Origin of the sequence: Citrobacter sp. RHBSTW-00671, from assembly GCF_014103415.1 — a bacterium.
Taxonomy (GTDB): Bacteria; Pseudomonadota; Gammaproteobacteria; order Enterobacterales; family Enterobacteriaceae; genus Citrobacter.
Window position 1 is genome coordinate 3,394,305 of sequence record NZ_JABXPR010000001.1, and the last position, 57,122, is coordinate 3,451,426.

Genomic DNA, 57,122 nt, shown 5'->3' on the forward strand with positions numbered 1-57,122 from the left:
ACAAATAGCTGGTGGAATATATGACTATCAAAGTAGGTATCAACGGTTTTGGCCGTATCGGTCGCATTGTTTTCCGTGCTGCTCAAGAACGTTCTGACATCGAGATCGTTGCAATCAACGACCTGTTAGACGCTGACTACATGGCTTACATGCTGAAATATGACTCCACTCACGGCCGTTTCAACGGTACCGTTGAAGTGAAAGACGGTCATCTGATCGTAAACGGTAAAAAAATCCGTGTTACCGCTGAACGTGATCCGGCTAACCTGAAATGGGACGAAGTTGGTGTTGACGTTGTAGCTGAAGCTACTGGCCTGTTCCTGACAGATGAAACCGCTCGTAAGCACATCACTGCTGGCGCGAAAAAAGTTGTTCTGACTGGTCCTTCCAAAGACAACACCCCGATGTTTGTTAAAGGCGCTAACTTTGACAAATACGAAGGCCAGGACATCGTTTCTAACGCTTCCTGCACCACTAACTGCCTGGCTCCGCTGGCTAAAGTTATCAACGACAACTTCGGCATCATCGAAGGTCTGATGACGACTGTTCACGCGACCACCGCTACTCAGAAAACCGTTGATGGCCCGTCTCACAAAGACTGGCGCGGCGGCCGCGGCGCATCCCAGAACATCATCCCGTCCTCTACCGGTGCTGCTAAAGCGGTAGGTAAAGTACTGCCAGAACTGAATGGCAAACTGACTGGTATGGCGTTCCGCGTTCCGACCCCGAACGTATCCGTTGTTGACCTGACCGTTCGTCTGGAAAAAGCTGCTTCTTACGAAGAAATTAAGAAAGCAATCAAAGCTGCTTCCGAAGGCCCGATGAAAGGCGTTCTGGGTTACACCGAAGACGACGTTGTATCTACCGATTTCAACGGTGAAGTTTGCACTTCCGTGTTCGATGCTAAAGCAGGTATCGCACTGAACGACAACTTCGTGAAACTGGTTTCCTGGTACGACAACGAAACTGGTTACTCCAACAAAGTTCTGGATCTGATTGCTCACATCTCCAAATAAGTTGAGATGAGACAGTAATCTGTAAGAGCGACTACGGTCGCTCTTTTTTTTGCCCGAAGATACCCGTCATACTTCAAATTGCAGGTGTGTTGGCTACGCTCTCTCACCCGAATCACTTACTACAGTAAGCTCATCGGGGTGAATCAGGGACATCCATGTCCCTGACCGAAGGCAACCTTTGGTTGTTCAAATTCGTTCCTGACGAATTTGTCGTTCACTTGCCGCCGTCCTGCAACTCGAAATATTTAGGGTTAAAAAGGATTGCGTAATGATTAATAAAATTTTTGCACTTCCGGTAATCGAACAAATTACCCCTGTCCTCTCCCGCCGCCAGCTTGATGAGCTGGAGGTTATTGTTGTCGATCACCCTCAGGTTAAAGCCTCTTTTGCACTGCAGGGTGCGCACCTTCTGTCCTGGAAACCAAACGGCGAAGATGACGTTCTCTGGTTAAGCAATAACACGCCGTTTAAAACTGGTGTGGCGCTGCGGGGTGGCGTACCGATTTGTTGGCCGTGGTTTGGCCCGGCGGCTCAGCAAGGTCTGCCTTCTCACGGCTTTGCACGTAACCTGCCCTGGACGCTGAAGGCGCACAACGAAGATGACAACGGCGTGGTTCTGACGTTTGAGCTGCAAAGCAATGCTGAAACGCGTCAGCTATGGCCGCACGACTTTACCCTGCTTGCCCGCTTTAAAGTCGGCGCAACCTGTGAAATCGAGCTGGAAGCCCACGGCGAGTTTGAAACCACCTCCGCACTGCATACCTACTTCAACGTGGGCGATATTGCCGCAGTGAAAGTCAGTGGTCTTGGCGACCGCCTGATCGATAAAGTGAACGATGCGAAAGAAGATGTGCTGGCCGATGGAATCCAGACCTTCCCGGATCGTACTGACCGCGTTTATCTGAACCCGGAAGCATGCAGCGTCATCCATGATGGTTCACTCAAGCGTAATATCGATGTCGTGCACCACCACCATCTGAACGTTGTGGGTTGGAACCCGGGTCCGGCGCTGTCTGCCAGCATGGGTGACATGCCGGACGATGGCTACAAAACGTTTGTTTGCGTAGAAACAGCCTACGCAACCGCACCGCAGAAAACCACGGAAGAGAAACCTTCTCGTCTGGCGCAGACTATCCGTGTAGCTAAACGCTAAGATTGTGGCAGCTGTCTGATGGCGCTTGCGACATCAGACAGCTCTGCGCACCGTGCCTGGATGCTGCTAACGCCTTATCCGGCCTACAAACTACACGCAGCCGTAGGCCTGATAAGCTGCGTGAGCATCGGCATTTGGTAAATCAGGCCATATCCAGCGCTGTTTTACCTTTTGGTGCCGGATATGCCTTATCTAACTGCTTAAGCTCATCTACAGAGAGCGTTATCTCCAGCGCGGCGGCATTTTGTTCGACATGCGCTACGCTTGCGGCTTTCGGAATGGCTATTACACCCGACTGACGAACCACCCACGCCAGCAAAATCTGCGCAGCGCTGACATTGTGCGTGCGCGCGATGTCATTCACCACAGAGTTAGAAAGCAAATCGCCACGCAGTCGTCCCGCCTGGGCCAGTGGACTGTATGCCATAACCGGCATCTGCTGTTGCAGACACCATGGCAGCAAGTCATATTCAATGCCGCGCGACGCTAAATGATATAGCACCTGGTTAGTGGCGCATTGCCGTCCACCGGCAACCTGCCATAGCGCCTGCATCTCGTCATAATCAAGATTTGAAACACCCCATCGACGAATTTTCCCCTGAGCGATGAGTTTTTCCATGGCGCTGACGGTTTCTTCATAAGTAAAGTCCCCCGTCCAGTGCAGCAAATAGAGATCCAGATAGTCGGTTTTCAGCCGACGCAGACTACCTTCACAGGCAGCAATCGCTTTCTGGCCACCGGCATTCCATGGATAAACTTTTGAAACCAAAAATGCACCATCGCGCCGTCCCGCTAAAGCTTCGCCAACAATTTCTTCTGCTGCACCATCAGCATACATTTCAGCCGTATCAATCAGACGCAGCCCCAGATCCAGGCCAGCCTGCAACGCCGAGACTTCATCACGACGACGGCAGGGATCCTCCCCCATGTTCCATGTTCCCTGCCCTATCGCAGGAAGCGAAACCTGCTCGGTAAACATCACCTGTTTTACTGTCATAGTTCCCCCCTGAGTACATGCACCACAGTAAAGCAAAACACGGGGGATGTGTCCTGGGATGGTGCACAAATTGCACCATCCTCGTTTGGAGGGTTCGTCGTTAATCAGATGCAACAAAAAACCCGGGAACAGTATTTATTCCCGGGCTTAGACAGATAACGTGTTAGTTGTGCAGAGATTATTTTAAACGGCCTAAATATTTACCTTCTTGCATGGCGTTTATTTTTCCATTCTTATATACAATAACCGAAATCAAGCCTGCACTGTAGGTTTGCGCATCTGCATTATTTTCATCATTTGCTGCCGGGCTACCATTAATATAGGCAATGCCATCGGCGCCACGTTTAAAATCAACTCCCAGTTTCTTTACATGTATGGGTTTTACCGTACTGGCGTTAACCGGAGCATTCGCTTCGCTAACCATGGTTTTATGATCATGTTGTAACTGGCGGCGGTAAGCCTCGCTAATAGCATAAGCAGGTGCAACAGTTGATGCCACCAGCGCAGCGATAATAATTAATTTTCTCATGAGGAAAACCTTAATATTTATTGTGATTATGATGATGACTGGAGTTACCATCATTTGTGCTGTACAGGCTCTGTGCATTTTCCATAGCCTGTTTTTCCGCTGCAGCATTAATTGTAGCCTGACGATTCTGCTCAGCAACGTAGCATGCGTCCCGACTAATGCCCTTGTTCTCACAGTCATTCATGCGAGAGGCCTCGGTAGAACAACCCGCCAGAACCCCGCCCATCACAGCTATCATGATTAACTTTTTCATTATCTATACCAGGTTTATTCTCAAAAAACCTTCATCGCAGATTATATTTCTGCAAGGAAGAATTACTCTCGCTACTTTTTAAGTTTGAGTAATATCTGCAATAGAATATTTAATGTCAATTTTAATTTTTTCAGATAATTACCTAAAGGATGTAAAATAAAAATTAAACGCTTTGTTTTTTACTTTTCACATGAAAGATGACTTTCATTGTTAAGTTAGACAATCAAAATAGTTGTCAGATATTTGCAACACGCCATGCAAGGTTAATTGAGATCCAGGCGTCATAATAAAACAGTGCATTTTCAGTATATTGCCGCAGTAGATTTTGTTAGTCGCTAACGATGATGGATTCTGAGACACCTGTATTTCTTACTCTGGAAGAAAATCGATATCAGACTAATTAAATAATACGTTCCTTTTTGGTAACTACACCAGGTAAAACACGTTAATTATTCGTTGCAGCAGCGCATAAGGCAGAATCAGCAGAAATCGTGAATTCTCATGCTTTAGATCAACATTCATTCCCGTCAGTCATAAAAAAACCCGCATAACGCGGGCTCATGTTCAGCATTGGAAATGCATCAGAACTTATAGGTGATACCCGTTGAGATCAGACCCGTCCAGGATTTGTCTACCATCGGGCTGTCTGTCACTTCATCAGACAAACGGGTGTAACGCGCAGTACCGTACACGCTCCAGTCGCCTAAGAAATTATAGTTGGCGCTGAGTTCAAGGTACGGATTCCAGCTGCTTTCAGGATCGTAGCTGCGTAAACCACTGCGAGACGATTCGTGGCGCGATACACCATAGTAGTACTGGTTCTGGTTTTCACTGTTCCACTCAACACCAATCCCCGGTGTCAGCGTCAGGCCCCCGTTGGTATAACGGTACAGCCATGCCAGATCCCATACGATACCATTACTGTTATCCAGTGCGTCTCCCGCGAGGCTGGTACGCAGGAAACCATATTGCGTGTTATGCACGTAAGAAAGCCCGGCCATCATGGTGCTCTTACGCTTATCAAGATTGCGCAGACGGCTATCGTCGCTGTCGCCCGGCTTGAAGTACAGTGGCGACCAGTACGCCATCACAGATAATTTATCTGTATTGTCATTCCACAGGTAGTATCCGCCGCCCAGACCACGGAACCAGAAGTTGTCACTTTCATAGGTCACAACAGGGACCGGGTAAACGTCACTATCGTAGTTTTTGTAAGGGTGTTCAACCACACCAACGCCTGCGCCCAGCGTCAGGTTGCTTTCTGCTTGTGCGACGCTCGCGGACGTGGCAATGAGCACGCCAAGTGCCAGAAGTTTGAGTTTGGTCACAATCCATAATTCCTTATTCAAATGTTTAGCGACGAAAGTGTAACCGCCAATACGCTTCAGCCCAACTATTTTACGTATTACCTGCCCAATGTAAACCCCTAATTTCTCAACGAGTGATGACATTTTGCTTGCAGTACGGTGAACAGCACATGAATTCAGCCCCATTTCTTTACATAACATGTGCTTTTTTTGCTGATGAGTTATTGATATGCCATTGAAATTCATTTGCGCGTGCAGGCAAGTTTTGCAAATGCCATCTACGCTTAAATTTAGAAGGTGTATCACCGAATACGTTGATCTCCTGACCATCGAAATGGCATGAGAGTTGCTTATTTCTTCAGCAGCGACGTCGTTCAGTTTACCTCTTCAGGGGCCTCTACTATTCATATGAACGGCTCTTAACATGTGCTAAAAAACGAAAGGACGGCATACCATGAATATATTCGATCACTATCGCCAGCGTTATGAAGCTGCCAAGGACGAAGAGTTCACGCTGCAGGAGTTTCTTACCACTTGTCGGCAAGATCGCAGTGCTTATGCCAACGCGGCAGAGCGGCTATTAATGGCTATTGGTGAGCCTGTCATGGTTGACACTGCCCACGAACCTCGACTTTCTCGACTCTTTTCGAATCGGGTGATTGCACGTTATCCCGCTTTTGAAGAGTTTTACGGCATGGAAGACGCGATTGAACAGATTGTCTCTTATCTGAAGCATGCGGCTCAGGGGCTGGAAGAGAAGAAGCAGATCCTCTATCTGCTGGGACCGGTGGGAGGGGGGAAATCATCGCTTGCAGAGCGACTGAAGTCGCTGATGCAAAGAGTGCCCATTTATGTCCTCAGCGCCAATGGTGAACGTAGCCCGGTTAACGATCATCCGTTATGCCTGTTTAATCCGCAGGAAGACGCACAGATCCTGGAAAAAGAGTATGGGGTCCCGCGTCGCTATCTCGGTACGATCATGTCGCCGTGGGCTGCGAAGCGTTTGCATGATTTCGGCGGGGACATCACTAAATTCCGTGTCGTCAAAGTCTGGCCGTCTATTCTGGAGCAAATCGCCATCGCTAAAACCGAGCCTGGTGATGAAAACAACCAGGACATTTCCGCTCTGGTCGGGAAAGTGGATATTCGTAAACTCGAACACCATGCACAGAACGATCCTGATGCCTACGGCTACTCAGGTGCGTTGTGCCGCTCCAACCAGGGGATTATGGAATTCGTAGAGATGTTTAAAGCACCGATTAAAGTGCTGCATCCTCTGCTGACTGCAACCCAGGAAGGAAACTACAACGGGACAGAAGGTATCTCTGCCCTGCCGTTTAACGGGATTATTCTCGCCCACTCGAACGAATCTGAATGGGTGACGTTCCGTAACAACAAAAATAACGAAGCCTTCCTCGACCGTGTATACATCGTGAAGGTCCCGTATTGCTTACGTATCTCTGAAGAGATCAAGATCTACGAAAAACTGCTTAACCACAGTGAGTTGACTCATGCGCCTTGCGCACCGGGCACGCTGGAAACGCTCTCTCGCTTCACGATTCTTTCGCGTCTGAAAGAACCTGAAAACTCGAGCATATATTCAAAGATGCGCGTTTATGACGGTGAAAGCCTGAAGGATACCGATCCTAAAGCAAAATCGTATCAGGAGTACCGGGATTACGCCGGAGTTGATGAGGGGATGAACGGTCTGTCCACGCGTTTCGCGTTTAAGATCCTCTCCCGCGTATTTAACTTTGACCATGCCGAAGTCGCGGCAAACCCCGTGCATCTGTTCTATGTGCTTGAGCAGCAAATCGAGCGCGAGCAATTCCCGCAGGAGCAGGCAGAACGTTATCTCGAGTTCCTGAAAGGCTATTTGATCCCGAAATACGCCGAGTTTATTGGCAAAGAGATCCAGACGGCTTATCTCGAATCCTATTCCGAATATGGACAGAACATTTTTGACCGTTATGTAACCTATGCGGATTTTTGGATTCAGGATCAGGAGTATCGCGACCCGGATACCGGCCAGCTGTTCGATCGCGAGTCACTGAACGCCGAACTGGAGAAAATTGAAAAACCGGCAGGTATCAGCAACCCGAAAGATTTCCGTAACGAGATCGTCAACTTTGTTCTGCGTGCCAGAGCAAACAACAGCGGTCGTAATCCAAACTGGACCAGTTACGAAAAACTGCGCACGGTTATTGAGAAGAAAATGTTCTCGAATACCGAGGAGCTGCTGCCGGTCATTTCGTTTAACGCGAAAACCTCGACTGACGAGCAGAAAAAACACGACGATTTTGTCGACCGTATGATGGAAAAAGGCTACACGCGTAAACAGGTGCGTTTACTGTGCGAATGGTATTTGCGCGTACGTAAATCGTCTTAACATAAGTGCCCGGTGGCGCCTGCGCTTACCGGGCCTGCAAAACAATATTCCGTAGGCCGGATAGCGCCAGCGCCATCCGGCACTTACAGACATGGCGAACAGTTGGCAGTACGGGGGGCATATGACCTGGTTTATTGACCGGCGTCTTAACGGCAAGAACAAGAGCACGGTAAACCGCCAACGCTTCTTGCGCCGTTATAAATCGCAAATTAAACAGTCGATCTCCGAGGCCATTAACAAGCGTTCGGTGACCGATGTAGATAGCGGCGAATCTGTCTCTATTCCGACCGATGATATTAGCGAACCGATGTTTCATCAGGGGCGCGGTGGCCTGCGTCATCGCGTGCATCCGGGTAACGATCATTTTGTACAGAATGACCGTATCGAACGTCCGCAGGGGGGCGGCGGCGGCTCAGGAAGCGGACAAGGCCAGGCCTGTCAGGATGGAGAGGGGCAGGATGAGTTCGTCTTTCAGATATCTAAAGATGAATATCTTGATCTGCTGTTCGAAGATTTAGCGCTCCCAAACCTGAAGCAGAATCAGCAGCGTCAGTTAACGGAGTTTAAAACGCACCGTGCAGGATTTACCTCCAACGGCGTGCCCGCCAATATCAGCGTGGTGCGCTCCTTGCAGAACTCACTGGCGCGTCGCACAGCAATGACGGCGGGTAAACGTCGTGAACTGCATGCGCTTGAGGCCGATCTGGAAACCATCGCCAAAAGTGAACCTGCGCAGTTGCTGGAAGAAGAACGATTACGCAAAGAAATTGCTGAATTACGGGCAAAAATCGAACGCGTACCGTTTATTGATACTTTTGATTTGCGCTACAAGAATTATGAGAAACGACCCGATCCTTCCAGCCAGGCTGTGATGTTCTGCCTGATGGATGTCTCTGGCTCAATGGATCAGTCGACTAAAGATATGGCAAAACGTTTTTATATCCTGCTGTATCTGTTCTTAAGCCGCACTTACAAGAACGTGGAGGTGGTCTATATTCGCCATCATACTCAGGCAAAAGAGGTCGATGAACACGAGTTCTTCTACTCTCAGGAAACGGGGGGAACCATAGTTTCCAGCGCCCTGAAGTTAATGGATGAAGTGGTAAAAGATCGCTACAACCCTGCCCAGTGGAATATCTATGCCGCTCAGGCATCGGATGGCGATAACTGGGCAGATGATTCACCATTGTGTCATGAAATCCTGGCGAAAAAGCTGCTGCCGGTGGTGCGATATTATAGCTATATTGAAATCACCCGGCGCGCACACCAGACCCTGTGGCGCGAGTATGAGCATCTGCAATCTACCTTTGATAACTTTGCGATGCAGCATATCCGCGACCAGGATGATATTTATCCGGTATTCCGCGAGCTGTTCCATAAGCAAAGTGCTACCAGCAATAGTTAGCGCTTAATAACGTAAAAAATCAGCCAGTTTTTCATCTCTGGCTGATTTTTTCTTGCCGGGTTCAGTGCGTTCCGTTCATACATAGAATGACGCTACATTCTTTCCACCAGCGGGTAGAAGTCTTTATTTTCCCGTTGCATACGCTCATATACTTTACGCAAAACGATGTTGGCATCGCGTCTGAACGCGTCATCATTCCCCATCAACTTACTGGCAATATTCCAGCGGCGGGAGAAAACCTCATATTCGTTAACAATATCCGCCATTTCGCGTTTGAATTTTGTGCTGACTTGCCGAAGTGCGTTATTACCATCTTGTTCAATATGCGGATAAAGAAACTGATCTTCAGCAGATAAATGCGTTTTAATGATCGCACTCATGCTCACAATGGCAGTAGCGATTTCCTGAGCATTGGCTGAAACGCCAGCGAGGCTTAGTTTACGCAAGAATGATATTTTCTCCAGAATATCAACATGCTGACTTTTCATTTTATCAATATTCATCCGTTTATCCTTTTTATTTTCCTTTGATGGAACAGCAGGCAATGTAGTTTAGTTGGTGACGTTGCGAGTGGAAAAAACGAAACATTTTCAAGAATCGGCGACGATTTTCATACGTTCGCATACCGTTAAACGCAATTTTAATCGCGCCCTTTACTCCTTCATCGCGAATTAATCCGCGCGGTGACATCAACGACATTTTGCCATTCTGTTGCATGACCTGTTCAAACCCCGCACTCATCAACAGGTCACTCCATCCTTGTTTGGTTAGCGGACTGACGTTTGATTTCACCACCTGAACCAACTGATATTGTTCGCCTTCTTCCAGTTTTTGCGCTGTGAACATAATGTCGTGGGTCAACAAACGTCCACCGGGTTTCAGCACCCGATGATATTCCGCAATCAGTTTCGCTTTAGCTTTGTCTGCATACATCGTCAGCATGGCTTCATTAATCACAACGTCGAAGCTGTTATCCGCAAAAGGCAGCGTATTGGCGTTTGCCGCCATGACATGAATGTGATTTTCCAGTCCGTTGTGCGCCACATTACTTCTGGCCTTGTTCAGCGCATTTTTATCCATATCAATGGCATAGACCGTACATCCAAAGCGCTGTACCAGTTCGATGGCCGTCGTCGCCATATTACAGGCAACTTCAAGGACCTGGCTGCCAGGCGTCAGTTGGGACTGCCGGAACAACCATTCTGTCGCTTCAACTCCGCCTGGACGCAGGCGGGTTTTTCCCAGGCTGGCTAAAAATGTATGGCCCGCTTTTTCAGTCGCGCTCATTCGCCGGTCTCCTTTTTTATAAGTTGCATTATAAATACAACAATAGAGGTTAAAGGTGAAGAGCACGAATGATTTTTATTACAAATAATGCGCAATTCTGCGGGATTTTCCGTACTGTTAGAGTGAATGTATGCCGTGTGATAGACTGATGCATCTGACTTACAGGGTTGTAAATCATTATGAAATTGCATCATAAAGCGCTCCGGCACTTTATCTCCGTAAGCGTTATTGTTTTGACATCTTCTTTTTTGGTTTATGAACTTGTTGCCAGCGATCGGGCAATGAGCGCGTATATGCGCTACATCATAGAGAAAGCAGATTCATCCTTTCTCTATGATAAATATACCAATCAGAGTATTGCTGCCCATATGATGCGCCAGTTTTCATCGCCGAAAAAGCCCATCACAATCGAACAACGAAAAGCGCTGTGCACCGCTTTCGAAACCGTTAACGGCATCCATGGATTCAATCTCACTACCCATGATTATCTTCCGTTACGCGGTACGTTACAGACCCACTCTCCGAGTTGTATTGAACAACTTGACGATATCTTCCTGCTCCCCGCCTTCGATCAGGCCGTAAACGCAAATCGTGAACGGGTAGATTACGGTCAGGGATTAGGCACCATGGAATACAAGTTTCGCTATTACATTGACCTGAAAAACGACTACATCTATTTCTATAACCTGGTAAATTCATATCAATTTACCATGAATCACTGGTCCTTTTTGCAGAAAGGTACGCTGGGAATAAACCAGAACGATATTGATGATGTTTTTACTGGTCGAACCGTCATTTCCAGTATTTATCAGGACGATCTCACCCAGGAGAAAGTGATGAGCTTTTTGACCCCGGTCTACTATACCGGCAAGCTAAAAGGCGTCGTCATGGTGGATGTTAACAAAGACAATTTAAAGAACATATTTTATACCAACGACCGCCCCCTCGTCTGGCATTATCTCAATGTGACCTTATCTGATATCAACTCAGGTAAAGAGATTATCATTCACCAAAGTGAGAGCGATTTGTTTCAGTATGTTCATTATATTAATGACCTTCCTGGCGGAATGCGCATCACATTATCGCTTGATTTTATGTACTTTATTGTGTCTTCCTGGAAGTTATTTGCCTTCTATTTACTGGCAACGGCACTGTTACTGAACATGGTCAGGATGCATTTTCGTTTGTATCACAACGTCACACGCGAAAATATCAGTGACGCGATGACCGGGCTTTATAACCGCAAAATATTAACGCCCACGCTTGAGCAGCGTTTGCAGCAGTTGGTCAACGCCGGAACCTGCGTAACTTTTATTGCTATTGATTGCGACAAGTTAAAGACAATTAATGACACGCTCGGGCACCAGGAAGGCGACCGCATTATCACCATTCTGGCCAACGCTATTCAGGCCTCTATTCGCAAAAGCGACTATGCCATCCGTCTCGGCGGAGATGAGTTTTGTATTATCCTTGTCGATTATGCCCCTGAATTCACCGCCCAACTACTGGATCGTATTCGCGAAAAATTACACACTATAGCTCCGGATACCTCTGTCAGTTTTTCCGCGGGGATTTATAACATGCAGCCAAACGACACCATTGATGACGCCTATAAGGCATCAGATGTGCAGCTCTATCGGAACAAACAGAAAAAACACCACCGTGAGTGATAGTGTATTCGTCAGGATGTTCATCGTAGTACCAGGAGTAAGAAATGACAGATGTAAATAAAGGCAACGTGACGCACCAGCGTTTAATTTCACTGTTGTCAGAACAAGGCGCAACGTATCGTGTGGTCAGCCATGAAGCCGTTGGCAAGTGTGAAGCTGTCTCGGAAATTCGCGGTACAGCGCTCGGTCAGGGGGCAAAAGCCCTCGTCTGTAAAGTAAAAGGCAACGGCGTTAATCAGCATGTACTGGCTATTCTCCCGGCTGACCAACAGGCTGACCTGAACCAGCTTGCCGGACATATCGGCGGTTTACGCGCATCACTTGCCAGCCCGGCGGAAGTGGATGAACTGACCGGCTGCGTGTTTGGCGCTATCCCACCGTTTAGTTTCCATCCAAAACTCAAGCTGGTTGCCGATCCGCTGTTGTTTGAGCGTTTTAATGAAATTGCGTTCAATGCCGGACTGCTGGAAAAATCCGTGATCATGGACACCCAGGATTATTTGCGCATTGCGCAACCTGAATTAATTCCATTCCATCGCGCACAATAGCAAGTCCATAACATCAGTATCAAAACGCGATATTATGCGTTCGCCTAAAAATAATAATAATCAATAAAAAAGCCTGTTCCGTCACGCATTTACGCGTACAGTAAGCAGGCTTATTTTTTCTTTTGGCAAGGAAACTACGATGTTTGATGTCACACTGCTGATCCTGCTTGGACTGGCAGCTCTGGGCTTTGTCAGCCACAACACCACTGTCGCCGTTTCAATTCTGGTGCTGATAATCGTCCGTGTTACTCCGCTGAATACATTCTTCCCATGGATTGAAAAGCAGGGGCTTACCGTTGGGATTATTATTCTGACGATCGGCGTCATGGCGCCCATCGCCAGCGGCACGCTGCCCCCCTCCACGCTTATTCACTCCTTTGTAAACTGGAAGTCGCTGGTCGCTATCGCCGTCGGCGTTGTGGTCTCCTGGCTTGGCGGACGCGGCGTCACGCTGATGGGTAGCCAACCTCAACTCGTCGCCGGTTTACTGGTGGGCACTGTATTGGGCGTTGCCCTTTTTCGCGGCGTGCCGGTGGGTCCGCTTATTGCGGCCGGTCTGGTGTCGCTGATTGTTGGGAAGCAGTAGTCAACCCTGCCAGATAGCGGCCTGGCGTTTGACCCAGGCCTTTCTTGAACATGGTGATAAACGCGGTCGTAGAATCATAGCCGAGCATTTGAGCAACCTGCTGTACATTGTGCCCGTCGATCAGTGCCTGCAGCGCCAGGATCAGTTGCAGCTGATGGCGCCAGCGGCGAAAACTGAGCCCCGTTTCTTTGACGACCAGACGGGCAAGGTTACGCTCACTCATGGCAAACACGTCGGCCCACTGCCCCAGTGTTTGCCATTGTGCAGGCTCCCGCGCCATCGTCGCCACCATCTTGCGAATTTTCGGATGATCGGATACCGGTAACTGCATTTGCTCCTGCGGCTGCTGCGGCAGTTCGTCAAACAACACCTGCGTTAACCGCTGAGTGGCAGGTTCACAGAGCTGGGCATCCGTTTTGCTCGCCAGCGCAAGAATAAGCTCCCGGCATAATGGCGCTATTTTCAGCGTACAACAGCGATCCGGCATCACCACTGCATGAGGTTCAATGAATAAAAAGCACAATTGCGCGCCAACGGTAACGTGGTTGCTGTGCGGAATCTCACCAGGTATCCACACCGCATATTGCGGCGGCACCATCCACATGGCGTTCTCCACTTCGCAGGTAATTGCGCCATGCATCGCCAGGATTAACTGGCCTTTGCGGTGTTGATGCAGTGGGCTGAAAAGTTCGTCTTCCTGAGCCTGAATACAAAAAGCCACGGCGGCATCGTGATAAAGATCGGGTTGATACCCGTCCAGCCTCAGTCCAAACATAAGAATGTCCGATTTTAGCGATAAACTGTCATTTTAGCTTGATTCATCCACAGAGTAAAAACGCTAAGGTAACGCCTCGCCTGACGATATGAGAAAAAAATGACTAACTCCCCTTCTTCCCGCGGTAAAAACGGTGCGCTGTTAATTGCGGGTATCCTGATGATCGCAACCACGCTACGCGTTACGTTTACCGGCGCAGCCCCTTTGCTGGACGCGATTCGCGCTGACTACGGTCTGACCACCGCCCAGACGGGCCTCCTGACCACGCTACCACTGCTTGCTTTTGCACTGGTGTCGCCTCTGGCGGCAACCGTCGCTCGCCGTTGGGGCATTGAGCGCAGCCTGTTAGCCGCCATGTTGCTGATCTGTATGGGTATTGCTATACGTTCCCTCCCTTCATCCGGAGCCCTGTTTGGCGGAACAGCAGTCATTGGCTGTGGCATCGCACTGGGAAATGTCCTTTTGCCGGGCCTCATTAAGCGTGATTTTTCACAGCATGTGGCAAAGCTCACCGGGGCGTATTCGTTAACGATGGGTGCTGCGGCAGCGCTGGGGTCGGCAATAGTCGTGCCGCTGGCGTTACATGGCTTTGGCTGGCGTGGCGCGCTGATGATGTTAATGGTCTTTCCGCTGCTGGCGTTATTGATCTGGTTACCTCAGCGGCGCCAGACGGCCAATGCCAGCCTCAGCAATTCGCGAGCGTTGCACTCCCGCGCAATCTGGCGCTCCAGTCTCGCCTGGCAGGTCACGCTGTTTTTGGGCATCAACTCGCTTATTTATTACGTCATTATCGGCTGGCTACCCGCCATTATGATCAGTCACGGCTACAGCGAGGCACAGGCGGGGTCGCTGCACGGTTTGCTGCAACTGGCGACCGCAGCCCCCGGGCTACTGATCCCCCTCGTCCTGTATCGGTTTAAAGATCAGCGCACTATCGCCGCACTGGTCTCGTTAATGTGCGCCGTTGGCGCTGCCGGGTTTGCTGTCATGCCCGAGCAGGCGGCCCTGTGGACCGTGCTGTTTGGCTTTGGCTCCGGTGCCACGATGATCCTCGGCCTCACCTTCATCGGGCTACGTGCAAGCTCTGCGCACCAGGCCGCCGCGCTATCCGGCATGGCGCAATCTGTCGGGTATTTACTGGCCGCGTGTGGGCCGCCGATGATGGGGAAAATTCACGATCTTAACAATAGCTGGCATATCCCGCTGGTTGGCGTCGCGCTGCTCGCTCTCATCATGGCCGTGTTTGGCGTCTGTGCAGGACGCGAGAAAGAGATCGCCAGCGCGTAATACACCGGGCAGGCAAAAACCCAACCTGCCCAGTTGTTATCCTCTGGCCGCGCGCAGCAGTGCCTGGACGAGCGGTACAGGCTTTCCTGCCAGCGCCCCTCGTTCGTGCTGAAAAAGCGTCCCGACATAAAACGGATGTGTCACCAGTTCAATAGCGCGAACGTCACCCGCGTCATCCCAGCCCGTCACTCGCAGATCGCCGCTTTCAAGCTCAGCGGCAAAAGCGTCCGACACGCCATAGTTACAGTGATATCCCTCTGTAATGACATCCCGTCCGTAGGCTCTGGCGATCAGCGTATTCGCACGCAGTTCAATATTATCCGTCTTTTCGACCAACGAGCAGGTCAGCGGTGCAATCACCATACGACCCGTGGTCTCTGTTTCCGCATGCGCGGCATCACGCCAGCCCAGCACATTGCGAGCATACTCAAGAATGGCATGCTGAAAGCCGCCACAAGTGCCCAAAAATGGAATACTGTTTTCGCGTGCGTAACGTATTGCCGTCAGCGCGCCTTCCGGATGCTGGTAAGGACTGCCGGGCACCACCCAGATGGCATCATAGCCGACTAAATCTTCACCACTACTAATATCAGATGTGGTGAGCCAGTCATAATCAGCCACTAATTCCAGAACGGCGGCAGCATCATCGATAGCAAGGGGAATGGCCTGGTGCGCCACAATATCGGGGCTGTAATCGCCCACCAGCGCAATGCGAAGCGTATCTTTAACAGGGGAAATTTCCATTAACTTTCCTTATGTCCAGACAATGAGGGACAACATAAGGAGCCTCAGCCTACCGATTTTTTGTTGTTATCACAATCCCTTAAATTGAGAGTCTATATGGCCAAAATGCTATAATGGTCACGTTTTACGATCTTATTTAACCGTAATGAAGACGAGTTCAGTGGCTTAACGGAGCGGATTAAGAGATGAATATTCAGTGTAAACGCGTGTATGACCCGGCAGAAAAAAGTGATGGCTATCGTGTTCTGGTCGACAGACTGTGGCCACGCGGAGTGAAAAAAACCGATCTTGTTTTCAATGAGTGGGATAAAGCGCTGACGCCCTCGTCTGATTTACGTAAGGCATTCCACGCTGATGTCATCGATTTTGCCCATTTTTCCGAGCAATACCGCGCAGAACTTGCCCAGCAACAGCAGGAAGGCAAGCGACTCGCGGACATTGCCCGCCAACAGCCGTTAACGCTGCTGTATGCGGCGAAGGATACGCAGCAAAATCATGCGCAGGTTCTGGCTGAGTGGCTACGCCAATTGTGACAGCTGGCTATTTGCCCGTTGCCGGATGATCTCTGCGCCAAAGCGCCCATTCATCAATAACTTCACCACCGGGTAGCTTGCAATCCGACCTTACGCCTTGCGGTGTCTGCACCGCAACCAGCACGCCGCCCTTTTGCTCACAATATACGGATGCCGGGTTCGCCATGCCAATTTTCGGTGGTACGGGTGCTTCAGGTGATGTGGAACACCCCGCCAGCGCCAAAATGCTGGGCACAACGATAGAGGCCAGTTTCATATTCACTCCTGTTAAAAACGTTACTCTGGAAGAGTACCCCGACTCCCCATCTATCTCCATGTTTTACTGACGTGTTTCAATCTCATGTCTACATTTTGACCCGGATAGCGTGTTTCATCTTTCCCTCCGATGTTCTATTATGCCGGCAATACAGGACTTATCAGCATTCTGGAGTATTTGCCTCTCATGTCAGACATGATCCTCGCCCGAGTCTCACAATCATTAGCCACGGAGCAGTCTGTTGAGAGTCTGGTTCGGCAACTTCTGGAGATGCTGGAGGTCGTGACTGAGATGGAGTCGACCTATCTTACTAAGGTCGATTTAGATGCGCGTCTGCAGCATATTCTGTATGCGCGTAATAGTAAGCAAATGCAGATCCCCGAAGGGCTGTCGGTGCCGTGGGATGAGACTCTCTGCAAGCGCGCAATAGACGCAAACTGTCTGTATAGCGATAACGTTCCCGCGCGTTGGCCAGAATGTAGCGCCGCACGCGCACTGGAGATCACAACCTTTCTGAGTACTCCAGTCCACCTGCCCGATGGCACGTTCTATGGCACCCTCTGCGCCACCAGTCGTCAGCAACAGCCGCTAAGCGAACGAGGTGAGCAGGTATTGCATCTGTTCGCGGGCCTGATTGCGCAGTCTATTCAGAAAGAATCTTTGGTTGCTCAATTACGTGAAGCGAATGCTGCGCTGATAGCCCACTCCTACACTGACGTTCTGACCGGGCTACCTAACCGTCGGGCAATATTTGAAAATATCGAAACCCTCTTCTCGCTGGCTCGCCACCTCAGACACAAAATTATTGTCGCCTATATTGATTTAGATGATTTCAAACTGATCAACGATCGTTTTGGTCACGAAGTCGGTGACCAGTTTTTGATCCAAATTGGCCAGCGTTTACGCCGTGGATGCAGTGAGAGTGATATTCTTGGTCGTCTGGGCGGTGATGAATTTTTAGTCGCCAGCCTGTCAGTGGAAAACGAAATGTCGCCGTGTATTCGTTTGCAAAGCGTGAAAAACCACTTACAGCAGCTCATTTGCGGTGACTATGACCTGGGTGGAATCTGTTTGTATTATCCGGGAGCCAGTCTGGGCGTTGTGGAAATAGACCCGCTGGAGACAGACGTCAACTGTGCGCTTCATCTTGCAGACAGTGCGATGTATCAGGATAAGAAACGTCAGGATAAAACCGCTTTTGTCGTACATTAAGCCCTGTTATGCTTAATCGTCTTAAAATTATTCTGGCAGATAAGCGTATGCGACTCGGTATTATTTTCCCCGTTATCATTTTCATTTCCGCTGTCGTTTTCCTGTCCTGGTTCTTTATTGGCGGCTACGCCTCACCAGGAGCATAACGATGAAAAAAACAACGCTTATTATGATTGGCGTGGCCATTATTGTCGTGCTGGGAACGGAACTGGGCTGGTGGTAACCCAAAATAAAGGCCACATAAATGTGGCCTTTATTGGCTGATTCGTTACTTAGCTTTTGATTTTTCTGTAGATAAACAACACCACAATCGCGCCGATAATTGCCACGACAAAGCTGCCGAAGTTGAAACCATCAACTTTACCAAACCCAAAGAATGTACTGATCCACCCGCCCACGACGGCACCAACTACCCCTAAGATAATGGTCATAAAGAAACCGCCGCCATCTTTCCCCGGCATGATCCATTTTGCCAAAATCCCCGCGATAAGACCAAAAATCACCCATGAAATAATACCCATTATTTTCCTCGCTTATGTTTTTACGTGAACGATTTACTCGTTATATAAAAGCATAGCATAGCGCCGAAAAATTAAAATTTGTGATCAGTGTCACTTTGATTTTTCATCTTTATCTGATGTTTCATGAGGTTAAACCTCACAAAAACGGTGATATTTACTGACGTTTATCGTCATTAGTGTCAAATCGTCAGTCATTATTATGCTATTTTTGCTTTCGCTCCCCGCCATTGCTGAATTTTCAATTCTGGCACAGTTTATGCTTTAACAGCCCGTCGCTACGACAAATCGTAGTCCGCGAAAACTCTCGCGAGACTCCGTCTACAATTCGCGCTATTTCAGCATTTAACAGGTCTGTTATTGATGAAAAAAATCACCAGTGTTTGCCCATACTGTGGGGCCGGGTGCAAGCTCAAGCTTGTTGTTGAAAATAACAAAATCATCCGCGCTGAAGCCGCTGAGGGTGTAACGAACCAAAACCAGCTATGTCTGAAAGGCTACTATGGCTGGGACTTTCTGAACGACACTCGCCTTTTGACTCCCCGTCTGACCCGACCAATGATCCGCTATGAAAAAGGTGGGAAATTCACTCCCGTCAGTTGGGATGAAGCCATCCGCTACACCGCAAAACGCTTATCCGGGATCAAAAATGCCTATGGTCCTCGCGCCATCATGACGACGGGTTCATCTCGTGGAACCGGGAATGAGACCAACTACGTGATGCAAAAATTCGCACGTGGCGTACTCAACACCAACAATGTCGATTGCTGCGCCCGCGTCTGCCACGGTCCATCCGTCGCCGGGCTGCAGGAAACGCTGGGAAATGGTGCGATGAGTAACTCAATTAGCGATATTGAAAACTCAAAATGTCTGCTCATCTTTGGCTATAATTGCGCCGATTCCCACCCGATTGTGGCACGCCGGGTGATCAAAGCTCGCCAGAACGGGGCAAAAATCATTGTCTGCGATCCCCGCCGCATTGAAACGGCCCGAATTGCAGACCAGCATCTGCAGTTGAAAAACGGGTGTAACATGGCGCTGGTCAACGCGTTTGGCCATGTGCTTATCGAAGAGCAGCTTTATGATCGCGAGTATGTACAAAAGCATGCCGAAGGCCTCGAAACTTACTGGGAAACCGTCAAGGATTACGCGCCCGAAGCCGTTGAACATTTAACGGGTGTGCCTGCACAGCAGGTTCGTCAGGCGATGCGTACTTTCGCTTCCGCCCCCTCGGCAACCGTGATGTGGGGAATGGGCGTGACCCAGTTTGGCCAGGCGGTTGACGTGGTTCGTGGTCTGTCGAGCCTGGCATTGCTGACCGGAAACCTGGGGCGTCCTAATGTCGGCGTTGGCCCGGTGCGCGGACAAAATAACGTGCAGGGCGCGTGTGATATGGGCGTACTGCCGAACCAGTTCCCGGGCTATCAGGACGTTACCGATTTCGCCGTGAGAGAGAAGTTTGCCAACGCCTGGGGTATTGACGTCAATCTGATGGATGACAAGGTCGGCACCCGGATCACCGAAGTCCCCCATCTGGCCATCGAAGGTAAAGTCAAAGCCTACTACATCATGGGTGAAGATCCGCTGCAAACCGAGGCCGATCTGGGCCTGGTCCGTGAAGGCTTTAACGCGCTCGATTTTATCGTGGTACAAGACATCTTCATGACCAAGACGGCAGAAATGGCCGACGTTCTCCTGCCCGCAACATCGTGGGGCGAACACGGCGGCGTCTTTACCTGCGCTGACCGCGGATTCCAGCGGTTTGAACAGGCGATTGAGCCTACGGGAGATGTCAAACGCGACTGGGAAATCATCAGTCTGCTGGCCACCGCAATGGGCTATCCGATGCAGTATCAAAATAACCAGCAAATCTGGGATGAGATGCGCGAGCTATGCCCGCTCTTCTACGGCGTGACTTACGAAAAAATGGGTGACATGGGCCACATTCAGTGGCCATGTCCGGAGCTTGATCACCCAGGCACGCCCTATCTGTATGCACACAGCCAGTTTGATACCGCCAATGGCAAAGGTAAATTGTTTGCCGCACAGTGGCGTGCTCCTGCAGAAGTACCTGATGAAAAGTACCCAATGGTGTTATGCACCGTGCGCGAAGTCGGCCACTATTCGTGCCGCTCGATGACCGGCAACTGTGCAGCATTGCAGGCCCTGGCCGATGAGCCGGGCTATGTTCAGATCAGTACGCGTGATGCGGAAAACCTCGGTATCCGTCATCGCGATCTGGTTTGGGTGAGCTCGCGTCGTGGCAAGGTTATCAGTCGGGCTGATGTCTCTGAACGCATCAATCCCGGAACCGTGTACATGACCTATCAATGGTGGATTGGCGCCTGTAATGAGTTGACCCAGGATAATCTGGACCCCATCTCGAAAACCCCGGAAACCAAATATTGCGCCGTCAATGTTGAGCACATCACCGATCAAGGTTGGGCGGAGAACTATGCCGCGAAATCTTACAGCGAGATGAAATCACGTCTGTGTGAGGCTATCGCGTAAGTAACCTGCACATTTGCCTGAGTCGTACCTCCAGGCTCAGGCAAATGCCATTGCGTTACTTCGCCAACTGCGGATCGTTAAACCCAATAGCCATATCTTCTGCCTGCTTATCCCGCGCCATAAAGTTAAAACTCATCAGAAATAGCCCAACCATAAACGGCAATTCGTACAGTTCTTCAATCAGATCGCCATACTGTGCGTTGTGAAGAAAGACGGGAGCCAGCAGACGATGGTGCTCGACCGTGTCGGAGATCAAAAATGCACAGCTGGTGATCGCCAACAACCAGAGCGGTAGCGGCTCATTGCGCAAGCGATTGACGATATCCCGGCGCAGGTTCGCTGAAATCACTACCGGCAAGATAATCATGGCGATTAATACAACAGAGATAGCCCTGAATAACAACCTGGGCTGATCGGGAAAATAATCGCGCCCCCAACTGGTGCTTCGTCCCAGCAAAACTAACCACCACAGCGCGGCCCACAGCCAAAATTGCTTCTCGCCATCAGGACGCGAAAAAGGCCGGATGTAGCAGAAAGTAAACACGGCACCAAAAAACAACCAAAGCGCCTGACCATTTTCAATCCATCTGACGACACCGCCGTTTAACAAGGGGAGATTCAAGTTGGCAGTAAACGGGATCACCGCAGTGACCAGCCCCAGCAGGAGTGTTGGGAATGTTAATCGGGTATCAAGTTTCATAAGCACGATGTTCTGTTAAATGAAAGACAGCCGATCATAACCCCAGCGAATTTTAAGCCATTAGCAATCTATGCGATCTTCTTAAGGTTTTCTTAAGAAAACTTTTTTACAGAAAATGAACGCACAAACTACGCATCATGAATAAAAAAAACGCATCGAGCCGTCAACGCGCGATGCGGTTTTAATTTTAAAATGAATGCAATCAAGCAATAGCAGAGATGAAAACCCTACCAGCCGCAGACTTCGTGCTCATTCTCGGTATCGTATGAACGAACCGTATTGACCAGGTCTTTAACCACTTCAGCGGCCACATCCGGAATCAACAGCGTCATCGGCGCTTCAGTTTCATAATCGACAGACACGCCATTGCTGTTATTGGTGACTGTAACGGTGTAGGTTGCTTTACCCATGATTTACTCCTTGCCGGTACGCACAACTTTTCGTTGATTTGCGCTCTCCATCAACACTTCGGGCGCCACGAAAAAGTCGATATTAAAGTAGGTGTCGTCGGTCATCACTTCGATGTTATGCCATTTCTCCGGTGGAAAAACGCCGAACTGACCGGCTTCGATAATCATCACCTCTTCAGGTTCCGGGCTGTGTTCATCTGCAAATCCGAGATATTTGACCGCCCCCTGCATCACAGAAAGTCGAGGATAAACCCCGGCACGGGTACCCTTATCAAGGTGGCGTTCGAAAATTCCGGCAGGTGCAGTTTCTTTGTTCCAGAACGGCGTTGAGCGTGTATGAATATGATTCTGTGGAATTTGAAGCATTTTTCTTCCCTTTTCCAGTCGACAACCAGCGAGTCTTACTGAATCGCTGCTATGAACAGGGTACGCCTCAAAATATATATTTAAAATACCATTTATTGGTTATAACCATCCCATCTTTCGATGAAGGAAACAGCTTAATACTGAAAGCCCGCCGTCAACAGCGGGCCAATAGCGTTACGACTGAAGCGTCGCCAGACGCGCGGCAAAACCGACAAAGATCAAGCCAATGAGGGAATTCCCAACTTTAGCCAGTTTTTTCTTCGTACGAATATACTGTGTCACAAACGCACCGGAGAAAATAAGGAAGCTCAGATAGAAAAAGCTCACTATTTCAAGCGTCATCGCCAAAATAAAGAACGACAACCCTGAGTGAGTCGCGTTGACATCAATAAACTGTACGAAAAACGAAACATAAAACAGAATGGCTTTAGGATTCGTCAGACTCAGAATTAATGCACGTTTGAAAATCGCGCCAAACGGAACTTCTTCTGGCGCAGCATCGCTGGCCTTCGATTTCAGTGTGGCATACAGGATCTTCGCACCGAGATACAGCAGATAAAACGCGCCGAGATAACGAACGATATTGAACAATACGGGCGTCGTTTTGATAAGCGCAGCTACGCCGGCATAGGCCAAAAACATCAATACGGCATCACCGATAAACACACCGCTTGCTGCCAGATAACCGCCCTTCACTCCACGACCGACGCTGTTCTTCAGCACAAATATCGTATTTGGCCCCGGTACCAGCACGATAAAAATAGCCCCCACCAGATACGTCCAGTAATTCAGAACTCCATACTCTGCGAACACGTTAACCTCTTCCTGAAAAAACACATGCACTTGCTGCGAGACAATATGCTAACGAATGCGCCAGGGGATGGAAAGAGAAGCTTTAGAATATAGCATTCTGTTTCAGTCCGGTTGCAACAGCATTATTCGTTCCAGATTTGCAACGATGAAACCCACTTTTGCGCCTACCCAATGCCCCGTTTAGCCACTAATGTTTATCAGTAGATTCAGCCCGCAAGGCACCCTCTCATCACCTGGAGAAAGAAAAATGACTATTGCTTATAAACGTCTTGATAAAGATCAGGCTGCCGTACTACTGGTCGATCACCAAACGGGTTTGCTTTCACTGGTCCGTGACATCGATCCAGACAAGTTTAAAAACAACGTTCTGGCATTAGGCGATCTGGCGAAGTATTTCAAACTCCCGACGATTCTGACCACCAGCTTTGAAACCGGTCCTAACGGTCCATTGGTTCCTGAGCTGAAAGAACTGTTCCCGGATGCCCCTTACATCGCACGTCCTGGTCAGATTAATGCCTGGGATAACGAAGATTTTGTTAACGCGATCAAAGCAACAGGCAAAAAGCAGCTAATTATCGCTGGGGTGGTAACCGAAGTCTGCGTCGCATTCCCTGCGCTTTCTGCCATTGAAGCCGGTTTCGACGTGTTTGTGGTCACCGATGCATCCGGTACGTTTAATCCGCTGACCCGTGATTCCGCGTGGAATCGTATGTCATCTGCCGGCGTGCAATTAATGACCTGGTTCGGTCTGGCCTGTGAGTTACACCGTGACTGGCGCAACGATATTGAAGGGCTGGGAACGTTGTTCTCCAACCATATTCCTGACTATCGCAACCTGATGACCAGCTACAACACGCTGACATCCGGGAAATAATGTTCCTGTCAGTGTAATACACAGAAACCCGCCAACATCGGCGGGTTTCATTGAACAGTTTCAGTCGGGATTAGTGGTGCAACATTTCATCCACCACCTCTTCGCCCTTAAGCTGATACGGGTAATAGGTTGGCCAGTTATCCATCTCTTCAAGCAGGGCAGCCTGCGAGGTATTCCCCATAAAGATATGGAAGTGGCTCGACTTACGTGGTGCAATAATGTGATCGCTGAATTGCACGTATTTCGGCGCGTCGCTGCCAGCGTCTTTACACTCGAACAGGTAACGCACACCTTTCTTACCTGACGTATAGTTCAAAATTTTATATCCGGCATAGTCATACTTACACGCTGCCACCTTTTTACCGGTATGAAACTCCATTACGCCGTTTTCAATACCAATAGTGTCAACATCGGTCGCGTAACCCTTACGGTAATAGGCTTTAATCTGCTCTGCCGTTTTGCTCTTGTCTTTCTCGGCTTTCTTTTTGAATACCGGATCCAGTTCGCCACTCACCAGATACGGATAGACAGACTGCCACATGCCATCCCAGTCGGCTAGCGTACGGTTCTGCACATTTTTGTCATCAAAAACGCCTTCAGCCGCCTTTTGTTCTATTTCGGTCATTGGTGCACCATGGGAATGGTGACCATGCGCCAGTACCTGACTACTAACAAAAAGCATCCCCAGAGCGACTGCCAATTTTTCCACATGCATAGCCAAAATTTCACCCTCAAATCATTTGCGAGTGAAATGTTATAATATAACATCACGGTTTAATCAATATTGTTTTGCGTCACTCAACCATGCTGGCGGGCAATTTTCCAACGGCTGTCAAAATGGGCCTGGTACTGCGCCACAACGTCAGGCTCTCCACGGATTACCAACACGTTTTCAGAATTCGCAAATTCGGCGGATTTGGCAAAATTAAACGAACCGGTCTCCAGCGTGTCGCCATCAACAATCATGGTCTTGTCGTGCTGTATGTGATAGTGATCATCCAACTCGATAGCGATACCGTTGGCCGTCGCAAACGCGATCGCTTGCTGACTGACTTTCCCCTGATTACGTTTTTTATCGATCACTGCCCGGACAACAACGCCTCTTTTTTCTGCATCTACCAGCGCCTGAACAATATCCGCAGACTGAAAGGAATACGCCATCACGTCGATAGTGTGCCGCGCATGATGAATGGTATCGAGAACTAAGCCCCGCGCCGAACCTTCCGGTGAAAAACCTACCTGAACAGAGGCATTTGCCATCGGCACCGCGGCCCACAACAGGGTCGCGATCATAACCATCGATTTTATCTTCATGTTATTGACCAGTGAGTGGTTTAATCTGAGGAGTTATCCGGACAGAGTAGCGTTCGCGTGCAAATCTGATCAAGCAATGCCTGTTGATGGCTGATAATCAGCATACCTAACGGACGGCGCTGACACTCTTCAAGCAGCAGCGCCCAGATATCCCGTTGGATAGAGGGATCGAGCTGCGCAGTTATTTCATCGGCAATCAGAAAACGCGTTCGCGGGTCGAGCGCCCGCAGTATGGCAATTCGCGCCAGCTCACCGCCCGAAAGTTGTCCGGGACGACGCGTTAGCCATTCCGGCTTAATATGCAGTCGGGCAAGCGTTTCTGCATCTGGCCGCCAGGCATCATGAACCGCATCACCGGTACTCCGTCTGGGGTTAAAGGTTAATTCCGGATGCTGCGGCACGAGCTGTACCGGGCAATATTGATGGCGCGGCAACGGTTGGTCATCAACCAGAACCTCGCCGGAGGTCGGCTTTTGCCACCCCGCAAGCACACGTCCCAGCGTTGTTTTTCCGGTTCCACTGGGTGCGCAAATCCCAATACGCTCCCCTGGGGAAAGCGAGAACGAGAGATTTTGCCACAGTATTTTACCTCCCTGACGAATGAACACATTACGACAGCACAGCATACCGCTCTCCAAAAAGTTGATTTCTTTCGGGCAGCGCTCGCCATTGCCGTTGCAGATGTTCACTAATTTCACCGCGCAAAAGCTGTTCCCGGCTGACATTATCCGACACCGTTCCTTGATGTAGCGCGACAATGCGATCTGCGTGACGTGCAGCCAGAGTGAGATCATGTGTTACCCATAAAACGCCCGCACCCTGCTCGCACAGGCCGCGTAGCTGTTCCAGCAGTTGATTTGCCAGAGGCGCATCAAGCCAGGCGGTAATCTCATCGGCAAGAATATAACGCGCCTGGCTGAGCGCGGCATGACACGCCAGAATGCGTTTGGCCATCCCTCCCGAAAGCTGACGTGGGAAAGCCTCTAACACGGTGGTTTCCAGATGATGACGTTCAAGCAAGCGTTCAATTTTCCCTGCATTCCACGCTTGACCGGAAAGCTGGCTGGCTCTTCGTAAATGCTTTTCAATAGACAGCAGCGGATTCAGCGCCTGCACACCCTGCGGAACATAACTAAACGTATTGCCGCGGCATGCCCTGATGTCATTGTTATCCAGCATTTTTCCATCAAGGGTAATTTTGCCATGAAAGCGCAAATTTTCCGGCAACAGATCGAGTAGGCATTGCAGCAGCAGGCTCTTACCCTCACCGCTGCCCCCCACTAACGCCACCATCTGGCCCGGCGCAACATCAAAGGAGACATCCTGCAGCAACGAGGACCATTTTTTTGCGCCGTACCAGCGATAACGCGCCACTTCCAGCGAAATCTGCTGCAAACTCAACATGTATCACCTCTCAACCATAAACGCTGTACCGCCCGGGCAAGTTGATCAAATAGCATCACAAGGAGAAATAGCATCAGCCCTGGAAACAGCACCAGCCACCAATCGCCATGACTGATAAACCGCAACGCATCTGCCAGCAACAGTCCCAGCGAAGGTTCGTGGGGTGCCAGCCCGAAGCCAAGGAAACTTAACGCGGCACTGTGCAATACCGCATGAGGGAACATCAGCAACGTTCCTGTCAGCCACTGGGGCAATAGCGCGGGTAAATAGTGATGCCGCCAGCAGTAAAAGTGGCCATGTCCCAGTCGCCAGGTGAGTGTCAGATAATCACTGTGGGCCACGCGTTCCGCTTCAGCACGTAAAATCAATGCCAGCCGCGGCCAGTGTGTGAGCGCAACTGCCATAATCACCCCGCTTTTCCCGCCGCCTAACGTAAAACAGATCAAAATCAGCAGCAGCAGGTGCGGCATGGACAGCATCGCATCAGTGATCAGACGCATAACGACATCCAGGCGTGGATGCAAACGAGAAATCGCCGCCATCAGTAACGCAATGAATCCGCTGCACAGGGCCGCGCCAATACCGATTTGCAGGCTGGTTAGCGCCCCCTGAAAGCAACGAACCCACAGGTCGCGCCCCAGATTGTCGGTACCGAACCAGTACAGCGCATCAGGCGGGAGATGACGGGCAAGAAGATTCACGTTCAACGGATTATCCAGCGTGGCCGCGCCATATACTGCAATAAATAACAGGCCGCTCACGGACAGCAGAAGACGAACAAGCGTCGGCGTCGGATTATAGAGCATCGGGTCGCTCCAGCGCACGATTCAGAACATGGACAAACCAGGCAGAGAGAGAGTTACCCATAAACACCAGTACGGTACTGAACAAGACAATCCCCATCAGTAACGGCAGGTCGCCACGTAATCCGGCATCGATGGTAGCCTGCCCCAGCCCCGGATAGGCAAAAACCTTTTCAGCCAGCAACGCACCGCCCAACAGTTCGCCCAACGAGGCAAACTGTAGACATAGCGCTGGCGTAATGGCGTGTCGCAGAACCTGGTGACGCAACAGCGACCACCCCTTGTCACCCTGCGAACGCGCAAAGCGGACAAATTCGCTTTTCATCACGCTGGCGATACTTTCCCGCGTGTGCAGCGTAATTTGCCCCAGCCCCAGCAGGCTGAGTGCGCAAACAGGGAGAACCAGATGGCGCAGACGTTCTGTCAGCGTTGCCATATCGCTGCTATTTCCCGGCTCCCACGCACAACAGACCGGGAACAGCGGCCAGCGCACGGCAAATACCGCCAACAGCAGCATGCCTATCCAAAAGGTCGGTAAGGAAGAAAGCAGATAGCTAAGTCGGCAGATGGCTTTATCCGGCCAACGGTTCAGGTAGCGGCCGGCAACAAACCCCATTGTCGTGCCCAATAAACCGGAAACCAACCACGCACCGCTCAGCAGCGCAAACGAGGTCGCAAACCGCTCCTTAATCACGCTGGCAACAGGGGCATTAAACAACATCGAGTAACCAAGATCGCCCTGTAGTACGCGTAAGAACCAGTGGAAAAAACGCTCCCACAGTGGTTGATCCAGGCCCCAACGCGCAGCAATACGTGCATATTGCTCCGGCGGAACATGCAGCAAATCGTTGCCAATATAGGCCCGAATTGGATCGACCGGCGAAAAGCTGAGCAAGATGAAAGTGCCAGCCGCGACCAGCACTAACAACACTATCAGCCGGAATACATGGCCTAAAACAGACTTCATCAACGGCAGGTCCAGGTCCATTCATCAAGATTGTTGAGCAATGACCAGCTACCGTGAATTTCCGGTGCACCTTTGCCCAGATCAATGCACGGATTCGCCAGATAGGTGTGCTGAATATTCAGCAGCCATGCCCATGCGGCATCCCCTTGTACGCCTGCGCCTTGTTTACCATCCCACTCAACCTGTTGCCAGAAAGGCAACGCTTTTTGCCAGTCTGGTGCATCAATGGCCTGCTTGAGATGTTGCTCGACCACCGGATTGCTGTAGTAGCCCGGGTTGTAATACTCCACACCTGCCGCCTGCCCGCTGTAGTGATGGAAAAGCTCCATCGGGTCCAGACTCCCCCAGCCGAACAGCGTAGGATTCGCATGCATATGGCGTTCAACGGTTTCCCAGCTACCCGACTGTAGCGACACTGCAATGCCTACCGGCTCCAGCATGGCGCGCACGGCCTCGGCTAAATCACGACGGGTACTGTCGCCGCTGGCATACCACAACGTCAGACGCGCCTCTTTACCGTCTTTCACCCGTACACCGTCTTTGCCCACTTTCCAGCCTGCCTGATCCAGAATCGTGCGGGCTTTTTCAGCGTCACCATCTTTGAATGCCACCGAAGTCCCCTGCCATGGCAATCCCTGAACCGCGCTATACGCGGGGATTGCATGACCTTCCATAACCTGCCCGGCAAGTTGCTTACGGTCAATGGCGTAATTGATCGCACGCCTGATAGCAATATCGGCTGTAATATCGTTCCCAACCGGATAACCATTAGCATCTTTCTTCCCAGCCGGAACCATTGGGAAAACAATACCGCGGTTTTCTACACTGTCGCGAACCCACAGTTTTAAATTCTGCTGTGCCGGTGCTACCGCCATCGACGGCGCAATACGTACCAGTCCCAGTTGACCACTACGCGCTGCGGCGTATGCGTTATCCTCATCGAGGAAGACAAATACTAACCGGTTGAAATCATTCTTCTTACCGGCATACCACGGGTTTGCTTCCACGATCAGTTGCTGCCCCGGTTGAAAGCTCACCAGGCGGTAAGGACCTGCGCCAATCGGATTTTTGGCAAATGATTTTTCGTCATACTGTTTTGCCGGAACAATACCTAACGAACCGAGCACGTTCACAAAAGTGCTCTGCGGATGGCTAAGCGTAATTTCTGCCGTGCGGTTGTCTATCACGCGGGCATGGGTGAAATTCCCCATGTCAATTTTTCCACCACTTTTTGCGGCTTTGTTATAGGTGAAGACCACATCTTCAGCCGTTAACGGTGAACCATCAGAGAATTTGAGATCGGGTTTAAGCGTCAGCGTCCAGGTTTTGCCGTCGGCACTGGTCACCACTTTTTCCGTCAGCAGGTTTCCCCAGCTCATATCCGCATTTTGCTTTAACACAGGCGCATGCAACAGCAGATAGCTGCCATGGCTCCAGCCCAACATTGGGTCAAATCCCTCCGTCGGCTCGGGCCCAATGGCCAGTTTTAACGTCTGGCCTTCGTCTGCATGTTGCGCAGCGAGGAGTGGCGAGGTTAATGCGAGAGTCAGTGCGCACGTCAGCAGTGCCAGCTTGCCTTTAATCATTCTCTTATCCAGATTTACGTTATTTTTATCTCGTTTAACGAACAATTTACGTTAGACGGTCTCCTGGGGAAGGGATTATGGCGGACAGTCATACCGAAAAAAATGATACAGCGCAGAAAAGTATGACGATTTTTAAAAAACATCATACGACTTTCTAATACCCTGCGCTGTCACCTTTCACTTCGCTGAAGTGGCTAAGCAAAATCACCGTATTTATTCGGCTTTATATTAAATAAGAAGCAATAGTTGCAGGGAAAACTATTCACCAGTTTCGGTTTTTACCTACCTCAAACTCATGACAATTTATGTATGTTTATTAAAGAAAGACACAGTAAGTGACAAGTTATGTAAATATATAATGATAATTATTTGTATTATCATTTTCATCAATTATCTTACTGCCTTTGAATTTTTAACAAAGGAAGTTTGACTATGCGTTTAAAACCTGTTGCCTCTGTCGTTCTGTCCTGTATAGGGTTTACCAGCCCCTTTGTCTTCGCTGAAGACGTGATGGTAGTAACCGCTTCGGGTTACGAAAAAAAGATCACCAACGCGGCTGCCAGCGTTTCCGTTATTTCACAGCAAGAGTTACAAACCAATAAATATAACGATTTAGGTGAAGCGCTGCGTTCTGTGGAAGGTGTGGATGTCGAAAGCAGCACGGGTAAAACCGGCGGTCTGGAAATTAGCATCCGTGGCATGCCCGCCAGCTATACCCTGCTCCTGATTGACGGTATCCGTCAAAATGGTAGCAGCGACGTGACACCGAACGGCTTTTCGGCCATGAACACCAGCTTTATGCCTCCACTGGCGGCAATCGACCATATTGAAGTGATCCGCGGCCCGATGTCGACGTTATACGGTTCCGATGCCATTGGCGGCGTCGTCAATATCATCACCAAAAAGAGCACCGATAAATGGAGCACGTCCATTAATACCGGCGTTAACCTGCAAGAAAGTAATAAATGGGGTAACAGCACAGTCGCCAACTTCTGGTCAAGCGGCCCATTGATCGCAGGTGTACTGGATATGCAGGTTCGCGGCAGCACCACGCAGCGTCAAGGCTCCAGTGTCACTTCGCTGAGTGATACCTCTTCCACCCGCGTGCCGTATCCTACGGAATCCGAGAATTACAATATTGGTACTCGTCTGGACTGGAAAACCAGCGACCGCAATACGTTGTGGCTGGATCTCGATTCTGCCAGACAACGCTACGATAACGATGATGGACAGCTTGGCAATCTGACCGGCGGATATGATAAGACGCTGCGTTATGAACGTAACAAAGTGACGCTCGGCCACGATACCGCATTAACATTTGGGACCTGGAAGTCCTCTGTGGGCTGGAATGAAACGGAGAACAAAGGCCGCCAGCTGGTCTCCTCGGCACTGACACCAGAGAACGCGAACCGGGCTGGCGACGCGCGTGAACTGAAGAACACCAACGTTATTCTGGATTCCATGCTGCTGACGCCGTTAGGTGACTCGCACCTGTTGACTCTCGGGGGGGAATATTGGGATGCCCGCATGAAGGACGGTGTCGTGCTGGCCAATACCGGCGAGACATTCCACCAGAAAACATGGTCGGCCTATGCTGAAGATGAATGGCATATCCTCGATTCTCTGGCCTTAACCGTGGGGACACGCTATGAACATAACGACGTCTTTGGCGGGCACCTCAGCCCACGCGCCTATATGGTCTGGGACGTATCCGACGAGTGGACCCTCAAAGGCGGTGTCACAACGGGCTATAAAGCGCCATCGCTCAGCCAACTTCATAACGGCATCAGCGGCGTGACGGCACAGGGAACGGTCAATACCGTCGGGAACCCGAACCTTAAACCTGAAGAAAGTACCAGTTACGAAACCGGGCTTTACTATGAGAATGACGCTGGGCTGAACGCCAACGTCACGGGTTTCTATACTGAATACAAAAATAAAATCGTTTCGTATTCTATCGATGATAATACCAACAGCTACACCAACAGCGGTAAAGCAAGAACCGATGGTATCGAGTTTGCCAGTACATTCCCACTGTGGTCGGACTCGCTGAGTTTATCTCTCAACTACACCTATACCCAGAGCAAGCAAAAAGATGGCGAGAATAAAGGCGCGCCGCTGAGTTATACCCCGAAACACATGGCGAACGCCCGTCTGAACTGGCAGGCAACGGAAGATATGAACGCCTGGCTGAGCGCTCGCTATCGCGGTAAGGCTCCACGCTATACGGAGAATTACGACAACCTCAGCGCTGTCCAGAAGGCGGTGTATGACGACAAAGGCGCAAATTTAAAAGCCTGGACCGTTCTGGACATGGGGATGTCTTATAAGCTGACCAAAGAACTGACGTTGAATACGGCGGTGAACAACGTGTTGGATAAAGACTTTAGTGACGTCACACTGTATCAGGTTGGCCGCAATAGTACTTATGCCGGCGACTACTATCAGACGGCACAATCCACGACCGGATACGTCAACCCGGGCCGTAACTATTGGGTATCCTTAAACTACCAGTTCTAGTTTTGCTTACCCCTGTTGGCCAGGCTATAACTGATAGCCTGGCCGCTATCAGCGTATTTTCGTAAGCGGATTGTCAGTATTGCGCATACGTAAGGAGAGACAATGCCCTTTTCAACCACTGAGCGTCAGGCTCTTCTGTCATTAAAAGGCGTTGGCCCCAAAGTCATCGAGCGGCTTGAGCAACTTGGTTTCCACTCGCTTGCCGATCTCAACAACTCTACTGTCGACGAGATTACCCAGCAAGCGGCGTGTATGGTCGGCTCGACGTGCTGGAAAAACAGCCCGCAAGCGAAAGCGGCAATTGCCAACGTCTTAGCGCTGGCAAGTGCGTCGTCGTTACGCTGATTTAGCGTATCACCAGGGCACGAGGAACGGGCGCGATTTAACCGTTTCTGATTTTCCCATTGATACCCGGCTGCGGTTTACCAAACAGATACCCTTGCGCGAAATCGCAGCCCAGAGCCTGAAGGCTCGCCAGTTGTTCCTCTGTTTCGACACCTTCTGCAACAGCTTTCATATTCAGCGATTTCGCCATACCCGTAATAAGCCTGATGATATTAAGAGCGTCTTCCTGGGTAGATATCGAATGCACAAACGACTTGTCTATTTTGATTTTATCAAAGGCAAGCCGACTCAGTCGCGAAAGAGAAGAGTAGCCGGTACCAAAATCATCGATGGAAATTTTTACCCCCAGGGCTCTGAGCTTGTTAAGTGTATTCATCGGCGTATTGCTCTCGGTAAAGAGAGAGGATTCCGTCACTTCCAGCTCGAGACGGTCTGCCGGAAGTCCGGTTTCTTTCAGAATGGACAGCACAATTCCGGCAAAGGCCTTGCTGCTTAGCTGGACAGGTGAAACATTGACTGAAATTTTAACCGGTATCACCCAGGAAGCCGCTTCCCGGCAAGCAATTTCAAGCACAGATTTTCCCATCTCGTTAATCATGCCTGTTTTTTCAGCAACAGGAATAAAACTATCCGGCGACAGAAGTCCTTTTAGCGGATGTATCCAACGAATAAGAGCTTCATAGCTGTAAATTTCCTGGCTGAAAGAATCGACAATAGGCTGATAATAAACCACGAACTCTTTATTCACTATGGCCATTGCCATATCATGCTCAAGCGTTCTGCTTTCTTGCAGCTTTTCTAACATCCGCTGCCGGAAGACTTTTATTTTACCCGAGCCTTCATTTTTCGCTTCATAAAGAGCCAGATCGGCAAATTTATAAAGGTAGTCGGAACGGCGTTCAGTTTCTGAGATAACAATACCAACACAAGTGGTTATATTTATAATTGCGTTATAAATAGTGTAGGGTTGGTTGATAAAATCACATATTTTTTGGGCTCGGGAAACGGCACGACTCTCTGTCAGACCGCTCGAAAGAAACGCAAACTCATCGCCTCCTAAGCGATATAACGTGTCTGAACCCTGGCTCATAGAAATCAAACGATGGGATATCTGACGCAATAACATATCACCGGCGTCATGGCCATACGTATCATTTACCTCTTTGAATCGATCTAAATCAAACAACATCACCGTCACAGAGTCATTGTTTTTTTCTGCCACCGCGATGGTTTTATTTAAATCCCCCCAGAACAACTGGCGATTATTCATCTCGGTGAGCGAGTCGTGATAAACGTCATACTCCAGTTTTGCATTCTGGATCTGCAGTTTTTCTTTAGATTCCTGAAGTTCCTCAGCAAGGCACTTAACCTGGAGATGTGCTCTCAAAATGTTTCTGTTCTGGAAAAAAATCAAAATCCCCAGTATCGCACTCAATATTATAAGCAGTACTGAAGTTGCCGAGTAAATATAGTACAGAGTTTGAATGTTAGTATTTGTATTATTAATCGAGCTAACATCTTTATCTAATGCACCGGATGAAAGACGGGCTAACGGTGCATCAAGCGCATGCATTTCTTTCAAATATGCCTTGAGTTCTGAACGGTTCATTTTCTCAAGATGAACATCCAGATAATTAAGCATTTTTTCAAGCTGTATAGCCAGTTCATAATGCGCTGGATTGCTTTCTATATAATGTCCTAAATCGCCTTCTTTTATTAAATCGCTCTGGCTGAGCATAATGTCGAGACGCAGGCGCACTGCATCAAGCGTTATCGTATCATCACTAATGTAGAGACCAAGCCATGATTCAAATCGGTAATATTCTGATACCATTTGAACAGCAGACCATGAGTCGGTGTAGTGAGTCAGTTTCTGTAGCTCTTGTTGTCTTTCGTGCACAAGGAAAGATATATATCCGGTAGATATAAAAAGGAAGAATATAATGCCAGCCAGTATTCTGTTCATGATGGTCCTCTGAACCCCTACTCAATTTTCATTGAGCTGACCTGCCATGCTGACCTTGAATAAAAAATCTGATTATTCAGTTCAGGAATACTGTCATAGGGATACACGATGAATAGCGGGCCTTTATCACGGATGCGCATATATTCTCCGTTGATTATTAGCGCAAGAATAACATTATATTTCTTGAAATCACTGAGTGGGATAACGGTGGTGTAGTCATTGAGCGCAGTAACCTTAACAACAGAACCGTTTGCCCCGACATAATCCATGAGCTTTTGCAGCGAGATACCCGTAAAGGTAGTGCGTCCATTATACCAGGGAGAGGTGGTCTGGAAACTTACCGTGCCCAGTTTTTCGAGACTGGCGATATCAAAAACGGCTTTCCCGTCTTCATTGGTATTTTCTATATTACCGGACACGGTTAAAAGGACTTTACCGACAGGTTTGGAAAGTTCACCAGCCCAGACCTGGGTAGTGACGACAAAGCTTAACAACATGACAATTAACCGCATTCTAACCTCACCAATCTATCGAATGTAAGAGAATTATAATTTAGTTATTATGCTATTTACACATGCTAACCAGCGATTATTGATACTGTAAACCCATCCACATTTTACCCCTTTAAAATCAAAGAGTTAATCTAAATTTATTTTTTGATATTGTTTAAAAAAGCCATTACTGTTATTTGAGACACAGTAAATTTCGTCATCAGCGTACAAAAAATAAGCCACCTGTTTAGGCGGTAAAAATAAACACGCACAAATATAAAGGTCTATTTTTTCAGGCAACGGCAGGATATTGTTTTTCCAACCGAGGGTTTCGCCCCCCTCATCGAATGAGTGCGGGGCAATGAATCACCAGGGTCTGGTTTTGCTGCTTATCCATAAAAAATACGATGGCGTGTCGGGTCGAGATAACCTGGCAAGAACCGCCCCATTGAACTTACAGCACAGGCCAGACGTAAATATCAATTTATGTTCGCCAACACTCATCACAAATACCATGAGGGTACAAAACACAAATCTGGCGCAGTGCCCCCTATATTCGCTCCGAGCCACAGCAGGTTTAAAGCGGTTTTAATCGCCGTCGAGTTCCATTAAAGAAACGGGAACCACCCGGCTCCCGTTCTCATACAACCCAGAATCTGGATTACATGTTTTCGATGATCACGTCACCAAACTCTGAACACTTCAGCAGCTTAGCGCCGTTCATCAGACGTTCGAAGTCATAGGTTACGGTTTTCGTGTTAATCGCGCCTTCCATACCTTTAACAATCAGGTCAGCCGCTTCAACCCAACCCATGTGGCGCAGCAGTAGATTTAGCAATTTATTATATCCAATTGAATTAAAAGGTTTTTATTCTTAACAAGTGTCTAAACTTGTTTTTTCGTCTTCACCATAACTCGCTGATTTTGTATAGTTTACTTATCGTTCTGATAACCACTTTAGGGCTATGGAGGTTCGCTTGAAAACTTCTGTTCTCATTCAGAAATTAATCGAGATTGACAAAACTGTGCCATTCGATGCGGACGTAGTGACCGGCGAGGAGGGGTGGCCAACTCCGATTTCTCGTGTTTATCACAATCCGCCACATACCTATGTAGAATTTGAAACAGGTGAACAATCGCAAGATGATCCTGACGAGCTAAGTATTTATAGTGAATTAGAAATTCGTGCACATCAAATGATGCAAATTAGAGATTTTGTGCAATCTAACAAGGGACTGAAACCTGAAGAAATTGTTTCGGAAATAAACGTTCAAATAGATCGTCTGAGGGCGATGGCTGAGGCAATTTTGAAAAAATAACTCATTTTCTATGTTCTTTATACCAGCGGTCGGTTCAACTCCCGCCAGCCCCAATCATGATTAGACAGCGCCATAATATTATCATTAATAACAATAAGTTAGAATCATCAGCAAGACACCAACCAGACGGTGAGTGAACAACAAGGGATATGCAAAGGAGCCTCATTAGTCACTCTCAATGCGGCCGCAAACAACAGCCAGCAAAGACTTAACAGTGTTGCCAGACAGCTCAACGAAAGGCTGACAAAAACGCCAGACTATGAATCACCCGCAGAGCAGTTCAATAAGTGTGCTGCATCCATCGATTGAACTCACAGCGAGAAGCGGACATTGGACCAGATAGAAAATAATTTTTTGAGAGCATTTAAATTAGGTGGATTGGGTCAACCCCATAAGGACTATCCACAAGATTAATACAAAGCGTAAATTCAAAATTATGATTGTTACCACAGCTTTTGACCTAAAAATGATAAGCGCAGTACTGTCTTATTTTTACGATAACAGTTCGCTTATTCTAAACAAGGAGCATCATAAATACTGAGGAGCTCACATAATGGTGTTTAGCAAGACATCATAATAAGTTATAAAATAACAACTAACATACTAATGCTGACACGACATCGACATCTGGAGGCATTCGCATAAACTGATTAATCGTGTCTACGCGGACGCTTCCAACTAAATGATTTGAAATGTCCTGTTCGCAAAGCGCAAGATGTAAGCTTTCCAAGAAAACACCCACTTCCATCATGGCAAAAAATTTGTTTGGTAATCCATATTTAATTTCTCCACGGTAAGACCTGGCGCCGACAATAACCAATGCATTAGGTAATTTATATCCTTGATTATCAAACCAGAAACTCGGAAAAATAGAAAACGATACATCGTGCTTTCGGATACAACGTGGCCCAAGCCACCAAGTGTGTCCCATCGCGGGTTGAACTCCCTCCTCTATGAGGTCCGGAGCTTTTACGACCGTAATAATTAATCGGTCAAACCCTCCTCCTCGGGGATATCCCACTCGTCTGAAAGGTTCACGTTCAGTAATCATCATTTCTATGGCCGATATGCAGGCATCGGCAGTTGCTGAATTTGTAGTAATTAAATTGTTTGAGCATCGTTTCATGTTAGGCAAATGGGTGTGTGTAAATTGTAGAATAATCCATAGCAAAAATATCTTTAGCTGTGGACCGTATAGGCACACGATAATTTTGGCCTAATGCTGGAAGTGGGGCGCATCCATCAACCCAAGCCTTGACAACATGTCCGAAACTCTCGAATTGCCGTGGAAGTTCCAATTTAGAAATTAAAATTCGCCGTCCCACATATGAAATAGAAGGTAGCTCTTGTTCATCTTTTTGCGTTAAATTTTTCATGACCATACCAGGCATTTTAGGATCAATGCAAGCACGCCAAGTATGTTGAGCATAATCGCCATCTGGGTACTTATCAATAGGTGATAGATATCTATCAAACTGATATACGCGAGTTGCAACCATTTCATCAAATGCTGAGCTTAACGCCCCTTCTTTTGTTCTTGAAATAGCTGTTCCAACAGCAACATAAGGTGCTTCGTTTGTTACGAAAGCACATATGACCCAATACGCTATCGATTTGTCATAAAGATGAACCGCCAGAACCCCAGTTTCTACGGACCAAGAGTCAGTCTTGATTTCTCTAATATCAGCTATTGATGAGGCTGATATTTTACCTAATGGCGGCATAAGTCCAAGCCAAAACCTGACATTTAAATCTCTCTCAATCACTTCAAATAAAGCTTTCTCTTTCGCTATAGATAAGTTCGGGTGAAATGCCCAACCTGTACTTGTTCTTGAGATAGCATCATCATTATGTGGTAATGTCATGGCACACACTGCGGGAATATGTACTAGCTCGCCATTTAAAGATTCACCATTAATACATAATACGTACTGTCTGGCTTCAAGTTTTAATGCTTCGTCGTGTGCCATCCAGTACAATTCTTCGGGTATTAAATAGCTATTAGAAAGAAATATGTCACACCACTTATTGGAGTAAAAAAAAGCCATTCTTTCAATTGCCTCACCAAGGGACCGCTGTTTTGCTCCAAGTAAACACTCACCAAAGCCATATCCAGAAATTTCAGCGTGATAAACACGCTTTTCGCTCAGTCTGGCAAAAATTGTTGTTCGAACGGAGAATCGATTAGCGACTTCACACGTAACACTATCCACATGCTGTTCGATCTTCATCATATACAATCCTTACAACCAATATATGGTGCATATGGAGTTATTCTCAAGTCACCATTGTCATTAAACTCTATGCAGTCATCTTCTTTTAATTGAAGAGTTCTTGAAAGTGATATCAAAGTGGTTCTAAGATCTTCGCCTCCCATTAAATGGATATCAGGGGAATCATTTGCATTTGCAAATAAAAACCTAAGACATAAATTGCAAATTTTAGTGTTTTGAAAAAAAGGGGTTACTACCCCTGATTGACTTCCATAAGATATAAATCTAATATAAGAAAAATTTTCAAAGTATTTGAATTCATTATCTAAATTTAAGAACTCTTGACGTTTATCAGCAATTATAATGGCATTTGAGCCCTCTACCTCCTTCAATTTTGCTAATGTTGTGACCCTACATTTTGAGTATTCAAGACATGTGTTAATTGTTAGATTTGGTACAAGAATTTCTTTTGAGTCTTGGTTTATTGTTATGAGAGCTAACCGTAAAAAGGCCACTCTTCTGTCAAGTGACTCTTCTGCCCCACCTTCCTCATAAATTAAACTAAATAAGGTTGCAAGGTCAGAAACCAAATCTGGCAGTGTTAACACTCGGTGCCTTAATGATGTTTTTGTGCTTATGACAATTGTGTTTGCATCAACAATACGAATTGTCAAATCACTAAGCTGTGGAATTACCAATTCGGGCAACCCCCACTGGTGGTTGTAGTTGTCGTCGCCCCACCACCTTCGCCGAGCGGTTTTATCATTTCAGATTTAAACTTTGAGTAAAAATCTCCGGCTAAGCATTGATGTTGTTCTAATAAATCCCAAAGAACTCCAAGATCTTTAGCATTTTCGTGACACCATGCCTGATTACTTAAGTGAAGATACAATTCATCGGCCATAAGTTTTACGACTAACTGCCCTTGCCCTGTTATATTTTTGGAGTTAAGTGGTTTATTTACGAGTTTAAAAAGCTCAGGTTGTGGTTTTGAAAAATTCAATTCAATGTAATCAACAAGCTCTGTGGGAGTTTTCAATTTCATCTTATCCACCTTTGATTGTTTTTCAAAAAATCATGACCAAAATAAAACTTACTTATCAAGTAGTTTAAAAGTCTTCAATGGGTGCACTAACTCTTTAAAATCACATAATACTCATCAAATGGTTCCGCTTCATTCAAAAAATAAAGAAGATAGATTTTACCATCCTCCTGAAGCCCCACCGCCTGAGAATCCCCCACCACTACCTTCCCAACTTATTAAAACTCTCTTAACTTCATCTAAATCCAGATTTTCTTTTTCATCCATTATTATGGATATCTTTTTCAAGGCTCCCATCAAAGACTCTATTGTTGTGGCAATACCTTTTAACCTCACCTCGCCGCATGCAATATCGATTTGGACTGGAAGCCTCCTATTTGTTTTAACATGAACTAATAAATCATACACACTTTTAATAGTATTCATATTAATACCATAGAACAATGAACACACCATTAATACTTATCGTAGCATGGTATTTTACTTTTTCAATTTTTACTGAAAACCACAGGCTTTAGCAGCGTAACGTCATGTTTTATATTTATTTATTCTAATAACAGAGAGTGAGTTTCTATAATGCCAAACTAATAAATTGGTTGTATTGTATTTTTCATTTATCTTAAACGTTAGCAAACGTCATCTTTGTGAGGCATTTGGCCTATGTCCACTTTTTTACAAGTATGACCTCCTCCCTGAAAACAGTGCCTGGCTAAACTGAAGTCTCCGGTCTTTCTTCTATCTCACAGAGAGGTACATCGCCATGAAAAAGACCGTTATACCGAAGAACGGATCGCGTTTGCGCTGAAACAGGCCGAAATCGGCACCCGCGTCGGGGAAGTCTGCAGAAAGATGGGGATTTCTGAGGTCATTTTTTACAACTGGAAGAAGAAATTTATCGGTCTGGATGTGACAGAATTGCGGCGTCTGCGGCAACTGGAGGATGAAAACCAACGGCTGAAGAAACTGGTGGCCGATCTGAGTCTGGACAAGGAGATGCTGCAAGATGTGGTTCGGAGGCCGGCTCAGAAGCGCCAGGCAGTATATTTTCTGCGTGAGGCTTACCGTATCAGTATCCGTCGGGGATGCGGGTTGCTGATACAGAGCAAAACTGTCTACCACTGGCAGAGTCGGCGTGATGATCGAGCAATAACCCTGCGTATCAGGTGTATTAGCTCAGACCTGATCTGACAGTTACCGGTTATTTATACAGGTATCTGTCAGATTACATCTGGCTTAAATTCTTCTCAGCCCAGATGCGTTTTCCATCAAGTAACGTTTCCATTGGCGTTCGGCCACAGCACATTTTCCCCTGATGGGTTCGCTCATTATTATAGTGAGCCAGCCATTCATCAAGATCCGATTGTAGTGCGCCAAGTTCGCCATACAGTTTTTTGCGGAACGCCACCTGATAAAATTCCTGCAATATCGTCCTGTGGAACCGTTCGCAGATGCCGTTTGTCTGCGGCGACATTGCTTTGGTTTTTGTGTGGTCGATATCATTTATTGCCAGATAAAGCTGGTAATCATGCTGCTCCACTTTGCCACAGTACTCTGTGCCCCTGTCGGTCAGTATTCTCAGCATTGGCAGGCCCTGAGACGCGTAAAATGGCAACACGCGATCATTCAGCAGGTCAGCTGCAGTGATCGGCGTTTTAGTGACATACAGCTTGCAGTGTGCAACCTTCGAGTACGTATCAACGAACGTCTGCTGATAAATACGCCCGACACCTTTCAGGTTCCCCACGTAGAACGTGTCCTGAGAGCCCAGATAACCCGGATGAGCGGTTTCAATTTCACCACAGACCTCGTCATCACTGGCTTTGCGTTCCAGTGCGGCGATCTGGCTGTCGGTCAGCTCTATCCCCTCACGAGCCACTTTTTCTTCCAGTGCTTTCAGACGCTTTTTGAAATTTTCAAGATTGTGGCGCAGCCAGACAGAGCGGACACCACTTCCTGAGATAAAAACGCCCTGTTTACGCAGCTCATTGCTGCTCCGGTGCTGGCCATGCGCAGGGAACGCGACAGCATAATCAATAACGGCCTGCTCAGTTGCGTCGTCGGTACGATTTTTGAGATTGGGAGCGCGTCGGCTGCGGTTAATCAGCGCATCCACACCGCCTTCATCAGCCAGTTCGCGATAACGGTAAAACGTATCGCGGGAGACGCCCATGATTTTACAGGCTTTAGACACGTTGCTGAGTTCTTCAGCCAGATTGAGCAAACCTGTTTTGTGTTTAATGACGGGATTGGTAGTATGAAGCATGAGAGTTACCTCGTGTTTTGTATAAGGATTCGACACCCATATCAAAACCGGTAACTCTCAACCTTTCAAGGTCATATGTCAGATCAAGTCGCGACTAATACAGGTTAATCTAAAATAAGTTTCTCGCTTCTCTTTAATAAACGAGCATTCATCAAACGTGTTTTCCTGCCTGAAATTATCAACATACCAGTAAGATGAATCGATAGGGATCTGCTATGAGCATCGATTGCTTTATTATATGAAACTTCATCAAGAGAACACTCAACAGTTCGCCTTTTAAAATTACGCCCATTTCTACGCTCATATATAGTTGCGATACCATGACCAAAATCATTATCCCTAGCTAACTTAATAACTTTCCCGATTAAAGTATAATTCGGAATTGAGTATTGATTTGAATAATACCCCCTTGCTCTCTCAATAAACGGAATGTCAGACGCACATATTTTTATGGATTTAGTGCGTAAATTTTCCATATTTGCAAAGGGAGAAGGCTGAATAGATATCTCAATAGAACGATTGTGATTAGAACCGCTCAGACCAATAATTGCAGCGCATAATGATGCATTTACTCCATATTTAACAACCTCTTCAAAGTGTCTGTAATTATTATTATCCTTGAACAAATTAACGGCTTGTTCTAATTTAGAAACGCTATGTACTACACGTTCTGACACACTCCGACCAAAGGGTATTGAACAGTGGTCTTCCTGATCACTCGTGGTGAAAAAAATTGGCGATTCAATTTTTAACACATAACTACCAATTTCAGTCTGTGATAGTTTTAAACTATCAAAATACTCACTAACTATTTTGGGTGTTTTACCACCATAAATACCTTTCTGAGCTTTAATTAGTGATCTGGCAGATGAAATTAAAAGTTCCTTAGTTTTAATGAATAATTCCACACCATCATTGAATGGTATGGAACCGTCTACCACATCCTCATGTATAACCCTAATCCGAATTATGTCATCACTGGCTTCGTTTAACTCAGAAATTATACTATCCGTACTTTTACTTTGTGTTATAGATAACACATCAATCAAATCAAGGACTCTTCTCTTGAAATCTGAGGCTATCGGATTGAGTGGTTGTAATACCTCATAATCTGGATGGTCATCTGACTCCCATATGTTAAAAACACTATCCCTACTACTTGTCAAAGACCAACCATTGATAGATAAATATTTTCCAAAATCAGCCGTAGCAATGAATTTCTCGTTTTCAATCTTCATGCTTTAAGCCCCATAATACTTGCTTGTTCCATCAAATACTGAAGTAATGAAACTGTAACCTTTTGATCTTTCGGTATTTTAACTCTTACAGTAGCTGAATTCGAAGACTCTGGTAATCCCCTTAATGATAACCAGTAGCATTTATTATTAAGAGTAATTCCACTTCCTGCTTCATTAATCCAGTCACTGACCAACTCAGGCAGGTGCAAAACCATAAGGTATTGGGGAGAAGACACACACTCATCACGTAAGTGATCATAGTTCCTGACGTTTAGATCATAGAGATAAAAATCTCCTTGCTCCTCAAAACGCTGTGTAGCCTTCATTTGGATATCGATGCAAGGGTTTCGTCTACCTGGTTTTGGATATCCGACACCTTTTAATGTTACATCTATACAGTCATTATCAACATCCCATCTTCCAGTATCAAACCCAGCACATGAAGCTAACGCTTTTAAATATCCAACCTGGAACTGCTCTTTTTTATGAGATATGTACATTATTAAATGTTCTACTTTCGTTAGAGAAAGAATAAAACTTATTACTTCTCTGAGATTTTTATCCATTATCTCAATATCATATCAATGTAGAGTCAGAATAGTTATATGTAAATTTGATCAGCAACAATATCTGTATGTATGAACAGTATAATGCTATTCCATCATTTTAAACAGTCTATTTACAAACTTGAATGCATGCTTCGTCAGCTTCTTTTTTACTTAGATCGCATTGCGCGAAGGTTACATATGTAGAAATCGTCATAACAAAGTTGTAGTGCTGATTAAAGGTTATCCACTGTTTTTGAAAACGACTATTGACCAATTCCTTGGTTAGACAGGAACACCTTATGCTGCAACACGCTTACTAAAAAATCAGGCACCGGGATTTCGTTTTGATAACTTGTTTTGATAAAATTTTGATAACCGTTCGGATACTCATAATAAAAAACGGGAACCTCTCGGCTCCCGTTCTCACACAACCCAGAATCTGGATTACATGTTTTCGATGATTGCGTCGCCAAACTCACTACATTTCAGCAGCTTAGCGCCGTCCATCAGACGTTCGAAGTCATAGGTTACGGTCTTGGCGTTGATTGCGCCTTCCATACCTTTAACAATCAGGTCGGCTGCTTCTACCCAACCCATGTGGCGCAGCATCATTTCTGCAGACAAGATGATGGAACCTGGGTTCACTTTATCCTGGCCTGCGTACTTCGGTGCCGTACCGTGGGTGGCTTCGAACAGTGCACATTCGTCACCAATGTTCGCACCCGGTGCGATACCAATACCACCAACCTGTGCAGCCAGCGCATCGGAGATGTAGTCACCGTTCAGGTTCATACAAGCGATAACGTCGTACTCAGCGGGACGCAGCAGGATCTGTTGCAGGAACGCATCGGCGATAACGTCCTTAACTACGATCTCTTTACCGGTTTTCGGGTTCTTGATTTTAACCCACGGACCGCCATCGATCAGTTCACCACCGAATTCTTCACGCGCCAGCTGGTAACCCCAGTCTTTGAACGCGCCTTCGGTGAATTTCATAATGTTCCCTTTATGAACCAGGGTAACAGAATCACGATCGTTAGCGATGGCGTACTCAATTGCTGCACGAACCAGACGCTTGGTCCCTTCTTCGGAACACGGCTTGATACCGATACCGCAATGTTCCGGGAAGCGGATTTTCTGCACGCCCATCTCTTCGCGCAGGAATTTAATCACTTTCTCAGCATCAGCGGAGTCCGCTTTCCACTCAATACCTGCATAGATATCTTCTGAGTTTTCACGGAAGATGACCATATCGGTCAGTTCAGGATGTTTAACCGGGCTTGGGGTGCCCTGGTAATAACGAACCGGACGCAGGCAAACGTACAGGTCAAGTTCCTGACGCAGCGCAACGTTCAGAGAGCGAATACCGCCGCCAACTGGGGTGGTCAGTGGGCCTTTGATGGCAACACGATATTCACGAATAAGATCCAGGGTTTCAGCAGGCAGCCAGACGTCCTGGCCATAAACCTGAGTGGATTTCTCACCGGTGTAGATTTCCATCCAGGAGATTTTACGCTCGCCTTTATAGGCTTTCTCGACAGCAGCATCGACAACTTTGATCATCGGTGGGGTTACATCAACGCCGATACCGTCGCCTTCAATGAACGGGATAATCGGATTTTCAGGAACGTTGAGTTTGCCGTTTTGCAGGGTGATCTTCTTACCTTCCGCCGGAACAACTACTTTGCTTTCCATTCACCTCTCCTTCGAGCGCTTCTGGTTCTGCTCGTCTGTCATCACGCTGCATGTGCATTTGCGTCCTGCTACACGGATGCGTTAGAGCAACTTTTTGTTAATGATTTGTAATGAGCGTGTCAATACTACCCTATTGTTCGCCGCCATGAAAGACACTCGTTCTTAGGCTATAATGCGGCAATTGATATAATCTGAAAATACCATGCAAAAAACTTCTTTTAGAAATCACCGGGTTGAGCGATTCAGCTCACGACAAGTCACTAAACAGCGTAAAGAAAACCAGCCAAAACGGGTGGTTTTGTTCAATAAACCATACGATGTTTTGCCACAATTTACTGACGAAGCAGGACGCAAAACGTTAAAAGATTTTATTCCTGTTCAGGGTGTCTATGCTGCTGGTCGTCTTGACCGCGACAGCGAAGGACTTCTGGTGCTGACCAACGACGGCGCGCTGCAGGCCCGGTTGACGCAACCCGGCAAACGTACGGGGAAAATCTATTATGTCCAGGTGGAAGGTGAGCCAACCCCCGAAGCGCTGGACGCTCTGCGCACTGGCGTAACGCTGAACGATGGCCCCACACTGCCTGCTGGTATCGAAGTGGTAGAAGAACCCGCATGGCTATGGCCGAGAAACCCGCCTATTCGGGAACGGAAACATATCCCTACCCGTTGGTTAAAAGTGACCTTATATGAAGGCCGCAATCGCCAGGTACGTCGTATGACAGCACATGTTGGATTTCCTACGCTGCGGTTAATTCGTTATGCGATGGGGAATTACACGCTGGATAATCTCGCTAATGGTCAATGGCGGGATGCAACTGTATAAGGAACAGGTATGTTTAAACCGCACGTCACCGTTGCCTGCATTGTGCATGCAGAAGATAAGTTTTTAGTCGTTGAGGAAACCATCAACGGCAAAGCGTTGTGGAATCAACCCGCCGGACACCTGGAAGCCGATGAAACCCTGATACAAGCCGCGGCACGCGAGCTGTGGGAAGAAACCGGGATCAAAGCGCAACCACAACACTTCATCCGAATGCATCAATGGATTGCCCCAGACAGAACACCCTTTTTACGTTTTCTGTTTTCTATTGAGCTTGCCAATATGTGCGCTACTGAACCTCATGACGACGATATAGATTGCTGTCGTTGGGTCAGTGCGCAAGAGATCTTCTCTGCGCCAAACCTGCGTTCGCCGCTGGTTGCCGAGAGTATTCGTTGTTATCAAAGCGGACAGCGTTATCCACTCGCAATGATCGGCGAATTTAACTGGCCGTTTACAGAGGGTGTCAAGTAAAGGGCTGCGTGCTAGAATATGCCGCCTTGAAGTTCAATGTCGTGAGTATTCCTATGTCTGAAAGCCAAAAAAAAGTGATCGTCGGCATGTCCGGCGGTGTCGATTCCTCCGTTTCTGCCTGGCTGTTGCAACAACAGGGTTATCAGGTAGAAGGCCTGTTCATGAAGAACTGGGAAGAGGACGATGGTGAGGAATACTGTACAGCGGCCGCCGATCTTGCGGATGCGCAGGCTGTCTGCGACAAACTGGGCATTGAACTGCATACCGTTAACTTTGCTGCAGAATACTGGGACAACGTCTTTGAATTGTTCCTTGAAGAGTACAAAGCGGGTCGTACGCCGAACCCGGATATTCTGTGCAACAAAGAAATCAAGTTTAAAGCCTTCCTCGAATTTGCCGCTGAAGATTTAGGTGCCGATTACATCGCTACTGGCCACTACGTGCGTCGCGCGGATGTGGACGGCAAAAGCCGCCTGCTGCGGGGACTCGATGGTAACAAAGACCAGAGCTACTTCCTCTATACCCTCGGCCATGAGCAGATCGCACAAAGTCTGTTCCCGGTGGGTGAACTGGAAAAACCACAGGTACGCAAAATTGCCGAAGATCTGGGTCTGGTTACTGCGAAGAAAAAAGACTCCACCGGTATTTGCTTTATCGGCGAGCGTAAATTCCGCGAGTTCCTCGGTCGTTACCTGCCGGCACAACCCGGCAAGATCATTACCGTTGACGGTGAAGAAATTGGCCAGCATCAGGGGCTGATGTATCACACCCTGGGCCAGCGTAAAGGTCTGGGTATTGGCGGAACAAAAGAAGGTACCGAAGATCCATGGTATGTCGTGGATAAAGACGTTGAGAACAATATTCTGGTTGTGGCTCAGGGTCATGAACACCCGCGCCTGATGTCCGTTGGCCTGATTGCCCAGCAATTACATTGGGTCGACCGTCAACCGTTCACCGGCACCATGCGCTGCACAGTGAAAACCCGCTATCGTCAAACCGACATTCCGTGCACCGTTAAAGCACTGGATGCTGAGCGTATTGAAGTGATTTTTGACGAACCCGTCGCGGCGGTAACACCGGGTCAGTCGGCGGTCTTTTACAACGGTGAAGTGTGCCTCGGCGGCGGCATTATCGAGCAGCGTCTGCCTCTGCCGGTATAATTATTTACACATTTGATACAAGGAAGCAGTGAACGTGGCAAAGAATTATTATGACATCACCCTCGCCCTGGCAGGTATTTGCCAGTCGGCACGCCTGGTACAAGAACTGGCGCACCAGGGGCATTGTGATGCCGATGCACTACACGTTTCACTGAACAGTGTCATCGATATGAACCCCAGCTCTACGCTGGGCGTGTTCGGCGGCAGTGAAGCCAACCTGCGCCTTGGCCTTGAAACACTGCTTGGCGTGCTTAATGCCAGCAGTCGTCAGGGGTTGAATGCAGAACTCACCCGCTACACGTTAAGCCTGATGGTGCTGGAACGTAAGCTATCAGCAGCCAAAGGCGCTATGGACACGCTGGGAGACCGTATCAACGGCTTGCAGCGCCAGTTGGACCATTTTGATTTGCAGTCAGAAACGTTGATGAGTGCGATGGCCGGTATCTATGTTGACGTCATCAGCCCACTCGGCCCGCGTATTCAGGTCACGGGTTCTCCGGCCATTCTCCAGAGCCCGCAGGTTCAGGCTAAGGTACGCGCATCGCTTCTGGCTGGCATTCGCGCTGCCGTGCTCTGGCATCAGGTTGGTGGAGGCCGTCTGCAACTCATGTTTTCTCGTAATCGCCTGACGACTCAGGCAAAACAAATTCTTGCTCATTTAACCCCGGAGTTGTGATCTATGGAATTATCCTCACTGACCGCCGTTTCCCCTGTCGATGGACGCTACGGCGATAAAGTCAGCGCGCTGCGCGGGATTTTCAGCGAATATGGTTTGCTGAAATTCCGTGTACAGGTTGAAGTACGCTGGCTGCAAAAACTGGCCGCGCACGCAGCGATCAAGGAAGTTCCTGCTTTTGCTGCCGACGCAATCGGTTTCCTTGATGCGATCGTCGCTAACTTCAATGAAGAAGATGCTGCGCGTATCAAAACCATCGAGCGTACGACCAACCATGATGTGAAGGCAGTAGAGTATTTCCTGAAAGAGAAAGTGGCGGATATCCCGGAGCTGCATGCCGTTTCCGAGTTCATCCATTTCGCTTGCACCTCTGAAGACATCAACAACCTGTCTCACGCGCTGATGCTGAAAACGGCGCGCGATGAAGTGATCCTGCCATACTGGCGCCAACTGATCGATGCGGTCAAAGACTTGTCCGTGCAGTATCGCGACATTCCCCTGCTCTCCCGTACCCACGGTCAGCCGGCCACCCCATCAACACTGGGCAAAGAAATGGCTAACGTGGCTTACCGTATGGAGCGCCAGTATCGCCAGCTCAATCAGGTCGAAATTCTCGGTAAAATCAACGGTGCCGTCGGTAACTATAATGCCCACATCGCCGCTTACCCGGAAGTTGACTGGCACCAGTTCAGTGAAGAGTTTGTCACCTCGCTGGGCATTCAGTGGAACCCGTACACCACACAAATTGAACCGCATGACTACATTGCCGAACTGTTTGATTGTGTTGCCCGTTTCAACACCATCCTTATCGATTTCGACCGTGATGTCTGGGGTTATGTGGCACTGAATCACTTCAAACAGAAAACCATCGCCGGTGAAATTGGTTCTTCCACCATGCCGCATAAAGTTAACCCGATCGACTTCGAAAACTCCGAAGGCAATCTGGGTCTGTCCAATGCGGTTCTGCAGCACCTGGCAAGCAAACTGCCGGTTTCCCGCTGGCAGCGTGACCTGACTGACTCTACCGTTCTGCGTAACCTGGGTGTGGGTATCGGCTATGCGCTGATCGCCTATCAGTCTACGTTGAAGGGGGTGAGCAAACTGGAAGTAAACCGCGATCACCTGCTGGATGAACTGGATCACAACTGGGAAGTTCTGGCAGAGCCGATTCAAACCGTAATGCGTCGCTATGGCATTGAAAAACCGTACGAGAAGCTGAAAGAGCTGACTCGCGGCAAGCGCGTTGACGCCGAGGGCATGAAGCAGTTTATCGACGGTCTGGCCCTGCCGGAAGATGAGAAAACCCGCCTGAAAGCGATGACACCGGCTAACTATATTGGTCGCGCCATCACCATGGTTGATGAATTGAAATAATCAGGACAGGTGTCGGATAGCGATTTCGCCTCATTCGACCCACCGCTGATGTCATACCCAGGCCGGATACGCACGAACGCTATCCGGCTTGTTAATTTTATCGCCTTAACGATTCCCTTCCCCCGGTTTATTAAATGTTTATCCCCACAGCCACATAATCAGCGTTAAACTATTCGTACCAAGAATTTAGGGAGAAACAATGATGCGCGTACTGGTTGTTGAGGATAATGCATTATTACGCCACCATCTTAAGGTTCAGCTACAGGATTTAGGCCACCAGGTGGATGATGCAGAAGATGCAAAGGAAGCAGACTATTTTCTTAATGAACACCTGCCGGATATTGCAATCGTCGATTTAGGGCTCCCCGATGAAGACGGACTGTCACTGATCCGTCGCTGGCGCAGTAATGACGTTTCATTGCCCATTCTGGTATTAACCGCCCGTGAAGGCTGGCAGGACAAAGTGGAAGTGCTCAGCGCCGGTGCAGATGATTACGTCACAAAACCGTTTCACATTGAAGAAGTGGCAGCAAGAATGCAGGCACTGATGCGCCGCAATAGTGGTCTGGCCTCGCAGATAATCTCGCTGCCGCCATTTCAGGTGGATCTTTCTCGCCGCGAACTGTCCGTGAACGATGAAGTGATTAAACTCACGGCGTTCGAATACACCATTATGGAAACGCTGATCCGTAATAGCGGCAAAGTCGTTAGTAAAGATTCGCTTATGTTACAGCTCTACCCGGATGCTGAACTGCGAGAAAGTCACACCATTGATGTCTTAATGGGACGTCTGCGCAAAAAAATTCAGGCGCAATATCCGGATGATGTGATCACCACGGTACGTGGACAAGGTTATCTTTTTGAACTGCGCTGATGAATAAATTACTGCGTCATTTTTTCCCGTTATCACTGCGGCTGCGCTTTCTGCTGGCAACCGCAGGCGTTGTACTGGTCCTCTCGCTGGCTTACGGCATGGTGGCTTTGGTTGGCTACAGCGTCAGCTTTGATAAAACAACATTTCGTCTGCTGCGTGGCGAAAGTAATCTGTTCTATACACTGGCCAAATGGGAAAACGGCAAAATCAATGTCGAGCTACCTGAAAATCTCGATATGCAAAGCCCCACAATGTCGCTGATTTATAATGAAAACGGCAAACTGCTCTGGGCCCAACGCGACGTTCCCTGGCTGGTACAACGTATTGAACCGGACTGGCTAAAGACAAATGGTTTTCATGAGATTGAAGCCAATGTCGACGCCACCAGCACATTGCTACGCGAAGATCATTCGGCGCAACAGAAGCTAAGAGAAGTCAGAGAAGATGACGATAACGCTGAAATGACCCACTCCGTGGCCGTAAACATCTACCCTGCCACCGCCAGAATGCCACAACTGACCATTGTGGTTGTTGATACCATTCCTATTGAGCTCAAACGCTCATATATGGTCTGGAGCTGGTTTATTTATGTGCTGGTTGCCAATTTGCTGTTGGTTATCCCGCTGCTGTGGGTTGCAGCCTGGTGGAGCCTGCGGCCTATCGAATCACTGGCGCGCGAAGTCCGTGAGCTTGAGGAGCATCATCGCGAGATGCTTAATCCTGCCACCACGCGCGAACTCACCAGCCTGGTGCGCAACCTCAACCGCTTATTAAAGAGCGAACGTGAGCGCTACGATAAATACCGCACCACGTTAACGGATCTCACCCACAGCCTGAAAACACCGTTGGCTGTATTGCAAAGCACGCTACGCTCGATGCGTAATGAGAAAATGAGCGTGAGCGATGCTGAACCCATCATGCTGGAGCAAATTAGCCGTATTTCACAGCAAATTGGCTATTATCTGCATCGTGCCAGCATGCGCGGCAGTAGCGCCCTTCTCAGCCGGGAACTGCATCCGGTTGCACCGTTGCTGGATAAACTGACCTCTGCATTAAACAAGGTGTACCAGCGTAAAGGGGTTAACATTAATCTCGACATTTCACCTGAGACAAGCTTTGTGGGTGAACAGAATGATTTCGTCGAAGTGCTGGGCAACGTCCTGGATAACGCCTGTAAATATTGTCTGGAATTTGTCGAGATCTCAGCGCAATTAACGGAAGATCATCTGCACATTGTGGTAGAAGATGACGGCCCCGGTATTCCACGCAGTAAACGTGAAGTGGTGTTCGACCGTGGTCAGCGCGTGGATACCTTACGTCCCGGGCAAGGTGTGGGCCTGGCCGTCGCACGTGAGATCACCGAGCAATATGACGGTCAGATTATCGCTGGCGACAGTCTGCTGGGCGGAGCGCGCATGGAAGTTATTTTCGGCCGCCAACATCCGGGACAAAAAGACGAGTAATCTTTACATGTAATAAATATGTACTGACTTCACGCTTGCGGTTAAGTATCCGTTATAATCGGTTGCAGATACCAGCCTGCGGGATGCTCATTATGGAATACCAACTCACTCTTAACTGGCCCGATTTTCTTGAACGTCACTGGCAAAAACGCCCGGTGGTCTTAAAACGCGGCTTTAACAACTTTATTGATCCACTCTCCCCTGACGAACTGGCTGGGCTGGCAATGGAAAGCGAAGTCGACAGCCGGTTGGTCAGCCACCAGGAGGGCAAATGGCAGGTTAGCCACGGTCCTTTCGAAAGCTATGACCATCTTGGTGAAAACAACTGGTCACTGCTGGTTCAGGCCGTAAACCACTGGCACGAACCTACAGCAGCGCTGATGCGGCCATTCCGTGAATTGCCGGACTGGCGCATTGACGATTTGATGATCTCATTTTCTGTACCCGGCGGCGGCGTTGGCCCACATCTGGATCAATATGATGTGTTCATCATCCAGGGAACCGGTCGCCGTCGCTGGCGTGTGGGTGAAAAACTGCCGTTGAAGCAGCATTGCCCGCACCCTGACCTGCTCCAGGTCGATCCATTTGAAGCCATCATTGATGAAGAGCTGGAGCCAGGCGATATTCTGTATATTCCACCTGGATTCCCGCACGAAGGCTACGCGCTGGAAAACGCGATGAATTACTCGGTAGGTTTCCGCGCACCGAATACCCGGGAGCTGATCAGCGGATTTGCTGATTACGTTCTGCAACGCGAACTGGGTAGCACGTACTACAGCGATCCCGATCTGCCGCCGCGCGACCACCCGGCAGACGTGCTGCCACAGGAAATGGACAAGCTGCGCGAAATGATGCTGGGACTCATTAACCAGCCGGAGCATTTTAAACAGTGGTTTGGCGAGTTTATCTCTCAGTCGCGTCATGAACTGGACGTTGCTCCGCCTGAGCCACCTTATCAGCCTGACGAAATCTATGATGCCCTGAAGCAAGGCGATGTCCTGGTCCGTCTGGGGGGGTTGCGCGTACTGCGCATTGGCGATGACGTTTATGTAAATGGTGAGAGAATTGACTCCCCGCACCGTCCGGCGCTGGACGCGCTCGCCAGTCATATTGTGCTGACAGCGGAAAACTTTGAGGATGCGCTGGAAGATCCGTCTTTCCTCGCCATGCTTGCCGCACTGGTGAATAGCGGATACTGGTTCTTCGAAGGATAAACTATTGAGAGTGCGCCGGATGGCGCTTCGCTTATCCGGCCTACAAATATCATATCCCGTAGGCCGGATAAGCGAAGCGCCATCCGGCATCTACCGGCAAAAGCGGCTACTGTTTCGCCGTCAGTTCCGCAATACGTACAATCACCTGCACGGCTTTTTCCATGCCTTCCAGTGTCACAAACTCATGCTTACCATGATAGTTATAGCCACCGGTGAACAGATTTGGGCAAGGTAATCCCATGAACGACAGTTGCGCACCGTCGGTGCCACCACGAATGGGTTTAAGATCCGGCTCAATGTCACAATCACGCATTGCCTGCTGGGCGATATCCAGCACATGCGGATGCTCGATCACTTTCTCGCGCATATTGTAGTAGCTGTCTTCAATCACCAGCTCGATATAGCAGTCCGGATGTAACCCTTTACCGACCTTTTTGGCGATATCCATGATTTTGCGTTTACGCGCTTCAAACTGCTTGCGGTCAAAATCGCGGATAATGTAGTGCATATCAGCCCGATCAACCGTACCTTTCATGCTTGCCAGATGGTAAAAACCTTCATAGCCTTCCGTCGCTTCCGGACTTTCATCGGCAGGAACTTCGGCATGGATGCGAGCCGCCAGCGACAGCGCGTTCACCATCACCCCTTTTGCCGTACCCGGATGCACATTGTTACCGACGATCTTGATATTGACCGACGCCGCGTTGAAGTTTTCAAACTCCAGTTCGCCCACGCCGCCACCATCGACGGTATAGGCCCACTTCGCGTCAAATGCTGCAACGTCGAAATGTTTTGCGCCTTTACCGACTTCTTCATCTGGCGTGAAGGCCACACGAATATCGCCATGCGGAATATCTTTTTGTATCAATACGGCCAGAGCGGTCATAATTTCGGCAATACCGGCTTTATCATCCGCGCCCAGCAGTGTTTTGCCGTCTGTGGTGATTAACGTCTGACCCAGAAGTTGATGCAGCACCGGGAACATCACCGGCGACAGAACCTCATCGCCAATACCGAGCGCAATATCACCGCCACGGTAATTTTCAACGATTTGCGGATTGACATTTTTGCCACTGAAATCCGGTGAGGTATCCACATGGGAAATAAAACCGATAGCGGGAATATTGCCGGCAACGTTTGCGGGCAACGTTGCCATCAACGTCCCCTTGTCGCTCAAGGTAATATTAACCAGCCCCATCTCTTCGAGTTGCTGCTTAAGCAACTGCAATAACTTCCACTGTCCTTCAGTGCTGGGTACCTGCCGCACGCCCGATTTTGATTGGGTGTCCAGCGACACGTAGTGTAAAAAACGCTCAAGTAGTTTATCCATGCAGTCACCCTCACTTTTTGTGACAACATTATCAATAAGCAACAAAAGACAAATATTGCGTCAGGTCACTTTTATCCCCGCAAGTGAGAATATTTCGCCATGACATCCTTCTGAATATAAAGCTAAGTCAGTAATTCGCAACAAGGATTGGCGATTACCACGCTTTGCCGTAGAATAACGGCCCTCATTAAGAGTCATCAAGGTGGTTAACCACAAACCCCGCATCGGTCAGCCATCCGTTGCGTTTACATGGGACAGAGTAAAAAATTGAATAAACAACCGCGTTCGCTTTCTCCACTGGTGCAACTAGCGGGAATTCGCAAGAGTTTCGATGGCAAAGAGGTGATTTCCAACCTGGATTTGACCATCAATAATGGCGAATTTCTCACGCTACTTGGCCCCTCTGGCTGCGGTAAAACAACCGTTCTTCGCCTGATTGCCGGTCTGGAAACGGTTGATTCCGGTCATATTATGCTGGACAACCAGGACATCACTCACGTTCCTGCGGAAAACCGCTACGTGAATACCGTATTCCAAAGCTATGCCCTATTCCCCCACATGACCGTGTTTGAAAATGTGGCCTTTGGTTTACGCATGCAAAAAACCCCCGCAGCCGATATTCCTCCGCGCGTCACCGAAGCCCTGCGCATGGTGCAACTGGAAGAGTTCGCTCAGCGAAAACCGCATCAACTCTCCGGTGGCCAACAGCAGCGCGTGGCGATTGCCCGTGCGGTGGTCAATAAACCGCGTTTGCTTCTGCTGGATGAGTCTCTCTCTGCGCTGGACTATAAACTGCGTAAGCAGATGCAGAACGAACTGAAGGCGCTACAGCGTAAACTCGGTATCACTTTTGTTTTTGTCACCCACGATCAGGAAGAAGCGCTGACCATGTCAGACCGTATTGTGGTCATGCGTGATGGCAAAATTGAGCAGGATGGTACACCGCGAGAAATCTACGAAGAACCGAAGAATCTGTTCGTCGCCGGATTCATTGGTGAAATCAATATGTTTAACGCGACGGTCATTGAACGTCTGGACGAACAGCGTGTTCGTGCTAACGTTGAAGGTCGCGAGTGTAATATTTACGTGAACTTCGCGGTAGTTCCCGGACAGAAGCTACACGTACTGTTACGTCCGGAAGATCTGCGTGTTGACGAGATCAACGACGATAATCATATTGAAGGTCTTATCGGTTACGTGCGTGAACGTAACTATAAAGGCATGACGCTGGAGTCAGTTGTTGAACTGGAAAACGGCAAGATGGTAATGGTCAGCGAATTCTTCAACGAAGACGATCCTGACTTCGACCACTCGCTCGACCAGAAAATGGCGATTAACTGGGTAGAAAGCTGGGAGGTCGTACTGGCTGATGAAGAACACAAGTAAATTCCAGAGTGTGGTGATCGTCACCATTGTCGGTTGGCTTGTGTTGTTTGTCTTTCTGCCCAACCTGATGATCATCGGCACCAGCTTTTTGACCCGTGACGACGCTAATTTCGTCAAAATGGTCTTTACGCTGGAAAACTATGCTCGCCTGCTCGATCCGCTCTATTTTGAGGTGCTGGTTCACTCCCTCAATATGGCGCTGATTGCCACACTCGCCTGCCTGGTACTCGGCTATCCGTTTGCCTGGTTTTTGGTAAAGCTGCCGGAGAAAGTGCGTCCACTGCTGCTCTTCCTCCTGATTGTTCCGTTCTGGACCAACTCACTTATTCGCATCTACGGACTCAAAATTTTCCTCAGTACCAAAGGCTATCTCAACGAGTTTCTACTCTGGCTCGGCGTGATTGATACGCCCATTCGCATTATGTTTACCCCCAGCGCGGTCATTATTGGCCTGGTGTATATCCTGCTGCCATTTATGGTGATGCCGCTCTACTC

At 48.4% G+C, this 57,122-nt stretch carries 59 protein-coding genes and 3 pseudogenes (1 of these 62 only partly in view); 28 read left to right on the forward strand and 34 right to left on the reverse strand.

What is annotated here, in order from left to right:
* Nucleotides 1-20 precede the first annotated feature (20 nt).
* A complete protein-coding gene (gene gapA, locus HV261_RS16310) occupies nt 21-1,016 on the forward strand; it encodes a glyceraldehyde-3-phosphate dehydrogenase (protein ID WP_003030697.1) in 996 nt (331 codons plus the stop codon).
* A 268-nt stretch (nt 1,017-1,284) separates the two neighbouring features.
* The gene (locus tag HV261_RS16315; RefSeq protein WP_202038849.1) at nt 1,285-2,169 is read left to right on the forward strand and encodes a D-hexose-6-phosphate mutarotase; all 885 of its coding nucleotides are present in this window, start codon (nt 1,285-1,287) and stop codon (nt 2,167-2,169) included.
* Nucleotides 2,170-2,311: 142 nt separating this feature from the next.
* On the opposite strand, the gene HV261_RS16320 is transcribed toward HV261_RS16315, so the two are convergent.
* The 4 genes from HV261_RS16320 to HV261_RS16335 form a co-directional block, all read right to left on the reverse strand.
* The gene (locus tag HV261_RS16320) at nt 2,312-3,166 is read right to left on the reverse strand and encodes an aldo/keto reductase (protein ID WP_202038850.1); all 855 of its coding nucleotides are present in this window, start codon (nt 3,164-3,166) and stop codon (nt 2,312-2,314) included.
* Nucleotides 3,167-3,344: 178 nt separating this feature from the next.
* The gene (locus HV261_RS16325) at nt 3,345-3,695 is read right to left on the reverse strand and encodes a hypothetical protein (protein WP_202038851.1); all 351 of its coding nucleotides are present in this window, start codon (nt 3,693-3,695) and stop codon (nt 3,345-3,347) included.
* Nucleotides 3,696-3,705: 10 nt separating this feature from the next.
* The gene (locus HV261_RS16330; RefSeq protein WP_326929155.1) at nt 3,706-3,948 is read right to left on the reverse strand and encodes a hypothetical protein; all 243 of its coding nucleotides are present in this window, start codon (nt 3,946-3,948) and stop codon (nt 3,706-3,708) included.
* Between the two features lie 581 nt (nt 3,949-4,529).
* Nucleotides 4,530-5,276 carry a MipA/OmpV family protein gene (locus tag HV261_RS16335; protein WP_048212595.1) on the reverse strand — a complete coding sequence of 249 codons (747 nt, stop codon included), beginning with the start codon at nt 5,274-5,276 and terminating at the stop codon, nt 4,530-4,532.
* 433 nt (nt 5,277-5,709) lie between these two features.
* Here HV261_RS16335 and yeaG point away from each other — a divergent pair, with 433 nt between their 5' ends.
* Together yeaG and HV261_RS16345 are read left to right on the forward strand one after the other, a co-directional pair.
* Nucleotides 5,710-7,644 (forward strand): protein kinase YeaG, encoded by a 1,935-nt coding sequence (yeaG, locus tag HV261_RS16340; RefSeq protein ID WP_137383440.1) that lies wholly within the window; start codon nt 5,710-5,712, stop codon nt 7,642-7,644.
* 121 nt (nt 7,645-7,765) lie between these two features.
* The gene (locus tag HV261_RS16345) at nt 7,766-9,049 is read left to right on the forward strand and encodes a YeaH/YhbH family protein (protein ID WP_202038852.1); all 1,284 of its coding nucleotides are present in this window, start codon (nt 7,766-7,768) and stop codon (nt 9,047-9,049) included.
* Nucleotides 9,050-9,141: 92 nt separating this feature from the next.
* Here the strand turns inward: HV261_RS16345 and HV261_RS16350 are convergent, their stop codons facing one another.
* Complete coding sequence (locus tag HV261_RS16350) at nt 9,142-9,552, reverse strand: hemerythrin domain-containing protein (RefSeq protein ID WP_202038853.1); 411 nt, start codon at nt 9,550-9,552, stop codon at nt 9,142-9,144.
* A 13-nt stretch (nt 9,553-9,565) separates the two neighbouring features.
* A complete protein-coding gene (locus HV261_RS16355; protein WP_202038854.1) occupies nt 9,566-10,336 on the reverse strand; it encodes a class I SAM-dependent methyltransferase in 771 nt (256 codons plus the stop codon).
* Nucleotides 10,337-10,515: 179 nt separating this feature from the next.
* Between HV261_RS16355 and dgcJ the strand changes: the two genes are divergently transcribed.
* The 3 genes from dgcJ to HV261_RS16370 all read left to right on the forward strand — a co-directional run bounded on the left by dgcJ (nt 10,516) and on the right by HV261_RS16370 (nt 13,140).
* Nucleotides 10,516-12,006, forward strand: coding sequence for a diguanylate cyclase DgcJ (gene dgcJ / locus HV261_RS16360; RefSeq protein WP_202038855.1), 1,491 nt, complete (start codon nt 10,516-10,518; stop codon nt 12,004-12,006).
* A gap of 44 nt (nt 12,007-12,050) precedes the next feature.
* A complete protein-coding gene (locus HV261_RS16365) occupies nt 12,051-12,554 on the forward strand; it encodes a YbaK/prolyl-tRNA synthetase associated domain-containing protein (RefSeq protein WP_202038856.1) in 504 nt (167 codons plus the stop codon).
* A 139-nt stretch (nt 12,555-12,693) separates the two neighbouring features.
* On the forward strand, nt 12,694-13,140 hold the full coding sequence (locus HV261_RS16370) for a DUF441 domain-containing protein (RefSeq protein ID WP_042308914.1): 447 nt from the start codon (nt 12,694-12,696) through the stop codon (nt 13,138-13,140).
* Here HV261_RS16370 and HV261_RS16375 read toward each other — a convergent pair.
* A pseudogene (locus HV261_RS16375) lies at nt 13,123-13,915 on the reverse strand (AraC family transcriptional regulator); the annotation flags it as partial. The gene HV261_RS16370 and the pseudogene HV261_RS16375 sit on opposite strands and share 18 nt — an antisense overlap.
* A gap of 99 nt (nt 13,916-14,014) precedes the next feature.
* On the opposite strand from HV261_RS16375, the gene HV261_RS16380 reads away from it, so the two are divergent.
* Nucleotides 14,015-15,202 (forward strand): CynX/NimT family MFS transporter, encoded by a 1,188-nt coding sequence (locus HV261_RS16380; protein ID WP_202038858.1) that lies wholly within the window; start codon nt 14,015-14,017, stop codon nt 15,200-15,202.
* Nucleotides 15,203-15,238: 36 nt separating this feature from the next.
* On the opposite strand, the gene HV261_RS16385 is transcribed toward HV261_RS16380, so the two are convergent.
* Nucleotides 15,239-15,946 carry a CTP synthase C-terminal region-related (seleno)protein gene (locus HV261_RS16385; RefSeq protein ID WP_202038859.1) on the reverse strand — a complete coding sequence of 236 codons (708 nt, stop codon included), beginning with the start codon at nt 15,944-15,946 and terminating at the stop codon, nt 15,239-15,241.
* 185 nt (nt 15,947-16,131) lie between these two features.
* Between HV261_RS16385 and HV261_RS16390 the strand changes: the two genes are divergently transcribed.
* Nucleotides 16,132-16,479: a DUF488 domain-containing protein gene (locus HV261_RS16390; protein WP_202038860.1), complete on the forward strand. Its 348-nt coding sequence runs from the start codon at nt 16,132-16,134 to the stop codon at nt 16,477-16,479.
* 7 nt (nt 16,480-16,486) lie between these two features.
* Here the strand turns inward: HV261_RS16390 and HV261_RS16395 are convergent, their stop codons facing one another.
* On the reverse strand, nt 16,487-16,735 hold the full coding sequence (locus HV261_RS16395; RefSeq protein ID WP_202038861.1) for a putative hemolysin: 249 nt from the start codon (nt 16,733-16,735) through the stop codon (nt 16,487-16,489).
* 186 nt (nt 16,736-16,921) lie between these two features.
* Here HV261_RS16395 and HV261_RS16400 point away from each other — a divergent pair, with 186 nt between their 5' ends.
* The 3 genes from HV261_RS16400 to yoaJ are packed head-to-tail and all read left to right on the forward strand — an operon-like array spanning nt 16,922 to nt 18,170.
* Entirely contained in the window at nt 16,922-17,947 is a 1,026-nt protein-coding gene (locus HV261_RS16400) for a sensor domain-containing diguanylate cyclase (RefSeq protein ID WP_202038862.1), read from the forward strand.
* Nucleotides 17,948-17,994: 47 nt separating this feature from the next.
* On the forward strand, nt 17,995-18,093 hold the full coding sequence (locus tag HV261_RS16405) for a YoaK family small membrane protein (RefSeq protein ID WP_086523648.1): 99 nt from the start codon (nt 17,995-17,997) through the stop codon (nt 18,091-18,093).
* Between the two features lie 2 nt (nt 18,094-18,095).
* Nucleotides 18,096-18,170 (forward strand): protein YoaJ, encoded by a 75-nt coding sequence (gene yoaJ, locus HV261_RS16410; protein WP_099530266.1) that lies wholly within the window; start codon nt 18,096-18,098, stop codon nt 18,168-18,170.
* A 49-nt stretch (nt 18,171-18,219) separates the two neighbouring features.
* Here yoaJ and HV261_RS16415 read toward each other — a convergent pair whose 3' ends face one another.
* Complete coding sequence (locus tag HV261_RS16415) at nt 18,220-18,468, reverse strand: GlsB/YeaQ/YmgE family stress response membrane protein (RefSeq protein ID WP_137382921.1); 249 nt, start codon at nt 18,466-18,468, stop codon at nt 18,220-18,222.
* 360 nt (nt 18,469-18,828) lie between these two features.
* Here HV261_RS16415 and fdhF point away from each other — a divergent pair, with 360 nt between their 5' ends.
* Complete coding sequence (gene fdhF, locus HV261_RS16420; RefSeq protein WP_202038863.1) at nt 18,829-20,976, forward strand: formate dehydrogenase subunit alpha; 2,148 nt, start codon at nt 18,829-18,831, stop codon at nt 20,974-20,976.
* Nucleotides 20,977-21,031: 55 nt separating this feature from the next.
* On the opposite strand, the gene HV261_RS16425 is transcribed toward fdhF, so the two are convergent.
* The 4 genes from HV261_RS16425 to leuE all read right to left on the reverse strand — a co-directional run bounded on the left by HV261_RS16425 (nt 21,032) and on the right by leuE (nt 23,265).
* On the reverse strand, nt 21,032-21,676 hold the full coding sequence (locus HV261_RS16425) for a hypothetical protein (RefSeq protein WP_202038864.1): 645 nt from the start codon (nt 21,674-21,676) through the stop codon (nt 21,032-21,034).
* 227 nt (nt 21,677-21,903) lie between these two features.
* Nucleotides 21,904-22,086, reverse strand: coding sequence for a DUF1869 domain-containing protein (locus tag HV261_RS16430; RefSeq protein ID WP_003030733.1), 183 nt, complete (start codon nt 22,084-22,086; stop codon nt 21,904-21,906).
* A gap of 3 nt (nt 22,087-22,089) precedes the next feature.
* Complete coding sequence (gene yeaR, locus HV261_RS16435) at nt 22,090-22,452, reverse strand: DUF1971 domain-containing protein YeaR (RefSeq protein ID WP_045441926.1); 363 nt, start codon at nt 22,450-22,452, stop codon at nt 22,090-22,092.
* 174 nt (nt 22,453-22,626) lie between these two features.
* Nucleotides 22,627-23,265: a leucine efflux protein LeuE gene (leuE, locus tag HV261_RS16440; RefSeq protein ID WP_048212597.1), complete on the reverse strand. Its 639-nt coding sequence runs from the start codon at nt 23,263-23,265 to the stop codon at nt 22,627-22,629.
* A gap of 247 nt (nt 23,266-23,512) precedes the next feature.
* Here leuE and ycaC point away from each other — a divergent pair, with 247 nt between their 5' ends.
* A complete protein-coding gene (ycaC, locus tag HV261_RS16445) occupies nt 23,513-24,139 on the forward strand; it encodes an isochorismate family cysteine hydrolase YcaC (RefSeq protein ID WP_005120379.1) in 627 nt (208 codons plus the stop codon).
* Between the two features lie 70 nt (nt 24,140-24,209).
* On the opposite strand, the gene zinT is transcribed toward ycaC, so the two are convergent.
* From zinT to HV261_RS16480, 7 genes are all read right to left on the reverse strand, one after another.
* Nucleotides 24,210-24,854, reverse strand: a complete 645-nt coding sequence (zinT, locus tag HV261_RS16450) for a metal-binding protein ZinT (protein WP_202038865.1) — start codon at nt 24,852-24,854, stop codon at nt 24,210-24,212.
* Nucleotides 24,855-24,937: 83 nt separating this feature from the next.
* A complete protein-coding gene (locus HV261_RS16455) occupies nt 24,938-25,453 on the reverse strand; it encodes a phospholipase D family nuclease (protein ID WP_202038866.1) in 516 nt (171 codons plus the stop codon).
* A gap of 20 nt (nt 25,454-25,473) precedes the next feature.
* Nucleotides 25,474-26,079, reverse strand: a complete 606-nt coding sequence (locus HV261_RS16460; protein WP_202038867.1) for an ABC transporter ATP-binding protein — start codon at nt 26,077-26,079, stop codon at nt 25,474-25,476.
* Nucleotides 26,063-26,857: an ATP-binding cassette domain-containing protein gene (locus HV261_RS16465; RefSeq protein WP_202038868.1), complete on the reverse strand. Its 795-nt coding sequence runs from the start codon at nt 26,855-26,857 to the stop codon at nt 26,063-26,065. The genes HV261_RS16460 and HV261_RS16465 overlap by 17 nt, the downstream gene beginning before the upstream one ends.
* Nucleotides 26,851-27,663 (reverse strand): ABC transporter permease, encoded by an 813-nt coding sequence (locus HV261_RS16470; protein WP_202038869.1) that lies wholly within the window; start codon nt 27,661-27,663, stop codon nt 26,851-26,853. The genes HV261_RS16465 and HV261_RS16470 overlap by 7 nt, the downstream gene beginning before the upstream one ends.
* Nucleotides 27,653-28,627 (reverse strand): ABC transporter permease, encoded by a 975-nt coding sequence (locus HV261_RS16475; protein WP_202038870.1) that lies wholly within the window; start codon nt 28,625-28,627, stop codon nt 27,653-27,655. The genes HV261_RS16470 and HV261_RS16475 overlap by 11 nt, the downstream gene beginning before the upstream one ends.
* The gene (locus tag HV261_RS16480) at nt 28,627-30,213 is read right to left on the reverse strand and encodes an ABC transporter substrate-binding protein (RefSeq protein WP_202038871.1); all 1,587 of its coding nucleotides are present in this window, start codon (nt 30,211-30,213) and stop codon (nt 28,627-28,629) included. Before HV261_RS16480 ends, HV261_RS16475 begins: the two co-directional genes overlap by 1 nt.
* 432 nt (nt 30,214-30,645) lie before the next feature.
* Between HV261_RS16480 and HV261_RS16485 the strand changes: the two genes are divergently transcribed.
* Complete coding sequence (locus HV261_RS16485) at nt 30,646-32,733, forward strand: TonB-dependent receptor (protein ID WP_202038872.1); 2,088 nt, start codon at nt 30,646-30,648, stop codon at nt 32,731-32,733.
* A 102-nt stretch (nt 32,734-32,835) separates the two neighbouring features.
* On the forward strand, nt 32,836-33,078 hold the full coding sequence (locus HV261_RS16490; protein WP_202038873.1) for a helix-hairpin-helix domain-containing protein: 243 nt from the start codon (nt 32,836-32,838) through the stop codon (nt 33,076-33,078).
* Between the two features lie 37 nt (nt 33,079-33,115).
* On the opposite strand, the gene HV261_RS16495 is transcribed toward HV261_RS16490, so the two are convergent.
* The 3 genes and pseudogenes from HV261_RS16495 to HV261_RS16505 all read right to left on the reverse strand — a co-directional run.
* The gene (locus tag HV261_RS16495) at nt 33,116-35,044 is read right to left on the reverse strand and encodes a putative bifunctional diguanylate cyclase/phosphodiesterase (RefSeq protein WP_202038874.1); all 1,929 of its coding nucleotides are present in this window, start codon (nt 35,042-35,044) and stop codon (nt 33,116-33,118) included.
* A gap of 17 nt (nt 35,045-35,061) precedes the next feature.
* Complete coding sequence (locus tag HV261_RS16500) at nt 35,062-35,556, reverse strand: putative pterin-binding protein (RefSeq protein WP_202038875.1); 495 nt, start codon at nt 35,554-35,556, stop codon at nt 35,062-35,064.
* Nucleotides 35,557-36,196: 640 nt separating this feature from the next.
* A pseudogene (locus HV261_RS16505) lies at nt 36,197-36,364 on the reverse strand (NADP-dependent isocitrate dehydrogenase); the annotation flags it as partial.
* A gap of 148 nt (nt 36,365-36,512) precedes the next feature.
* Between HV261_RS16505 and HV261_RS16510 the strand changes: the two are divergent.
* Nucleotides 36,513-36,854 carry a hypothetical protein gene (locus HV261_RS16510; RefSeq protein WP_326929156.1) on the forward strand — a complete coding sequence of 114 codons (342 nt, stop codon included), beginning with the start codon at nt 36,513-36,515 and terminating at the stop codon, nt 36,852-36,854.
* Between the two features lie 595 nt (nt 36,855-37,449).
* Here the strand turns inward: HV261_RS16510 and HV261_RS16515 are convergent.
* The 5 genes from HV261_RS16515 to HV261_RS16535 all read right to left on the reverse strand — a co-directional run bounded on the left by HV261_RS16515 (nt 37,450) and on the right by HV261_RS16535 (nt 40,535).
* Nucleotides 37,450-37,908: a hypothetical protein gene (locus tag HV261_RS16515; protein ID WP_202038877.1), complete on the reverse strand. Its 459-nt coding sequence runs from the start codon at nt 37,906-37,908 to the stop codon at nt 37,450-37,452.
* Nucleotides 37,909-37,981: 73 nt separating this feature from the next.
* A complete protein-coding gene (locus HV261_RS16520) occupies nt 37,982-39,088 on the reverse strand; it encodes a YcaO-like family protein (protein WP_202038878.1) in 1,107 nt (368 codons plus the stop codon).
* On the reverse strand, nt 39,085-39,675 hold the full coding sequence (locus HV261_RS16525; protein WP_202038879.1) for a hypothetical protein: 591 nt from the start codon (nt 39,673-39,675) through the stop codon (nt 39,085-39,087). Before HV261_RS16525 ends, HV261_RS16520 begins: the two co-directional genes overlap by 4 nt.
* An 83-nt stretch (nt 39,676-39,758) precedes the next feature.
* Entirely contained in the window at nt 39,759-40,112 is a 354-nt protein-coding gene (locus tag HV261_RS16530; RefSeq protein ID WP_202038880.1) for a hypothetical protein, read from the reverse strand.
* A gap of 156 nt (nt 40,113-40,268) precedes the next feature.
* Nucleotides 40,269-40,535, reverse strand: a complete 267-nt coding sequence (locus HV261_RS16535; protein ID WP_202038881.1) for a hypothetical protein — start codon at nt 40,533-40,535, stop codon at nt 40,269-40,271.
* Nucleotides 40,536-40,823: 288 nt separating this feature from the next.
* Between HV261_RS16535 and HV261_RS16540 the strand changes: the two are divergent.
* Nucleotides 40,824-41,294 (forward strand): annotated as a pseudogene (locus tag HV261_RS16540) (transposase); the annotation flags it as partial.
* A 37-nt stretch (nt 41,295-41,331) separates the two neighbouring features.
* Here the strand turns inward: HV261_RS16540 and HV261_RS16545 are convergent.
* The 4 genes from HV261_RS16545 to icd form a co-directional block, all read right to left on the reverse strand.
* Nucleotides 41,332-42,372: an IS481 family transposase gene (locus tag HV261_RS16545; RefSeq protein WP_202037196.1), complete on the reverse strand. Its 1,041-nt coding sequence runs from the start codon at nt 42,370-42,372 to the stop codon at nt 41,332-41,334.
* A 104-nt stretch (nt 42,373-42,476) separates the two neighbouring features.
* Nucleotides 42,477-43,610 (reverse strand): type 2 periplasmic-binding domain-containing protein, encoded by a 1,134-nt coding sequence (locus HV261_RS16550; RefSeq protein ID WP_202038882.1) that lies wholly within the window; start codon nt 43,608-43,610, stop codon nt 42,477-42,479.
* A complete protein-coding gene (locus HV261_RS16555; protein ID WP_003841894.1) occupies nt 43,607-44,176 on the reverse strand; it encodes a DUF4365 domain-containing protein in 570 nt (189 codons plus the stop codon). The genes HV261_RS16550 and HV261_RS16555 overlap by 4 nt, the downstream gene beginning before the upstream one ends.
* A 426-nt stretch (nt 44,177-44,602) precedes the next feature.
* Entirely contained in the window at nt 44,603-45,853 is a 1,251-nt protein-coding gene (gene icd, locus HV261_RS16560) for an NADP-dependent isocitrate dehydrogenase (RefSeq protein ID WP_202038883.1), read from the reverse strand.
* Nucleotides 45,854-46,055: 202 nt separating this feature from the next.
* Between icd and rluE the strand changes: the two genes are divergently transcribed.
* The 8 genes from rluE to roxA all read left to right on the forward strand — a co-directional run bounded on the left by rluE (nt 46,056) and on the right by roxA (nt 53,911).
* Nucleotides 46,056-46,679: a 23S rRNA pseudouridine(2457) synthase RluE gene (gene rluE, locus HV261_RS16565; protein WP_137382936.1), complete on the forward strand. Its 624-nt coding sequence runs from the start codon at nt 46,056-46,058 to the stop codon at nt 46,677-46,679.
* Between the two features lie 9 nt (nt 46,680-46,688).
* Complete coding sequence (locus tag HV261_RS16570; RefSeq protein ID WP_137382937.1) at nt 46,689-47,150, forward strand: NUDIX hydrolase; 462 nt, start codon at nt 46,689-46,691, stop codon at nt 47,148-47,150.
* 53 nt (nt 47,151-47,203) lie between these two features.
* A complete protein-coding gene (mnmA, locus tag HV261_RS16575; protein WP_137382938.1) occupies nt 47,204-48,310 on the forward strand; it encodes a tRNA 2-thiouridine(34) synthase MnmA in 1,107 nt (368 codons plus the stop codon).
* A 34-nt stretch (nt 48,311-48,344) separates the two neighbouring features.
* Nucleotides 48,345-48,986, forward strand: coding sequence for a high frequency lysogenization protein HflD (gene hflD / locus HV261_RS16580; protein ID WP_005120991.1), 642 nt, complete (start codon nt 48,345-48,347; stop codon nt 48,984-48,986).
* A 3-nt stretch (nt 48,987-48,989) separates the two neighbouring features.
* Entirely contained in the window at nt 48,990-50,360 is a 1,371-nt protein-coding gene (gene purB, locus HV261_RS16585; RefSeq protein ID WP_137382939.1) for an adenylosuccinate lyase, read from the forward strand.
* A 202-nt stretch (nt 50,361-50,562) separates the two neighbouring features.
* Entirely contained in the window at nt 50,563-51,234 is a 672-nt protein-coding gene (gene phoP / locus HV261_RS16590; protein ID WP_137382962.1) for a two-component system response regulator PhoP, read from the forward strand.
* Nucleotides 51,234-52,697, forward strand: coding sequence for a two-component system sensor histidine kinase PhoQ (gene phoQ, locus HV261_RS16595; protein ID WP_202038884.1), 1,464 nt, complete (start codon nt 51,234-51,236; stop codon nt 52,695-52,697). Before phoP ends, phoQ begins: the two co-directional genes overlap by 1 nt.
* 92 nt (nt 52,698-52,789) lie before the next feature.
* A complete protein-coding gene (roxA, locus tag HV261_RS16600; RefSeq protein WP_202038885.1) occupies nt 52,790-53,911 on the forward strand; it encodes a [50S ribosomal protein L16]-arginine 3-hydroxylase in 1,122 nt (373 codons plus the stop codon).
* 106 nt (nt 53,912-54,017) lie between these two features.
* Here the strand turns inward: roxA and pepT are convergent, their stop codons facing one another.
* Entirely contained in the window at nt 54,018-55,241 is a 1,224-nt protein-coding gene (gene pepT / locus HV261_RS16605; protein ID WP_137382942.1) for a peptidase T, read from the reverse strand.
* A gap of 249 nt (nt 55,242-55,490) precedes the next feature.
* On the opposite strand from pepT, the gene potA reads away from it, so the two are divergent.
* Both potA and potB read left to right on the forward strand, forming a co-directional pair.
* Nucleotides 55,491-56,627, forward strand: a complete 1,137-nt coding sequence (gene potA / locus HV261_RS16610) for a spermidine/putrescine ABC transporter ATP-binding protein PotA (protein WP_202038886.1) — start codon at nt 55,491-55,493, stop codon at nt 56,625-56,627.
* Nucleotides 56,611-57,122 carry the 5' portion of a spermidine/putrescine ABC transporter permease PotB gene (gene potB / locus HV261_RS16615; protein WP_137382944.1) on the forward strand. It continues 346 nt past the right edge of the window, so the window shows 512 of its 858 coding nt (coding positions 1-512); the start codon lies at nt 56,611-56,613; its stop codon lies beyond the right edge, outside the window. The genes potA and potB overlap by 17 nt, the downstream gene beginning before the upstream one ends.

Coding starts and splice junctions, on each gene's coding strand:
- zinT (WP_202038865.1), bottom strand. CDS start 24,854: ATGCATGTGGAAAAATTGGCAGTCGCTCTGGGGATGCTTTTTGTTAGT.
- HV261_RS16405 (WP_086523648.1), top strand. CDS start 17,995: ATGCGACTCGGTATTATTTTCCCCGTTATCATTTTCATTTCCGCTGTC.
- HV261_RS16380 (WP_202038858.1), top strand. CDS start 14,015: ATGACTAACTCCCCTTCTTCCCGCGGTAAAAACGGTGCGCTGTTAATT.
- roxA (WP_202038885.1), top strand. CDS start 52,790: ATGGAATACCAACTCACTCTTAACTGGCCCGATTTTCTTGAACGTCAC.
- phoP (WP_137382962.1), top strand. CDS start 50,563: ATGCGCGTACTGGTTGTTGAGGATAATGCATTATTACGCCACCATCTT.
- HV261_RS16320 (WP_202038850.1), bottom strand. CDS start 3,166: ATGACAGTAAAACAGGTGATGTTTACCGAGCAGGTTTCGCTTCCTGCG.
- rluE (WP_137382936.1), top strand. CDS start 46,056: ATGCAAAAAACTTCTTTTAGAAATCACCGGGTTGAGCGATTCAGCTCA.
- phoQ (WP_202038884.1), top strand. CDS start 51,234: ATGAATAAATTACTGCGTCATTTTTTCCCGTTATCACTGCGGCTGCGC.
- ycaC (WP_005120379.1), top strand. CDS start 23,513: ATGACTATTGCTTATAAACGTCTTGATAAAGATCAGGCTGCCGTACTA.
- HV261_RS16550 (WP_202038882.1), bottom strand. CDS start 43,610: ATGAAGATTGAAAACGAGAAATTCATTGCTACGGCTGATTTTGGAAAA.
- HV261_RS16570 (WP_137382937.1), top strand. CDS start 46,689: ATGTTTAAACCGCACGTCACCGTTGCCTGCATTGTGCATGCAGAAGAT.
- HV261_RS16355 (WP_202038854.1), bottom strand. CDS start 10,336: ATGAGCGCGACTGAAAAAGCGGGCCATACATTTTTAGCCAGCCTGGGA.
- yeaR (WP_045441926.1), bottom strand. CDS start 22,452: ATGCTTCAAATTCCACAGAATCATATTCATACACGCTCAACGCCGTTC.
- yeaG (WP_137383440.1), top strand. CDS start 5,710: ATGAATATATTCGATCACTATCGCCAGCGTTATGAAGCTGCCAAGGAC.
- HV261_RS16395 (WP_202038861.1), bottom strand. CDS start 16,735: ATGAAACTGGCCTCTATCGTTGTGCCCAGCATTTTGGCGCTGGCGGGG.
- HV261_RS16370 (WP_042308914.1), top strand. CDS start 12,694: ATGTTTGATGTCACACTGCTGATCCTGCTTGGACTGGCAGCTCTGGGC.
- HV261_RS16325 (WP_202038851.1), bottom strand. CDS start 3,695: ATGAGAAAATTAATTATTATCGCTGCGCTGGTGGCATCAACTGTTGCA.
- HV261_RS16490 (WP_202038873.1), top strand. CDS start 32,836: ATGCCCTTTTCAACCACTGAGCGTCAGGCTCTTCTGTCATTAAAAGGC.
- pepT (WP_137382942.1), bottom strand. CDS start 55,241: ATGGATAAACTACTTGAGCGTTTTTTACACTACGTGTCGCTGGACACC.
- HV261_RS16530 (WP_202038880.1), bottom strand. CDS start 40,112: ATGAAATTGAAAACTCCCACAGAGCTTGTTGATTACATTGAATTGAAT.
- gapA (WP_003030697.1), top strand. CDS start 21: ATGACTATCAAAGTAGGTATCAACGGTTTTGGCCGTATCGGTCGCATT.
- fdhF (WP_202038863.1), top strand. CDS start 18,829: ATGAAAAAAATCACCAGTGTTTGCCCATACTGTGGGGCCGGGTGCAAG.
- HV261_RS16455 (WP_202038866.1), bottom strand. CDS start 25,453: ATGAAGATAAAATCGATGGTTATGATCGCGACCCTGTTGTGGGCCGCG.
- HV261_RS16475 (WP_202038870.1), bottom strand. CDS start 28,627: ATGAAGTCTGTTTTAGGCCATGTATTCCGGCTGATAGTGTTGTTAGTG.
- HV261_RS16430 (WP_003030733.1), bottom strand. CDS start 22,086: ATGGGTAAAGCAACCTACACCGTTACAGTCACCAATAACAGCAATGGC.
- dgcJ (WP_202038855.1), top strand. CDS start 10,516: ATGAAATTGCATCATAAAGCGCTCCGGCACTTTATCTCCGTAAGCGTT.
- purB (WP_137382939.1), top strand. CDS start 48,990: ATGGAATTATCCTCACTGACCGCCGTTTCCCCTGTCGATGGACGCTAC.
- HV261_RS16460 (WP_202038867.1), bottom strand. CDS start 26,079: ATGCTGTGCTGTCGTAATGTGTTCATTCGTCAGGGAGGTAAAATACTG.
- HV261_RS16535 (WP_202038881.1), bottom strand. CDS start 40,535: ATGAATACTATTAAAAGTGTGTATGATTTATTAGTTCATGTTAAAACA.
- mnmA (WP_137382938.1), top strand. CDS start 47,204: ATGTCTGAAAGCCAAAAAAAAGTGATCGTCGGCATGTCCGGCGGTGTC.
- HV261_RS16365 (WP_202038856.1), top strand. CDS start 12,051: ATGACAGATGTAAATAAAGGCAACGTGACGCACCAGCGTTTAATTTCA.
- HV261_RS16515 (WP_202038877.1), bottom strand. CDS start 37,908: ATGATGATTACTGAACGTGAACCTTTCAGACGAGTGGGATATCCCCGA.
- HV261_RS16390 (WP_202038860.1), top strand. CDS start 16,132: ATGAATATTCAGTGTAAACGCGTGTATGACCCGGCAGAAAAAAGTGAT.
- HV261_RS16385 (WP_202038859.1), bottom strand. CDS start 15,946: ATGGAAATTTCCCCTGTTAAAGATACGCTTCGCATTGCGCTGGTGGGC.
- HV261_RS16485 (WP_202038872.1), top strand. CDS start 30,646: ATGCGTTTAAAACCTGTTGCCTCTGTCGTTCTGTCCTGTATAGGGTTT.
- potA (WP_202038886.1), top strand. CDS start 55,491: ATGGGACAGAGTAAAAAATTGAATAAACAACCGCGTTCGCTTTCTCCA.
- HV261_RS16330 (WP_326929155.1), bottom strand. CDS start 3,948: ATGAAAAAGTTAATCATGATAGCTGTGATGGGCGGGGTTCTGGCGGGT.
- HV261_RS16555 (WP_003841894.1), bottom strand. CDS start 44,176: ATGGATAAAAATCTCAGAGAAGTAATAAGTTTTATTCTTTCTCTAACG.
- HV261_RS16500 (WP_202038875.1), bottom strand. CDS start 35,556: ATGCGGTTAATTGTCATGTTGTTAAGCTTTGTCGTCACTACCCAGGTC.
- icd (WP_202038883.1), bottom strand. CDS start 45,853: ATGGAAAGCAAAGTAGTTGTTCCGGCGGAAGGTAAGAAGATCACCCTG.
- HV261_RS16545 (WP_202037196.1), bottom strand. CDS start 42,372: ATGCTTCATACTACCAATCCCGTCATTAAACACAAAACAGGTTTGCTC.
- HV261_RS16345 (WP_202038852.1), top strand. CDS start 7,766: ATGACCTGGTTTATTGACCGGCGTCTTAACGGCAAGAACAAGAGCACG.
- HV261_RS16400 (WP_202038862.1), top strand. CDS start 16,922: ATGTCAGACATGATCCTCGCCCGAGTCTCACAATCATTAGCCACGGAG.
- HV261_RS16470 (WP_202038869.1), bottom strand. CDS start 27,663: ATGCTCTATAATCCGACGCCGACGCTTGTTCGTCTTCTGCTGTCCGTG.
- HV261_RS16465 (WP_202038868.1), bottom strand. CDS start 26,857: ATGTTGAGTTTGCAGCAGATTTCGCTGGAAGTGGCGCGTTATCGCTGG.
- HV261_RS16495 (WP_202038874.1), bottom strand. CDS start 35,044: ATGAACAGAATACTGGCTGGCATTATATTCTTCCTTTTTATATCTACC.
- HV261_RS16350 (WP_202038853.1), bottom strand. CDS start 9,552: ATGAATATTGATAAAATGAAAAGTCAGCATGTTGATATTCTGGAGAAA.
- HV261_RS16520 (WP_202038878.1), bottom strand. CDS start 39,088: ATGATGAAGATCGAACAGCATGTGGATAGTGTTACGTGTGAAGTCGCT.
- HV261_RS16425 (WP_202038864.1), bottom strand. CDS start 21,676: ATGAAACTTGATACCCGATTAACATTCCCAACACTCCTGCTGGGGCTG.
- HV261_RS16315 (WP_202038849.1), top strand. CDS start 1,285: ATGATTAATAAAATTTTTGCACTTCCGGTAATCGAACAAATTACCCCT.
- HV261_RS16415 (WP_137382921.1), bottom strand. CDS start 18,468: ATGGGTATTATTTCATGGGTGATTTTTGGTCTTATCGCGGGGATTTTG.
- HV261_RS16480 (WP_202038871.1), bottom strand. CDS start 30,213: ATGATTAAAGGCAAGCTGGCACTGCTGACGTGCGCACTGACTCTCGCA.